General features: G+C 36.5%; 64 protein-coding genes (1 of these 64 running past the window's edge). 19 read left to right on the top strand and 45 right to left on the bottom strand.

The annotated features are described in order from the left end of the window. From A9G34_RS06255 to A9G34_RS06240, 4 genes are all read left to right on the top strand, one after another. Nucleotides 1-150 carry the end of a DUF6708 domain-containing protein gene (locus tag A9G34_RS06255; protein ID WP_065569215.1) on the top strand. It extends 948 nt beyond the left edge of the window, so only the last 150 of its 1,098 coding nucleotides appear in the window; its start codon lies off the left edge, out of view; the stop codon is at nt 148-150. A 68-nt stretch (nt 151-218) separates the two neighbouring features. Then, complete coding sequence (locus A9G34_RS06250; protein WP_065569214.1) at nt 219-1,316, top strand: DUF6708 domain-containing protein; 1,098 nt, start codon at nt 219-221, stop codon at nt 1,314-1,316. Nucleotides 1,317-1,360: 44 nt separating this feature from the next. After that, nucleotides 1,361-2,458, top strand: coding sequence for a DUF6708 domain-containing protein (locus A9G34_RS06245; protein ID WP_065569213.1), 1,098 nt, complete (start codon nt 1,361-1,363; stop codon nt 2,456-2,458). A 44-nt stretch (nt 2,459-2,502) separates the two neighbouring features. Further along, nucleotides 2,503-3,600 (top strand): DUF6708 domain-containing protein, encoded by a 1,098-nt coding sequence (locus A9G34_RS06240; protein ID WP_065569212.1) that lies wholly within the window; start codon nt 2,503-2,505, stop codon nt 3,598-3,600. A 466-nt stretch (nt 3,601-4,066) separates the two neighbouring features. Here A9G34_RS06240 and A9G34_RS06235 read toward each other — a convergent pair whose 3' ends face one another. Further along, the gene (locus tag A9G34_RS06235; protein ID WP_034948057.1) at nt 4,067-5,788 is read right to left on the bottom strand and encodes a thiamine pyrophosphate-dependent enzyme; all 1,722 of its coding nucleotides are present in this window, start codon (nt 5,786-5,788) and stop codon (nt 4,067-4,069) included. Nucleotides 5,789-6,046: 258 nt separating this feature from the next. Here A9G34_RS06235 and A9G34_RS06230 point away from each other — a divergent pair, with 258 nt between their 5' ends. Next, nucleotides 6,047-7,915, top strand: coding sequence for an SLC13 family permease (locus tag A9G34_RS06230; RefSeq protein WP_051825440.1), 1,869 nt, complete (start codon nt 6,047-6,049; stop codon nt 7,913-7,915). Between the two features lie 570 nt (nt 7,916-8,485). Beyond that, complete coding sequence (gene fmt / locus A9G34_RS06225) at nt 8,486-9,430, top strand: methionyl-tRNA formyltransferase (RefSeq protein WP_034948136.1); 945 nt, start codon at nt 8,486-8,488, stop codon at nt 9,428-9,430. A gap of 52 nt (nt 9,431-9,482) precedes the next feature. On the opposite strand, the gene tehB is transcribed toward fmt, so the two are convergent. Next, nucleotides 9,483-10,343 (bottom strand): SAM-dependent methyltransferase TehB, encoded by an 861-nt coding sequence (tehB, locus tag A9G34_RS06220; protein WP_034948054.1) that lies wholly within the window; start codon nt 10,341-10,343, stop codon nt 9,483-9,485. Nucleotides 10,344-10,531: 188 nt separating this feature from the next. On the opposite strand from tehB, the gene fabI reads away from it, so the two are divergent. The 4 genes from fabI to A9G34_RS06200 all read left to right on the top strand — a co-directional run bounded on the left by fabI (nt 10,532) and on the right by A9G34_RS06200 (nt 13,195). Continuing rightward, entirely contained in the window at nt 10,532-11,320 is a 789-nt protein-coding gene (gene fabI, locus A9G34_RS06215; RefSeq protein ID WP_034948051.1) for an enoyl-ACP reductase FabI, read from the top strand. A gap of 201 nt (nt 11,321-11,521) precedes the next feature. Continuing rightward, the gene (slyD, locus tag A9G34_RS06210) at nt 11,522-12,088 is read left to right on the top strand and encodes a peptidylprolyl isomerase (protein ID WP_034948048.1); all 567 of its coding nucleotides are present in this window, start codon (nt 11,522-11,524) and stop codon (nt 12,086-12,088) included. A 170-nt stretch (nt 12,089-12,258) separates the two neighbouring features. Continuing rightward, nucleotides 12,259-12,927, top strand: coding sequence for a RadC family protein (radC, locus tag A9G34_RS06205; protein ID WP_034948045.1), 669 nt, complete (start codon nt 12,259-12,261; stop codon nt 12,925-12,927). A 64-nt stretch (nt 12,928-12,991) separates the two neighbouring features. Further along, nucleotides 12,992-13,195, top strand: a complete 204-nt coding sequence (locus A9G34_RS06200) for a SlyX family protein (protein WP_034948042.1) — start codon at nt 12,992-12,994, stop codon at nt 13,193-13,195. A gap of 388 nt (nt 13,196-13,583) precedes the next feature. Here the strand turns inward: A9G34_RS06200 and rplQ are convergent, their stop codons facing one another. From rplQ to iscR, 35 genes are all read right to left on the bottom strand, one after another. Further along, nucleotides 13,584-13,970 (bottom strand): 50S ribosomal protein L17, encoded by a 387-nt coding sequence (rplQ, locus tag A9G34_RS06195; RefSeq protein WP_034948039.1) that lies wholly within the window; start codon nt 13,968-13,970, stop codon nt 13,584-13,586. Nucleotides 13,971-13,999: 29 nt separating this feature from the next. After that, nucleotides 14,000-14,989, bottom strand: a complete 990-nt coding sequence (locus tag A9G34_RS06190; RefSeq protein WP_034948034.1) for a DNA-directed RNA polymerase subunit alpha — start codon at nt 14,987-14,989, stop codon at nt 14,000-14,002. Between the two features lie 25 nt (nt 14,990-15,014). After that, nucleotides 15,015-15,635 carry a 30S ribosomal protein S4 gene (gene rpsD / locus A9G34_RS06185; protein ID WP_034948031.1) on the bottom strand — a complete coding sequence of 207 codons (621 nt, stop codon included), beginning with the start codon at nt 15,633-15,635 and terminating at the stop codon, nt 15,015-15,017. A gap of 43 nt (nt 15,636-15,678) precedes the next feature. Then, nucleotides 15,679-16,068, bottom strand: coding sequence for a 30S ribosomal protein S11 (gene rpsK, locus A9G34_RS06180; protein WP_034948028.1), 390 nt, complete (start codon nt 16,066-16,068; stop codon nt 15,679-15,681). Nucleotides 16,069-16,084: 16 nt separating this feature from the next. Beyond that, nucleotides 16,085-16,441: a 30S ribosomal protein S13 gene (gene rpsM / locus A9G34_RS06175; protein ID WP_034948025.1), complete on the bottom strand. Its 357-nt coding sequence runs from the start codon at nt 16,439-16,441 to the stop codon at nt 16,085-16,087. Between the two features lie 167 nt (nt 16,442-16,608). Continuing rightward, entirely contained in the window at nt 16,609-16,722 is a 114-nt protein-coding gene (gene rpmJ, locus A9G34_RS06170; protein ID WP_025314403.1) for a 50S ribosomal protein L36, read from the bottom strand. A 26-nt stretch (nt 16,723-16,748) separates the two neighbouring features. Continuing rightward, nucleotides 16,749-18,089 carry a preprotein translocase subunit SecY gene (secY, locus tag A9G34_RS06165; RefSeq protein WP_034948022.1) on the bottom strand — a complete coding sequence of 447 codons (1,341 nt, stop codon included), beginning with the start codon at nt 18,087-18,089 and terminating at the stop codon, nt 16,749-16,751. 8 nt (nt 18,090-18,097) lie between these two features. After that, nucleotides 18,098-18,532, bottom strand: coding sequence for a 50S ribosomal protein L15 (rplO, locus tag A9G34_RS06160; protein WP_034948019.1), 435 nt, complete (start codon nt 18,530-18,532; stop codon nt 18,098-18,100). 5 nt (nt 18,533-18,537) lie between these two features. Next, complete coding sequence (gene rpmD, locus A9G34_RS06155; RefSeq protein ID WP_025314400.1) at nt 18,538-18,717, bottom strand: 50S ribosomal protein L30; 180 nt, start codon at nt 18,715-18,717, stop codon at nt 18,538-18,540. A 6-nt stretch (nt 18,718-18,723) separates the two neighbouring features. Then, the gene (gene rpsE / locus A9G34_RS06150; protein ID WP_065569211.1) at nt 18,724-19,224 is read right to left on the bottom strand and encodes a 30S ribosomal protein S5; all 501 of its coding nucleotides are present in this window, start codon (nt 19,222-19,224) and stop codon (nt 18,724-18,726) included. Nucleotides 19,225-19,238: 14 nt separating this feature from the next. Continuing rightward, on the bottom strand, nt 19,239-19,592 hold the full coding sequence (gene rplR / locus A9G34_RS06145; protein WP_034948016.1) for a 50S ribosomal protein L18: 354 nt from the start codon (nt 19,590-19,592) through the stop codon (nt 19,239-19,241). A gap of 9 nt (nt 19,593-19,601) precedes the next feature. Beyond that, nucleotides 19,602-20,135, bottom strand: a complete 534-nt coding sequence (gene rplF, locus A9G34_RS06140; RefSeq protein WP_034948013.1) for a 50S ribosomal protein L6 — start codon at nt 20,133-20,135, stop codon at nt 19,602-19,604. 11 nt (nt 20,136-20,146) lie between these two features. Further along, the gene (gene rpsH, locus A9G34_RS06135) at nt 20,147-20,539 is read right to left on the bottom strand and encodes a 30S ribosomal protein S8 (RefSeq protein ID WP_034948010.1); all 393 of its coding nucleotides are present in this window, start codon (nt 20,537-20,539) and stop codon (nt 20,147-20,149) included. A 17-nt stretch (nt 20,540-20,556) separates the two neighbouring features. Next, the gene (gene rpsN, locus A9G34_RS06130; RefSeq protein WP_025314395.1) at nt 20,557-20,862 is read right to left on the bottom strand and encodes a 30S ribosomal protein S14; all 306 of its coding nucleotides are present in this window, start codon (nt 20,860-20,862) and stop codon (nt 20,557-20,559) included. 11 nt (nt 20,863-20,873) lie between these two features. Next, nucleotides 20,874-21,413: a 50S ribosomal protein L5 gene (gene rplE, locus A9G34_RS06125; RefSeq protein WP_034948006.1), complete on the bottom strand. Its 540-nt coding sequence runs from the start codon at nt 21,411-21,413 to the stop codon at nt 20,874-20,876. Between the two features lie 17 nt (nt 21,414-21,430). After that, nucleotides 21,431-21,745: a 50S ribosomal protein L24 gene (gene rplX / locus A9G34_RS06120; protein ID WP_034948003.1), complete on the bottom strand. Its 315-nt coding sequence runs from the start codon at nt 21,743-21,745 to the stop codon at nt 21,431-21,433. 10 nt (nt 21,746-21,755) lie between these two features. Beyond that, complete coding sequence (gene rplN / locus A9G34_RS06115) at nt 21,756-22,127, bottom strand: 50S ribosomal protein L14 (protein ID WP_025314392.1); 372 nt, start codon at nt 22,125-22,127, stop codon at nt 21,756-21,758. 198 nt (nt 22,128-22,325) lie between these two features. Beyond that, nucleotides 22,326-22,586 carry a 30S ribosomal protein S17 gene (gene rpsQ, locus A9G34_RS06110; RefSeq protein WP_034911151.1) on the bottom strand — a complete coding sequence of 87 codons (261 nt, stop codon included), beginning with the start codon at nt 22,584-22,586 and terminating at the stop codon, nt 22,326-22,328. A gap of 1 nt (nt 22,587) precedes the next feature. Next, complete coding sequence (gene rpmC, locus A9G34_RS06105) at nt 22,588-22,779, bottom strand: 50S ribosomal protein L29 (RefSeq protein WP_034948000.1); 192 nt, start codon at nt 22,777-22,779, stop codon at nt 22,588-22,590. Beyond that, nucleotides 22,780-23,190 (bottom strand): 50S ribosomal protein L16, encoded by a 411-nt coding sequence (rplP, locus tag A9G34_RS06100; RefSeq protein ID WP_025314389.1) that lies wholly within the window; start codon nt 23,188-23,190, stop codon nt 22,780-22,782. 12 nt (nt 23,191-23,202) lie between these two features. Next, nucleotides 23,203-23,940 (bottom strand): 30S ribosomal protein S3, encoded by a 738-nt coding sequence (gene rpsC, locus A9G34_RS06095; RefSeq protein ID WP_025314388.1) that lies wholly within the window; start codon nt 23,938-23,940, stop codon nt 23,203-23,205. Between the two features lie 14 nt (nt 23,941-23,954). Then, complete coding sequence (rplV, locus tag A9G34_RS06090) at nt 23,955-24,287, bottom strand: 50S ribosomal protein L22 (RefSeq protein ID WP_034947997.1); 333 nt, start codon at nt 24,285-24,287, stop codon at nt 23,955-23,957. Nucleotides 24,288-24,300: 13 nt separating this feature from the next. After that, nucleotides 24,301-24,579: a 30S ribosomal protein S19 gene (gene rpsS / locus A9G34_RS06085; RefSeq protein WP_024496505.1), complete on the bottom strand. Its 279-nt coding sequence runs from the start codon at nt 24,577-24,579 to the stop codon at nt 24,301-24,303. A 19-nt stretch (nt 24,580-24,598) separates the two neighbouring features. Beyond that, entirely contained in the window at nt 24,599-25,423 is an 825-nt protein-coding gene (gene rplB, locus A9G34_RS06080; RefSeq protein ID WP_034947994.1) for a 50S ribosomal protein L2, read from the bottom strand. 18 nt (nt 25,424-25,441) lie between these two features. Next, the gene (gene rplW / locus A9G34_RS06075) at nt 25,442-25,744 is read right to left on the bottom strand and encodes a 50S ribosomal protein L23 (RefSeq protein WP_034947991.1); all 303 of its coding nucleotides are present in this window, start codon (nt 25,742-25,744) and stop codon (nt 25,442-25,444) included. Beyond that, nucleotides 25,741-26,343: a 50S ribosomal protein L4 gene (rplD, locus tag A9G34_RS06070; RefSeq protein WP_034947988.1), complete on the bottom strand. Its 603-nt coding sequence runs from the start codon at nt 26,341-26,343 to the stop codon at nt 25,741-25,743. The genes rplW and rplD overlap by 4 nt, the downstream gene beginning before the upstream one ends. Nucleotides 26,344-26,359: 16 nt before the next feature. Beyond that, complete coding sequence (gene rplC / locus A9G34_RS06065; protein WP_034947986.1) at nt 26,360-26,986, bottom strand: 50S ribosomal protein L3; 627 nt, start codon at nt 26,984-26,986, stop codon at nt 26,360-26,362. A gap of 31 nt (nt 26,987-27,017) precedes the next feature. After that, complete coding sequence (gene rpsJ, locus A9G34_RS06060) at nt 27,018-27,329, bottom strand: 30S ribosomal protein S10 (protein WP_006120582.1); 312 nt, start codon at nt 27,327-27,329, stop codon at nt 27,018-27,020. A gap of 369 nt (nt 27,330-27,698) precedes the next feature. Next, the gene (gene fdx / locus A9G34_RS06055; protein ID WP_034947983.1) at nt 27,699-28,037 is read right to left on the bottom strand and encodes an ISC system 2Fe-2S type ferredoxin; all 339 of its coding nucleotides are present in this window, start codon (nt 28,035-28,037) and stop codon (nt 27,699-27,701) included. Between the two features lie 14 nt (nt 28,038-28,051). Further along, nucleotides 28,052-29,911 (bottom strand): Fe-S protein assembly chaperone HscA, encoded by a 1,860-nt coding sequence (gene hscA, locus A9G34_RS06050; protein WP_065569210.1) that lies wholly within the window; start codon nt 29,909-29,911, stop codon nt 28,052-28,054. Nucleotides 29,912-29,947: 36 nt separating this feature from the next. Continuing rightward, nucleotides 29,948-30,466 carry a Fe-S protein assembly co-chaperone HscB gene (gene hscB / locus A9G34_RS06045; RefSeq protein ID WP_065569209.1) on the bottom strand — a complete coding sequence of 173 codons (519 nt, stop codon included), beginning with the start codon at nt 30,464-30,466 and terminating at the stop codon, nt 29,948-29,950. Nucleotides 30,467-30,481: 15 nt separating this feature from the next. Then, nucleotides 30,482-30,805 (bottom strand): iron-sulfur cluster assembly protein IscA, encoded by a 324-nt coding sequence (gene iscA, locus A9G34_RS06040; protein ID WP_034947975.1) that lies wholly within the window; start codon nt 30,803-30,805, stop codon nt 30,482-30,484. Further along, entirely contained in the window at nt 30,805-31,191 is a 387-nt protein-coding gene (gene iscU / locus A9G34_RS06035; RefSeq protein WP_034947973.1) for a Fe-S cluster assembly scaffold IscU, read from the bottom strand. Before iscU ends, iscA begins: the two co-directional genes overlap by 1 nt. A gap of 15 nt (nt 31,192-31,206) precedes the next feature. Then, nucleotides 31,207-32,421 (bottom strand): IscS subfamily cysteine desulfurase, encoded by a 1,215-nt coding sequence (locus A9G34_RS06030; protein ID WP_065569208.1) that lies wholly within the window; start codon nt 32,419-32,421, stop codon nt 31,207-31,209. A gap of 37 nt (nt 32,422-32,458) precedes the next feature. Next, complete coding sequence (iscR, locus tag A9G34_RS06025) at nt 32,459-32,914, bottom strand: Fe-S cluster assembly transcriptional regulator IscR (protein WP_034947969.1); 456 nt, start codon at nt 32,912-32,914, stop codon at nt 32,459-32,461. 169 nt (nt 32,915-33,083) lie between these two features. Between iscR and sltY the strand changes: the two genes are divergently transcribed. Beyond that, nucleotides 33,084-35,027, top strand: a complete 1,944-nt coding sequence (gene sltY / locus A9G34_RS06020) for a murein transglycosylase (protein WP_034947967.1) — start codon at nt 33,084-33,086, stop codon at nt 35,025-35,027. Nucleotides 35,028-35,038: 11 nt separating this feature from the next. Beyond that, nucleotides 35,039-35,320 carry a trp operon repressor gene (gene trpR, locus A9G34_RS06015; protein ID WP_218055685.1) on the top strand — a complete coding sequence of 94 codons (282 nt, stop codon included), beginning with the start codon at nt 35,039-35,041 and terminating at the stop codon, nt 35,318-35,320. 74 nt (nt 35,321-35,394) lie between these two features. On the opposite strand, the gene robA is transcribed toward trpR, so the two are convergent. From robA to A9G34_RS06000, 3 genes are all read right to left on the bottom strand, one after another. Next, nucleotides 35,395-36,300 (bottom strand): MDR efflux pump AcrAB transcriptional activator RobA, encoded by a 906-nt coding sequence (robA, locus tag A9G34_RS06010; protein WP_034947961.1) that lies wholly within the window; start codon nt 36,298-36,300, stop codon nt 35,395-35,397. A gap of 94 nt (nt 36,301-36,394) precedes the next feature. After that, nucleotides 36,395-36,976 carry a Fe-S biogenesis protein NfuA gene (gene nfuA, locus A9G34_RS06005; protein ID WP_141670361.1) on the bottom strand — a complete coding sequence of 194 codons (582 nt, stop codon included), beginning with the start codon at nt 36,974-36,976 and terminating at the stop codon, nt 36,395-36,397. Between the two features lie 98 nt (nt 36,977-37,074). After that, nucleotides 37,075-37,746, bottom strand: coding sequence for a phosphoribosyltransferase family protein (locus A9G34_RS06000; RefSeq protein ID WP_034947958.1), 672 nt, complete (start codon nt 37,744-37,746; stop codon nt 37,075-37,077). Nucleotides 37,747-37,991: 245 nt separating this feature from the next. On the opposite strand from A9G34_RS06000, the gene A9G34_RS05995 reads away from it, so the two are divergent. After that, nucleotides 37,992-38,555, top strand: a complete 564-nt coding sequence (locus A9G34_RS05995) for a peptidylprolyl isomerase (protein ID WP_034947955.1) — start codon at nt 37,992-37,994, stop codon at nt 38,553-38,555. An 82-nt stretch (nt 38,556-38,637) separates the two neighbouring features. Here A9G34_RS05995 and A9G34_RS05990 read toward each other — a convergent pair whose 3' ends face one another. Then, entirely contained in the window at nt 38,638-39,348 is a 711-nt protein-coding gene (locus A9G34_RS05990; RefSeq protein ID WP_065569207.1) for a tetratricopeptide repeat protein, read from the bottom strand. 261 nt (nt 39,349-39,609) lie between these two features. Next, nucleotides 39,610-40,896, bottom strand: a complete 1,287-nt coding sequence (pepB, locus tag A9G34_RS05985) for an aminopeptidase PepB (protein ID WP_065569206.1) — start codon at nt 40,894-40,896, stop codon at nt 39,610-39,612. A 95-nt stretch (nt 40,897-40,991) separates the two neighbouring features. Between pepB and A9G34_RS05980 the strand changes: the two genes are divergently transcribed. Together A9G34_RS05980 and ftnA are read left to right on the top strand one after the other, a co-directional pair. Beyond that, nucleotides 40,992-41,765, top strand: coding sequence for a tyrosine-protein phosphatase (locus tag A9G34_RS05980; protein WP_065569205.1), 774 nt, complete (start codon nt 40,992-40,994; stop codon nt 41,763-41,765). A 97-nt stretch (nt 41,766-41,862) separates the two neighbouring features. Then, nucleotides 41,863-42,381, top strand: coding sequence for a non-heme ferritin (ftnA, locus tag A9G34_RS05975; RefSeq protein WP_034947947.1), 519 nt, complete (start codon nt 41,863-41,865; stop codon nt 42,379-42,381). Between the two features lie 52 nt (nt 42,382-42,433). On the opposite strand, the gene A9G34_RS05970 is transcribed toward ftnA, so the two are convergent. Next, on the bottom strand, nt 42,434-43,051 hold the full coding sequence (locus A9G34_RS05970) for a 4'-phosphopantetheinyl transferase family protein (RefSeq protein WP_034947922.1): 618 nt from the start codon (nt 43,049-43,051) through the stop codon (nt 42,434-42,436). 99 nt (nt 43,052-43,150) lie between these two features. On the opposite strand from A9G34_RS05970, the gene metC reads away from it, so the two are divergent. Continuing rightward, nucleotides 43,151-44,368, top strand: coding sequence for a cystathionine beta-lyase (gene metC, locus A9G34_RS05965; protein ID WP_051825432.1), 1,218 nt, complete (start codon nt 43,151-43,153; stop codon nt 44,366-44,368). Between the two features lie 10 nt (nt 44,369-44,378). Then, nucleotides 44,379-45,689, top strand: a complete 1,311-nt coding sequence (gene tilS, locus A9G34_RS05960) for a tRNA lysidine(34) synthetase TilS (RefSeq protein WP_065569204.1) — start codon at nt 44,379-44,381, stop codon at nt 45,687-45,689. 66 nt (nt 45,690-45,755) lie between these two features. Here the strand turns inward: tilS and A9G34_RS05955 are convergent, their stop codons facing one another. Next, nucleotides 45,756-47,936 carry a heavy metal translocating P-type ATPase gene (locus tag A9G34_RS05955; protein ID WP_065569203.1) on the bottom strand — a complete coding sequence of 727 codons (2,181 nt, stop codon included), beginning with the start codon at nt 47,934-47,936 and terminating at the stop codon, nt 45,756-45,758. A 132-nt stretch (nt 47,937-48,068) separates the two neighbouring features. After that, on the bottom strand, nt 48,069-48,872 hold the full coding sequence (gene suhB / locus A9G34_RS05950) for an inositol-1-monophosphatase (RefSeq protein WP_034947916.1): 804 nt from the start codon (nt 48,870-48,872) through the stop codon (nt 48,069-48,071). Between the two features lie 380 nt (nt 48,873-49,252). Here suhB and A9G34_RS05945 point away from each other — a divergent pair, with 380 nt between their 5' ends. Continuing rightward, a complete protein-coding gene (locus A9G34_RS05945) occupies nt 49,253-50,956 on the top strand; it encodes a ShlB/FhaC/HecB family hemolysin secretion/activation protein (RefSeq protein ID WP_065569202.1) in 1,704 nt (567 codons plus the stop codon). An 81-nt stretch (nt 50,957-51,037) separates the two neighbouring features. Further along, nucleotides 51,038-57,671, top strand: a 6,634-nt coding sequence (locus A9G34_RS05940) for a two-partner secretion domain-containing protein (RefSeq protein ID WP_141670359.1), incomplete at its 3' end; no start/stop codon positions are given.

Here is a 57,671-nt window from a genome sequence, read left to right as displayed (position 1 = left end):
CAAGCAGGTCAAATGGGCAAACCGATCCCGAAAGAAACCACTTTAGCGGACTACCCCCCTAAAGTACAACAAGCCCTATTAGATAGCCGTTTGCAATGGTGTGTGCGTGACGAAAAAACAGGAAAGTTAGTTGATTATGGAAATTCATAATATAAAAACACGTTTTAAAACAATATTTAAAATAATATTTAAAACAATAACAACAGGATATAAAATCGATGTACGTTGGTGAATTTTTATTGTGGTTTGGTAGTGCTATAAAAGCCGAAACCCGCAAAAAATTAAAAATGGGCTATACCAGTGGCGATATGACGCTAAAAGAAGTCCAAAAAAACTACACTCAAGAATCCGTCAGTAATAACCCCAGACCAATAGGACCTTACTACGCCTATAACGATCGCTATTTAGAGATCCGTGGCGGCATGTTTGAAAATTTTCGGGGGATTCTCTCTTGGATATCATTACTTATTTTTTTGATTCCTTGTTTTAGTGGATACTTGGGATTAAACACTCTACTGAAATTATATAATCACGAACGTGATAATATAATTTCAGGTATATTTTCAATTACATTTCACTCAATTATAGTTATTTTATTAACCTATTTATGTATCCGCTATTTCCGCTATATTTACCGATTTGAACTATTTACCATCCGCCATATTCGAGTACGGTTTAATCGAGTCACAAGGCAAGTGTATATTCAACGCCCTAAATATTGTGGTGGCACGGTGGTATTTAAGTGGGAACATATTATGCCCGCCAACTTTGGCGAGACTGGCTCGGATATGGGGGGGACTAATGTCGTTAACTTGTTTACTTTTCACCCTTATAAAACTGGCTTTCCGGTTGCTCAATCGGTCGGCATTGGCAAAAACACCTATAACCCTCAAGACTATAAAGACGAATGGGAATTTATTCGCCGGTATATGGAGCACGGACCCGAAAACTTGCCAAAACCACGCCTAAGCACCCATTTACCCATGCCCTTTCATGGCTTTGAAGGGCATATCAAACCCATGATTCATGCCTTAAAAAATGCCCCAACCGCATGGGTATATTTACTGCTTGTTCCTGTATTTTTAATTTTATTACCGTTTTACACGGTGGGGTACTTTATTTCGGAATGCCTATGCTGGCAACCTCGATGGTCGAAAATAATACGCCAAGCAGGTCAAATGGGCAAACCGATCCCGAAAGAAACCACCTTAGCTGACTATCCCCCAAACATACAGCAAGCTCTATTAGATAGCCGTTTGCAATGGTGTGTGCGTGACGAAAAAACAGGAAAGTTCGTTGATTATGGAAATTCATAACATAAAAACACTTTTTAAAATAATAACAACAGGATTTAAAATCAATGTACGTTGGTGAATTTTTATTATGGTTTGGTAGTGCTATAAAAGCCGAAACTCGCAAAAAATTAAAAATGGGCTATACCAGTGGCGATATGACGCTAAAAGAAGTCCAAAAAAACTACACTCAAGAATCCGTCAGTAATAACCCCAGACCAATAGGACCTTACTACGCCTATAACGATCGCTATTTAGAGATCCGTGGCGGCATGTTTGAAAATTTTCGGGGGATTTTGACTTGGATTAGTTTACTTATTTTTTGGGTTATTTATTCTAGTTGGGATTTAGGATTTGGAATAGCTTTAGACTTATATAATCATAAAAGTGATAATATTGGTTCAGGAATATTCGCAATAATCTTTTTTTCAACTATCTTTTTAATACTTACCTATTTATGTATCCGTTATTTCCGCTATATTTACCGGTTTGAACTTTTCACTGTTCGTCATATTCGGGTACGATTTAATCGAGTCACAAGGCAAGTATATATTCAGCGCCCTAAATATTGCGGTGGCACGGTGGTATTTAAATGGGAACATATTATGCCGTCCAACTTTGGCGAAACCGGCTCAGACATGGGGGGGACTAATGTCGTTAACTTGTTTACTTTTCACCCTTATAAAACTGGCTTTCCGGTTGCTCAATCGGTCGGCATTGGCAAAAACACCTATAACCCTCAAGACTATAAAGACGAATGGGAATTTATTCGCCGGTATATGGAGCACGGCCCCGAAAACTTGCCAAAACCACGCCTAAGCACCCATTTACCCATGCCTTTTCATGGCTTTGAGGGGCATATAAAGCCCATGATTCATGCAGCTAAAAATGCACCAACCGCATGGGTGTATTTACTGCTTATTCCTGTATTTTTAATTTTATTACCGTTTTACACGGTGGGGTACTTTATTTCGGAATGCCTATGCTGGCAACCTCGATGGTCGAAAGTAATACGCCAAGCAGGTCAAATGGGCAAACCCACCCCAAAAGAAACCACTTTAGCGGACTACCCCCCTAAAGTACAACAAGCCCTATTAGATAGCCGTTTGGAATGGTGTGTGCGTGACGAAAAAACAGGAAAGTTAGTTGATTATGGAAATTCATAATATAAAAACACGTTTTAAAACAATAACAACAGGATATAAAATCGATGTACGTTGGTGAATTTTTATTGTGGTTTGGTAGCGCCATAAAAGCCGAAACCCGCAAAAAATTAAAAATGGGCTATACCAGTGGCGATATGACGCTAAAAGAAGTCCAAAAAAACTACACTCAAGAATCCGTCAGTAATAACCCCAGACCAATAGGACCTTACTACGCCTATAACGATCGCTATTTAGAGATCCGTGGCGGCATGTTTGAAAATTTTCGGGGGATTTTGACTTGGATTAGTTTGCTTATATTTTTGATTCCTTTGAGTTCAAGTTATAATTCTATTTACAGCTTTATAGTGTTATATAATAATGAAACCGACAAAGTGACAGGATATGTCATAGCTATTATATTTTTTTCAATTATTTTTTTAATTTCAACTTATTTATGTATCCGCTATTTCCGTTATATTTACCGATTTGAACTATTTACCATCCGTCATATTCGGGTACGGTTTAATCGAATTACAAAGCAAGTATATATTCAACGCCCTAAATATTGCGGTGGCACGGTGGTATTTAAATGGGAACATATTATGCCCGCTAACTTTGGCGAAACCGGGTCAGACATGGGGGGCACTAATATGGTCAATCTAATAACCTTTCATCCTTATAAAACCGGCTTTCCGGTTGCTCAATCCGTCGGCATTGGCAAAAATACTTATAATGCCCAAGATTATAAAGACGAATGGGAATTTATCCGCCGGTATATGGAGCACGGACCCGAAAACTTGCCAAAACCACGCCTAAGCACCCATTTACCCATGCCCTTTCATGGCTTTGAAGGGCATATCAAACCCATGATTCATGCCTTAAAAAATGCCCCAACGGCATGGGTGTATTTACTGCTTATTCCTGTATTTTTAGTTTTATTACCGTTTTACACGGTGGGGTACTTTATTTCGGAATGCCTATGCTGGCAACCTCGATGGTCGAAAGTTATACGCCAAGCAGGTAAAGTGGGCAAACCGATCCCGAAAGAAACCACTTTAGCGGACTACCCCCCTAAAGTACAACAAGCCCTATTAGATAGCCGTTTGGAATGGAGCGTGCGTGACGAAAAAACAGGAAAGTTCGTTGATTATGGAAATTCATAAAAATTAAATGTGGTTTTAACATTCGGTATTTTAATAGTATGTTTTATTCTGGCACAGTTATGGGCGGTATCTTAATTAAGTGCCATACAAAGCGCTGACAACGAAAGAAGCTAGCCTTTCAAACACGAACAATGCCTAAAAACAGAACAAAAGCGGAAGAGTCTGTCACCACTCCGCCACTTTGTTTCTGGCACCTGCGTAGGGATTGTAAAAAGGGGTCATCAATACCCTTTGCTCAAACGTTACCACAAAATTAATTGTATTTCGCAAAAGATAAAAATATCCCAAATCCTAACTGCACTGAAAAATTTAAAGCTTGCTGCATCAAATCGTTGCTATTTTAAAATGACTCTAACTAATGCTGTTTAGAGTTTATCTGTATATATACAATACGCTTAATTATTAAAGTGACGATTAATTCAAAATCCAATATTCTGCCGTTTACTACAGCAGAATATATGTAGGGTTATTTTTTAACAAAATTATCAATTAATAAATTAACAACGTCCCCCATTTTGCCTGTTAATGAAGCTTTAACACTATAAAGTGCCATGCCCATAACTTGTGATCTTTGAATTTCAGGTGGCATAACAAGTTCATTAGCACTGGTTTTTACATCCAATAATGCAGGACCAGGGTGAGCTAGAAATGATTGCATAGCAGCTTCAAGCAAGTCTGAATCATCAACACTAATTGCAAATAAGCCCATCGATTCTGCTACTTTAGCAAAGTTAGGATTTTGTAAATGAGTATAATGATCTACAATCCCTTCGACTTTTTGTTCTAATTCAACAAAATTAAGTGAACCATTATTTAGCACAATGATTTTTATTGGTAATTTTTCTTGAATTGTGGTTAATAAATCCCCTAACAACATGCTAATACCACCATCACCTGATAAAGTAATCACTTGTCGTTCAGGAAAAGCCTTTTGTACGCCTAAGGCCTGTGGCATCGCATTTGCCATGGTTCCGTGTTTTAAACTAATGACTGTTCGCCTTTTTCCGTTGGTTTTGAAATGGCGACAAGCCCAAACCATAGCAGATCCGACATCGGCACAAAGGACTGCATCATTCGTTGCGTATTTATCTACAAGTTCAGTTAAATATTGGGGATGAATAGTAGACTTTGAAGGCATCGCTTTTCTATTCAATTTATTCATGGCATTGTCATATAATGACAGGCATGTTTCTAAAAATTTTGTATCATTTTTTTCCTTAATTAATGGAAATAATGCAGCTAAAGTCGACTTGCTACTACCGACAACACCAATATTAACTGGATGGCGTCGTCCAAGGTGCGTTGCGTCAATATCAATTTGGATAATTGTAGCGTTATTGGGATAAAATTGTGACCATGCAAAATCGACACCTAACATTAAAAGTACATCACACTTTTTTATCGCCATATTGCCAGATTCTACGCCAAATATCCCTGTCATACCGACATTATAAGGGTTGTCATATTCCACAAAATCTTTCCCACGAGAGGTATGCACAATAGGCGATTTTAATTTTTCGGCAAGCGCTATAAGTTCATTATGGGCATCATGCACGCCTTGTCCGGCAAAAATAGCTATTTTTGTGTTTTTATTTAAGATATCGGCAATTTCCATTAACTCTTGATCTGATGGACGTATAATTGGTTTAGGATGATAAATTCTATAACCGCTGTTATCCTCAACCTTTTCTAAACTAATATTATAAGGAATCACTAACACCGCTACACCACGTTGATTAATCGCTGCTTGAATTGCGGCAGTGGTAATTTGCCTTGCCTGAGTTGGGTCATTAATTTGGCGGCAAAATACCGAACAATTTTTATAGATCGATTCAAAATCCACTTCTTGTGGAAAATCTGTCCCTTGTTGCGAGGTCACAAGTTGGCTTGCTAACAAAATAACCGGAGATTTATTACGCTGTGCTTCATAGATACCATTAATAAAATGTAAACTACCTGGTCCGCAAGAACCAGCACATGCCGTTATTTGATTAGTCAAATACGCCTCTGCTCCTGCTGCAAAAGCCCCGACTTCTTCATGACGAACATGAATCCATTGAATATCACTTTTTTTAATTGCTGAAGTAATATGATTTAATGTATCGCCGACTATACCATAACAATGTTTAACACCTGCTTCAGTCAAAACATCAACTATAATTTGTGCAACAGATTTTTTTGATAACATATTGCCTCCTGACTATAATTAATTTATCGAATATTTATATTGGTTAAATTACACTTAACTTTTAATAAAGCGAATAGATTATAAAAAAACAGCAGGAAATGTTAAAAATATAAGTATAGTAAGGGTTTTCCCAAAATAAACTTTTATGAAGACTATTCCCTATTCTAATAAACCAAGCTATTATGAACAAAATCCAAACAATCTCATAGAGCTGCTTTTGTGAAAAATTTGTCATATTGGCATGATTTATTGATATCAATGACTGCACTTTTACCCAATTATTTTATTGAATATTATCGCTTAATTACTGTTTGCTTATTGTTATTAATAGCCATTTTTATGTTTTCATTCAGTAAATTAAGAATGGATATTATTTCATTACTTACAATTACTGTTATCATCATAACTGGCGTGTTAACACCTGCCGAAGCATTATCAGGATTTAGCGATCCTAATATCATTTTAATTGCTTTGTTATTTGTTATTGGTGAAAGCCTAGTTAGAACGGGTGTTTCATATAAAATGAGTGAATATATATTAAAAGTAGCCGGCAAAAATGATATTCGAATTGTTATTTGTATTATGTTAGGCGTTGCTTTGCTTGGATCAATAATGAGTTCGACTGGCGTTGTTGCAATTTTTATTCCTGTCGCTATTAGTATTTCTAATCATACCGGTATTCATGTAAAAAAATTAATGATGCCACTTTGTATCGCTGCATTAATCAGCGGTATGATGACTTTAGTTGCCACTGCACCAAATCTAGTTGTTAATAGTGAACTTAGTCGTGCGAATTTAACAGAATTTGGTTTTTTCTCTATTACACCAATTGGCTTAGGTGTTTTAGTTGTAGGCGTTTTTTATTGTATATTTACACGTAATTGGCTGCTTACTGCAGATCAAGTTATGCCAACAAATACCCAACCACAAAGACGAAAAATCACCGATTTAATTCGAGATTATAAATTAATTGGTCGTGCACATCGAGCACAAATATTAGCTGGTTCACCTTTTGTAGGACGTACAATCGATAGTTTGCATTTACGCAGTGAACATGGTGTAAATGTAATAGGTATTGAACGTTGGCGTAAATTCCATAAGGTTTTGATACCAGTTAATGGTTCAACTGAATTTCGTGAGAATGATATTTTATTATTAGATATGTCACATTCGGAAGCTGATTACCGTACTTTTTTAACCATCAATAACCTAGAGCCCAAAATACTGCGTGGTGAGTATTTTTCAGAACAAGTAAAACAAGTCGGCATGGCCGAAGTCGCCCTACTACCCGAATCAACACTCTGCGGCAAAACACTCAACGAAATTGATTTTAGAGGAAAGTATTTCTTAACTGTCATTGGAATATGGCGTAATCATGCGCCTGTTGAGACAAGTAACTTATTCCAAGAGCGTTTAGAAATGAGCGATACTTTATTAGTGTGTGGTGATTGGGGATCAATTCAAAAATTACAAACTCGTACCAGTGATTTTGTGGTATTGGACTATCCTTCGGATATCGACGATGTTGCACCCGCAAGTGCACAAGCGCCTGCAGCGTTAATTAATCTGGCTATTATGATTATTTTAATGGTAACAGGTATTGTACCGAATGTGGTTGCAGCACTAATCGCCTGTTTATTAATGGGGGCAACGCGCTGTATTGATATGACTAATGCTTATAAGTCAATACATTGGCCTACTTTAATTTTAATTATTGGTATGATGCCATTTGCGGTGGCATTAAATAAAACAGGGGGAATCTCATTAATATCTGCTTGGTTAGAGATCCATTTACATTCCTTTGGACCTTATATGGTGCTGACATTTATTTTTTTATTATGTTCAACTGTTGGGTTATTTATTTCAAATACAGCAACCGCAATTTTAATTGCTCCAATCGCTATTGATTTAGCTGTAAAATTTGGCTATTCACCGTATCCTTTTGCCATGACAGTAGCTATTGCTACGTCCGCCTCATTTATTACACCTGTATCATCACCAATAAAAACCATGGTGGTTGCACCTGGTGGTTATAGTTTTAGTGACTTTGTAAAAGTTGGTGTGCCATTAACATTTTTAGTAATGGCTGTAGACATTGCTTTAGTACCAATATTTTTTCCATTTTAAGGTGTATTAAGGCAAAGGTTTATTTTATTGTTAATAATAAAACGTGTTAATAAGATAATTACATTTATAAAATCAGTCTATTAATCAATAATAATAGATAGCAAAATTTATACTTGCTAAAAATTGAAAAGATTAATTATCAGTGAATTTATACAAACAATTACGGCACTTATTGTTACTAAGCCGTGTTAATCAGCTTAGTAACATTTGTGAGTTTAATAGCTTAAATTTTGTGCCGAAGAGTAATTCGACAAATCGAATCTGGTAAGATCAGCGATAATACATTCATCAGCAATGATAGTATGATAATACAAAGATAACCTATTTTGAGCAGTAATTAATTTTGCATCCATTACCAATACGGTATGAAATTGCAGCAACAAATCCCCTAAGTCTGCAAAGAATGTATGATTAAAGGTAATTTGCGTTTTTAATTTCTCTATTTTCAGTTCAATATTTTATAGAGGCACTGATAACAAACTATAATGCTTACGATTTAAAGATTCCTAATAGAATTTTAGTTATAATAACCATGATTCTTTTGATTATGGATAAAATTTTATGCCACATCTGACTAAACCATTAAAGGTTATCTTTGCAGGAACACCTGATTTTGCAGCTACCCATTTAAAAGCATTGATAAATTCACACCACAATGTAATTGCTGTTTTTACTCAGCCCGATCGCCCTGCAGGTCGCGGTAATAAATTAACCGCAAGTCCCGTTAAGCAATTAGCTATTGAAAATAATCTGCCGATTTATCAACCGACAACACTTAGATCCGAAGAAATTCAAAGAACCATCGATAAACTTAATGCTGATATTATGATTGTTGTTGCTTATGGGCTTATTTTGCCTCAAGCTCTGCTTGATATGCCAAAACTAGGGTGTTTAAATGTGCATGGTTCATTACTACCTCGTTGGCGTGGTGCAGCACCAATTCAACGTGCTTGCTGGGCTGGGGATCAAGAAACAGGAATTACTATTATGCAAATGGATGCAGGGCTTGATACAGGCGATATGCTATATAAACTTGCTTGCCCAATTGAACCAAATGATACAAGCGCTTCATTGTATGACAAATTAGCAAAATTAGGATCACAAGGCTTACTCAATACATTAACGTTAATCAGTGAAGGAAAAATTCAACCAGAAAAGCAAGATGAAGCAAAAGCCACCTATGCTCAAAAGCTCTCTAAGCAAGAAGCCAAACTTGATTGGAATTTACCTGCCGAGCAACTTGAACGTTGTGTTCGTGCTTTTAATCCATGGCCAGTAAGTTATTTTGAAGTTAATAACGAATCAATAAAAGTATGGCAAGCCGAAGTGGTAAAAATATCACACAATAAACCAGCTGGTACTATTTTACAAGCCGATAAAAATGGGATTTGCATAGCAACAAGTAAAGATGCATTAAATATGACAAAACTCCAACCTGCAGGCAAAAAACCAATGTTACCCCAAGATTTATTAAACTCTCGCCAATCTTGGTTTAATATTGGCGAAAAACTTTAGCGCATATTAGACAATAAAGCCTAAATATTACAGGATATTTATTCTTGTAATACTATGGCTTTTTTGCCAATAACGTGGCAAATCTTAATTTAATTCGATTACCATTTATATCTGTTTTATGTAATTCACCGATATCTTCATTGTATTTTATGATTTCCCAATCTTGATAGTAGCTATGGAGTTCATTTTCTTTAAATGTAAATGGAAATCCAACAGAACATGGGTAGTCTTTCGTAGACATGGCACTTACAATCAGATTATAACCACCCGATTTTGTGATTGTCTGCATATTATTAAGCACAGCAGGAACTTTTTCAGGCTGTAAGAACATCATCACTACCGTTGAAATAATAAGGTCATATGAACCTTGCCAATTAGCTTGGTTGATGTCGTAAACTGTAGCTTTAATATGTTCTAGCTTTTCTTCATTAATCACTTGTTGTAAGTTTTTAATGCTCGGTTCAGATTTATCTACTGCATCCACATCAAATCCTAATAGCTGCAAATAAAGTGAATTACGCCCTGAACCACAGCCGAAATCTAAAACCTTACCAGCAGGAATTATTCTGGCTGTAGCTAGTACATCAGAATGAGTTTTAGTCATTTGGTATTTTTTATGGGTATAGTCTTCTGCCAAACAATAAAATGACAGTTGGCATTGTAAATCATCCGATACTTTATCAATAAAATGCCATTGCTGAGGTGGAATAAATGGTGGCTGGTGGACAACATCATAATGATGTTGAGACTTTAATTCTCCTTGATTTGTTAGTATTTTAAAATCCATACTCCCTTTTATGATCTGAAGCTTTGCCCATGTACCAGCTTGAGTATTATGTTTTTCGCGAAACGATTGAGGTAATGATTTGGTATCCCAAATAGGTAATGTTTTATAACAAATTAAGTTTTTCAATTTATTATCACTATTTTAGTAAACTAATAGTTGACTATTATAGTCAATTATTGATGATGTAAACAATATATTATTGATAAGACTAATACAAAACCAAGAAAAATAAATTTATAGTGGCGAAGTTGACCTTATCAACATATAATCATCGTCATCCTAAACTATATAGTAAAATAATAGAGGAAAAATTTATGGGATTTTTAACAGGTAAACGCATACTCGTTACCGGTGTTGCAAGTAACCGTTCTATTGCTTACGGTATTGCACAAGCAATGCATCGTGAAGGTGCTGAATTAGCCTTCACTTACCAAAATGATAAATTAAAAGCACGCGTTGAAGAATTTGCTGCTGATTTTGGTTCTAAAATCATTCTACCTTGTGATGTCGCACATGATGAAAGCATAACTAACTTATTTACTGAGCTAGCAAATACATGGGATAAATTCGATGGCTTTGTCCACGCTATTGCCTTTGCCCCTGGTGATCAATTAGATGGCGATTATGTTAATGCTGTTACACGTGAAGGGTTCGCTATTGCTCATGATATCAGCTCTTATAGTTTTGTTGCTATGGCTAAAGCTTGTCGTTCAATGTTAAATCCGAATTCAGCATTAGTTACCCTATCTTACCTTGGTGCTGAACGTGCAATTCCTAATTATAATGTTATGGGGCTTGCTAAAGCATCTTTAGAAGCTAATGTTCGCTATATGGCAAATGCAATGGGACCAGAAGGTATTCGTGTTAATGCGATTTCTGCAGGTCCAATTCGTACACTTGCAGCATCTGGTATTAAAGATTTTAAAAAGATGCTATCTCACTGTGAATCAGTAACCCCAATCCGTCGTACGGTAACAATAGAAGATGTGGGGAATTCAGCAGCATTCTTATGTTCAAACCTTTCGTCTGGTATTACTGGAGAAGTGATTCATGTCGATGGTGGATTTAGCATTGCTGCAATGAATGAGTTAGAACTTAAATAAGATTGATTTTTAACACTAAAAAAGGGCATCAACGATTATCTTGATGCCTTTTTTAATGGTAGTTAATAACAAATTATTATTTTATTGCGTTATGTTATTCTTTTATTAGTTTTGAACAAAATAGAAAATTTAGAATACATAACTTCTTTTTTCCGCTAAAATCTAAAGTAATTTGCTCAATACAAGTCTGTTGGAGAAAAAATGAAAATAGCAAAAAATAAAGTAGTCAGTTTGGCATACCAAGTGCGCACTAAAGATGGTGTGTTAGTTGATGAAGCTACAGCTACTGCACCACTTGAGTATTTGCAAGGTGCGGGTAACTTATTACAAGATCTAGAAAATGCTTTGGAAGGGCATCAAGTTGGTGATAAATTTGACGTTGAACTAATTAATGCTTACGGAGATTTTAATGATGCTCTTGTACAAAATGTTCCTCGTGATGTGTTTGTAGGCGTTGATCAACTCGAAGTGGGAATGCGTTTTTTTGCCGATACCGATCAGGGCTCTTTACCAGTTGAGATCACGGCTATTGATGGCGATACTATCACCATTGATGGTAATCATATGCTAGCAGGGCAAGATCTAAAATTTAATATTGAAGTATTAGCGATTCGTGAAGCAACAGAAGAAGAAATCGCACACGGTCATATTCATGGTGCTCATGGACACGATCATGGTGGTTGCGGTTGTGGTGGTCATGATCATGAACAAGATGATGAAAATCATGGTTGTTGTGGCGGTGGTCATGGCGGATGTGGCTGTCACTAGTTTTATCGCAAATTGATATTTTAAAGCGCTTTATAGCGCTTTTTCTTTTTTTGCAAAATTGTGAAAAAAGGTTTATTTTTTTGTGAAATTGCTCGGAATATTTCCTTTTTTGGGGTTATTGAATCAATCATTCAGTCATAATTTACTTTTAATCACTAAATAAAAGTACAATGTCCTTAGAATATCCTCAATTAATGCCTCGTGAAAAACTATTAAAATTTGGTGTTGAAGCATTAAGTGATGCTGAACTATTGGCGCTATTTTTACGAACAGGTACCCGTAATTTGCCTGTTTTAGCGTTGTCACAAAGTTTATTAAATGATTTTGGTTCCTTGTATAATTTAATTAATGCAAGTCACCAAGATTTTTGCCAAAAAAATGGCTTAGGTACCGCTAAGTATACGCAATTAAAAGCAGTTGTTGAACTTTCATCGCGTTATTTAAAGGTGAAAATGGCGCACGAAAATTTACTTTCTTCACCATCAGTAACTCATCACTATTTAGCTAGCCGTTTAGCCAATAAAGATCGTGAAATTTTTATGGTGATTTTTTTAGATAATCAACATCATGTTATTTCATCTGAAGAGATGTTTGTTGGTACCTATAATTGTGTAGAAGTCCACCCTCGTGAAATTGTCAGACGAGCACTACAACATAATGCAGCTGCATTAATCTTAGCGCATAATCACCCTTCAGGCATGGCAGAACCGAGTCAAGCAGATCGTCATCTTACTCAAAAAATAGAAGAGGTTTGCAGATTAGTTGATATTCGAGTTATAGACCATATTGTTATCGGCAAAGGCGAATATGTCTCTTTTGCTGAGCGCAGATGGATTTAATCGCTATTTTTACTTACAATAGAGAACATTGCTAATCAATACAATATCTAAACGTGAATATCTTATGAAAAAACAAATTGAACTATTAGAAACTAAAATCGCTTTCCAGGAAATTACCATTGATGAGCTTAATCAAATGGTTACAAACTTACAAGCCGATATAAGCAAATTAAAAGAGCAGTTAATATTATTATCACAAAAACTTCAAGCTTCTCAATCTACTAATATTGCTAACTTATCAGAAGAAACTCCTCCACCTCACTATTGATCACTCTTTTTAGATAAATAATTTGTAATATGCGATATAAGCTTATATAGCCATAACTAAATATTGCAATTAAAAAAGAGCGTTAAATTTTTATATTTAAACTTTGTTGTTATTAATGTTTATACAAAACAAGAAAAACATCGATATTAAGCTCATATAAAAAATTATATGTGAAATTATAGATAAACTCATTACTATTTACAGCTACAGCATTATTAAAGGTGTAGCCATAAATAGTCGAGCTATTTTATAAAATTAGTTAATATATAAAAAATATAGAAAATAAAGATATGATAAATCTTAGAGTAATTAAAAACTAAATAACAGAATATTATTTCAATAAAAAACCGGCATATAGCCGGGTTTTTTATACAATGATTTAATTATCTTATTCAGCTGCTGCTTCTGCTTCTGCTGCAGGGCGATCAACTAATTCAATATAAGCCATTGGAGCATTATCTCCATTACGGAATCCACATTTTAAGATACGTACATATCCACCTGGGCGGGTAGCAAAACGTGGACCTAATTCTGAAAATAATTTTTTCACTGTATCTTTATCACGGATACGAGCAAAAGCCAAACGGCGATTAGCTACGCTATCGCTTTTGGCTAGCGTAATTAACGGTTCAACAACACGACGCAACTCTTTTGCTTTTGGCAATGTAGTTTTGATGATTTCATGTTCAACAAGTGAACTAGTCATGTTACGAAACATTGCTTGACGATGGCTGCTATTTCGGTTCAGTTGACGACCACTTTTACGATGGCGCATAACTTTATCCTTCTTATATAAATTTTATTTTAGTCTTCAACAATACTTGCTGGTGGCCAATTCTCAAGACGCATGCCTAAGGATAAACCACGAGATGCGAGTACATCCTTAATTTCAGTAAGTGATTTCTTACCAAGATTAGGGGTTTTAAGTAGCTCAACTTCAGTACGTTGTACTAAATCACCAATATAATGAACTGCTTCTGCTTTTAAGCAATTAGCAGACCGAACAGTTAATTCTAAATCATCCACTGGACGTAGAAGAATAGGATCAAATTCCGGTTTATCTTCTTTCACTTCTGGTTGACGTACATCGCGTAAATCAACGAAAGCTTCAAGTTGTTCAGCCAAAATAGTTGATGCACGACGGATAGATTCTTCAGGATCGATAGTACCATTTGTTTCCATATCGATGACGAGTTTATCTAAATCAGTTCGTTGTTCCACACGAGCAGCATCAACAGAATAAGCGATACGCTCTATAGGGCTATAACAAGCATCAACCAATAAACGACCGATTGGTCGCTCTTCATCTTCTGACTTAACGCGAGCAGAAGCAGGGACATAACCACGTCCTCGTTGTACACGAATACGCATACTAATTGAAGCATTGGCATCGGTAAGATGACAAATCACTAAATCAGGGTTGGCAATTTCAACATCGCCATCATGAGTGATATCAGATGCAGTAACAGCACCAATACCTGATTTATTTAAAGTCAGCATAACATCATCTTTAGTATGCACACGCACTGCTAACTTTTTCAAATTAAGCAGAATATCAAGTACATCTTCTTGGACGCCTTCTTTAGTACTATACTCATGCAGAACACCGTCAATTTCAACTTCGGTTACTGCATATCCCGGCATAGATGATAATAAAATGCGGCGTAGTGCATTACCTAAAGTATGACCAAAACCTCGCTCAAGTGGCTCTAAAGTCACTTTAGCATGAGTCCGGCTGTATTGAACAACATCAACTAGGTGAGGTTTTAAAAACTCTGTTACAGAACCCTGCATTATGTCCTCTCTTAAGTGCTAAACTTTACTTAGAGTAAAGTTCGACGATCAAATGTTCGTTGATGTCAGCAGATAAATCTGAGCGTTCTGGTAGACGTTTAAATACGCCTTCCATTTTGCCAGCATCAACTTCTAACCAAGTTGGTTTTTCACGTTGTTCAGCTAGCTCTAAAGCAGCTTTAATACGTGCTTGTTTTTTTGATTTTTCGCGAACACTAATCACATCTTCTGGTGAAACCTGATAAGATGCAATATTTACAACGCGACCATTAACAAGAACAGCTTTATGACTAACTAATTGACGAGCTTCAGCACGAGTTGCACCGAATCCCATACGATAAACAACGTTATCTAAGCGGCGTTCTAAAAGACCAAGTAGGTTTTCACCTGTATTGCCTTTAATACGCGCAGCATTTTTATAGTAATTACGGAATTGACGTTCTAAAATTCCATAAATACGTCTAACTTTCTGTTTCTCACGTAACTGAACACCATAATCTGATAAACGCGGTTTACGCGCACCATGTTGCCCAGGAGCTTGTTCTAACTTACATTTACTGTCAATCGCTCGAACGCCAGATTTAAGAAACAAATCTGTACCTTCACGACGACTTAATTTGAGCTTTGGTCCCAAATATCTTGCCATTTTATTTCTCCAATAATCCTAAACATTCAGCGTTTAATAAAAATTAAACACGACGTTTTTTTGGTGGACGACAACCGTTATGAGGAATCGGAGTAACATCAGTAATGTTAGTGATGCGATAACCCGCAGCATTTAATGCACGAATTGTTGACTCACGACCAGGACCAGGTCCTTTTACCATAACTTCCAGATTCTTAATTCCGTAATCTTTTACAGCTTCAGCACAACGTTCTGCTGCAACCTGAGCAGCAAAAGGAGTCGACTTACGAGAGCCACGGAAACCAGAACCACCAGCGGTTGCCCAACCCAACGCATTACCTTGTCGATCGGTAATAGTTACGATTGTATTGTTAAATGATGCATGAATATGAGCTACACCATCAGAAACTTGCTTTTTTACACGTTTACGTGTACGAACAGGTGTCTTTGCCATTTATTTATCACCTCAATTATTTCTTGATTGGCTTACGCGGTCCCTTACGGGTACGAGCGTTAGTCTTAGTGCGTTGACCACGGACAGGAAGTCCACGACGATGACGCATGCCACGATAACAACCAAGGTCTAATAAACGCTTGATACTCATAGTTACTTCACGACGTAAATCACCTTCAACAGTAAATTTAGCGACTTGTTCGCGTAACTTTTCAATCTGATCTTCAGATAGTTCTCTGATCTTAACATTCTCAGGAATACCAGCTTCAGCGCAAATTGTCTTAGCACGGGTATTTCCGATACCATAAATTGCTTGTAAAGCAATTACAGCATGTTGCTGATCAGGAATGTTAATGCCTGCTATACGGGCCACTATGCACTCCTTTTTTTGTTAATGTTAGCAAACTCACCATACTGAAAAGCCCGTTTTCAGGATACTCAAATAGTGAGTTTACAAATAAATTAGGCTGGCTATTCTAGCCAGCTTTACTATACTTTGGCAAGTAAAATATACAAAATTTCAACTTTACAGTTAAATAATTAACCTTGACGTTGTTTGTGTTTACCTTCAACGCAAATAACTCGAACAATACCATTGCGTTTAATGATTTTACAATTTCTGCATAATTTCTTGACTGAAGCACGAACTTTCATTTTTTTCTCCGTAACTTCGGGCTAACTTATCGGCCATAGCCTTTAAGATTCGCTTTCTTTAACACTGACTCATAACGATTTGGCATCATTAAAGTCTGTACTTGTGCCATAAAATCCATGATTACAACAACAACAATTAATAAAGAAGTTCCACCGAATTGAACAGGAACTTTCATTGCACTTGTCATAAACATTGGGACCAAACATACAAAAGTAATGTAAATAGCGCCAATTAGCGTTAAACGTGTCATTACTTTGTCAATATACTTAGATGTTTGTTCACCTGGGCGGATACCTGGAATAAATGCACCAGATTTTTTTAATTGTTCAGCGGTTTCTCTTGGGTTGAAAACCAACGCTGTATAAAAGAAACAAAAAAAGATAATCGCTGCCGCAAAAAAGATTATATATAACGGTTGTTCATGTGAGAAATATTGTCCAATAAGCACAATAATATATCTCCATCCTTCCCCATCTCCTTGAAACCAAGAAGCCATCATAGATGGTAACATAACAATTGTTGAGGCAAATATTGCAGGAATAACCCCTGCCATATTAATCTTTAATGGTAAGTGTGACGATTGTGCCGCATAGATACGACGGCCTTGTTGGCGTTGTGCGTAGTTAACAACTATTCGTCGCTGACCGCGTTCAACAAATACAACAAAATAAGTCACACCAATCACTAATGCTGCAACAACTAACAATAAAATCGGATGTAAATTTCCAGAACGAGCTTGTTCAATTGTTTCATATATTGCATGAGGAAGACCAGCCACAATACCAGCAAAGATAATGATTGAAATTCCATTACCTACGCCTCGCTCTGTAATCTGCTCGCCGAGCCACATAAGAAACATAGTGCCAGTAATTAAACTAACCGATGCAATAAAATAGAAAGAAAATCCAGGATTAATCACCACATGACCATAGCCAGGAATGTTTGGTAAACCAGTTGCAATACCAATCGACTGCACAATCGCTAAAGCTAATGTACCATAGCGTGTATATTGACTAATTTTCTTACGCCCTGATTCACCTTCTTTCTTCAATTCTGCTAACTTAGGACTAATTGCCGTTAATAACTGTACAATAATTGATGCAGAAATATAAGGCATTATACCTAATGCAAAAATTGAAGCACGGCTTAAAGCACCACCAGAGAACATATTGAACATACCCACAATACCATTTGATGATGCTTGTGTTAGTAAATCCGATAACGCTTTAGTATCAATACCAGGAACAGGGATGTAAGAACCTAAACGAAAAACAATTAGCGCCAATAGCACAAACATTAATCGTTTTTGCAACTCCCCACTACCACCACGTGTACTTTGAAAATCTAATCCTGGTTGCTTTGCCATTTTTCTACTTATTCCTCAATTTTTCCGCCAGCAGCTTCAATTGCAGCTTTTGCACCTTTAGTTACTCGAATACCACGAACTGTTACTGGTTTTGTTACTTCGCCAGATAACATAATCTTCGCATATTCAATTTGTGAATTAATCACATTAGCAACTTTCAAGCTATTCAGATCAACAATTTCACCTTCGACTTTCATTAAATCAGAAAGACGAACTTGTGCCGTAACTTGTGCCTTACGTGAGGTAAAACCAAATTTAGGTAAACGACGATATAAAGGCATTTGACCACCTTCAAAGCCGCGACGCACGCCACCACCTGAACGAGATTTTTGACCTTTAATACCACGAGTACCAGTTTTACCTAAACCAGAACCGATTCCTCGACCTAAACGTTTAGATGCATGCTTTGAACCTTCAGCAGGAGATAAAGTATTTAAACGCATTACTATTACTCCTCCACTTTAACCATGTAATAAACTTGGTTCACCATACCTCGAATTGCAGGAGTATCCTCACGTTCAACAGTATGACCAATACGGCGCAATCCTAAACCAACTAACGTTGCTTTATGCTTCGGTAGACGACCAATAGAACTACGCGTTTGTGTAATTTTAATTGTTTTTGCCATGGCTAATTACCCCAAAATTTCTTCGACGGTTTTACCACGCTTAGCAGCAACCATTTCTGGTGATTTCATATTTTCTAAGCCATCAATCGTTGCACGAACCACATTAATTGGGTTAGTAGAACCATATGCTTTAGCTAGAACGTTACGAACTCCAGCAACTTCTAAAACGGCACGCATTGCACCACCGGCAATAATACCAGTACCTTCTGATGCTGGTTGCATATAAACACGAGAACCTGTATGAGCACCTTTAACTGGATGCTGTAAAGTATCATTGTTTAAAGCAATATTAATCATATTACGACGTGCTTTTTCCATTGCTTTTTGGATTGCTGCTGGCACTTCACGTGCCTTACCATATCCAAAACCTACGCGGCCATTACCGTCACCAACAACTGTTAGTGCAGAAAAACTAAAAATACGACCACCTTTTACGGTTTTAGAAACTCGGTTAACTGCGATTAGTTTTTCCTGCAGTTCACCAGCTTGTTTTTCGATGTTTGACATCTTTAACTCCTACCTTAGAACTGTAGGCCAGCTTCGCGAGCAGCATCTGCTAGCGCCTGAACTCGACCATGATATTGGAAACCTGAACGATCAAAAGAAACTTCTTTTATATCCTTCGCTAATGCACGCTCTGCAATTACTTTACCAACTGCTGCTGCTGCATCTTTGTTTCCGGTGTATTTTAAACTTTCTCTGATAGCTTTTTCTAAAGTAGAAGCAGCTGCCAGTACTTCTGATCCGTTTGGTGCGATAATCTGCGCATAAATATGACGCGGAGTGCGATGAACCACCAAGCGAGTTGCAAGTAGTTCATGCATCTTGCGACGCGCTTTAGTTGCACGACGGATACGAGCTGATTTCTTATCCATAGTGTTACCTTACTTTTTCTTAGCTTCTTTAGTACGCACAACTTCATCTGCGTAACGAACACCTTTACCTTTATAAGGCTCAGGACGACGATAAGCACGGATATCTGCTGCAACTTGTCCAATTAACTGTTTATCAGCACTTTTCAGAACTATCTCAGTTTGAGAAGGACATTCAGCGGTTACACCTGCAGGTAGCTGATGCTCAATTGGATGAGAATATCCAAGAGATAAACCAATTTCACTACCTTTAACTTGTGCACGATAACCGACACCAACTAGCTGAAGTTTTTTAGTAAAACCTTCAGTAACACCAATAACCATTGCATTAATTAACGCCCGAGCGGTACCTGCTTGAGCCCAAGCATTAGCAAAACCATCTCGAGGGGCAAATTTAATTTGTCCTTCTTCTTGATTAATAACAACAGCATTATTTATTGTACGAGTTAACTCGCCATTTTTACCTTTAATCGTAATTACCTGACCATTGAGTTTTACCTCTACGCCAGCAGGAATAACGACAGGTGCTTTTGCAACACGAGACATTTTTTTCTCCCTTACGCTACGTAGCAGATAATTTCACCACCAAGACCTGCTTGGCGTGCTGCTCGATCAGTCATAACACCTTTAGAAGTAGAAACAACTGCGATACCTAGTCCAGCCATAACTTTTGGCAATTCATCTTTACGCTTATAAATACGTAAACCTGGACGACTAACACGTTTAATGCTCTCTACAACAGCTTTACCTTGGAAATACTTAAGTGTAATTTCCAGTTCCGGCTTAGTGTCACCAACAATTTTATAGTCCCCGATGTAACCTTCTTCTTTTAGCACATTGGCAATTGCCACTTTTAGCTTAGAGGAAGGCATGGTGACTGCAACTTTATTCGCAGCTTGACCGTTACGAATACGGGTCAACATATCTGCTATAGGATCTTGCATGCTCATCTATAACACTCCCCTGATTACCAACTTGCCTTTTTAAGACCAGGAATCTCACCACGCATGGCTGACTCACGAACCTTAATACGGCTTAAACCAAACTTACGAAGGACGCCATGAGGACGACCTGTTTGACGACAACGACGACGTTGACGTGATGGACTAGAATCACGAGGAAGCGTTTGCAATTTAAGCACTGCATTCCAACGATCTTCATCTGATGCATTAAGATCAGAGATAATCGCTTTTAATTCTTGACGCTTTGCAAAATATTTTTCTGCTAGCTTAACGCGTTTCTTATCGCGTTCAATCATTGATTGTTTAGCCATTATACCCTACCTTACTTACGAAATGGGAAGTTAAAGGCAGATAATAAAGCTCGGCCTTCTTCATTTGATTGTGCACTTGTTGTGATAGTAATATCTAAACCACGAACACGATCAACTTTATCATAATCGATTTCAGGGAAAACGATTTGCTCACGAACACCCATGCTATAATTACCACGACCATCAAAAGATTTTGCGCTTAGACCACGAAAATCTCGGGTGCGAGGAAGGGCAATATAAACTAGACGTTCAAAAAATTCCCACATACGTTCGCCACGTAAAGTGACTTTACAACCAATAGGATACCCTTGACGGATTTTAAAACCAGCAACTGATTTGCGTGCTTTAGTGACTAGTGGTTTTTGACCACTGATTGCAGCTAAATCTGCAACAGCATTATCTAATAATTTCTTATCAGTAATTGCTTCACCCACACCCATATTCAAGGTGATCTTTTCGATCCGAGGGACTTGCATGACAGATTTGTAGCCAAACTGTTCTTGCAGCTTATTTACTACCTGTGTTTTGTAGTAATCATGCAGTTTCGCCATCGTACACTCCAAATTACTTAATTGATTAACTTATTAGTAGACTTATAAAAACGGACTTTTTTACCGTCTTCAAAACGAAAGCCTACACGATCTGCTTTGTCTGTTTCAGGATTATAAATTGCCACATTAGAAACATTAATTGCTGCCTCTTTCTCAACAATTCCACCTTCTTGATTCAGTGCCGGTACAGGTTTTTGGTGTTTTTTCACCAAGTTAATACCCTCAACAATCACTTTACCAGTAGACAAAACGCTTTTCACTTTACCGCGCTTACCTTTATCTTTACCAGTTAACACGATAACTTCATCATCTCGACGGATTTTCGCTGCCATTTCCCGCTCCTTAAAGTACTTCTGGTGCTAATGAAATGATCTTCATAAACTTCTCTGAACGAAGTTCACGAGTGACCGGTCCAAAAATACGCGTACCAATCGGTTGCTCACTGTTATTATTTAAAATAACACAAGCATTACGATCGAAACGAATGACAGAACCATCAGGGCGACGAACACCTTTTCTAGTTCGCACGACAACAGCTTTAAGAACATCACCTTTTTTAACTTTACCACGTGGAATTGCTTCTTTAATGGTAACTTTGATGATATCACCTACCGCTGCATAACGACGGTGCGATCCACCGAGAACCTTGATACACATTACGCTACGTGCGCCAGAATTATCAGCAACATCGAGCCTAGTCTGTTCTTGGATCATTTTAATGCTCCGTTTAAATAAATTATTGTCTAATCTACCTTCATCCACCTCAACAACCATGGATAAGAATAGACAACCAAAAAACCACATATATGTGAGGGCACATAGTATAACACCACTCAAATAAAATGGATAGCATAAAATAAACGGCTACGATTAGCCGCTTATTATATTATGTTCGGTTTTTAATCAAATAGATTAAATCACCGCTTTTTCTACGATTCGAACAAGAGTCCAAGATTTCGTTTTTGATAACGGACGACACTCTTTAATTTCTACAGTATCCCCAATACCACACTCGTTGTTTTCATCATGTACATGCAATTTAGTCGTACGTTTTATGAACTTACCATATAACGGATGCTTCACTTTACGTTCAATAGCCACAGTAATGGATTTATCCATTTTGTCGCTAATAACACGACCTTGCTGAGTACGAATTTTTACTTCAGTAGTCATATTACGCACCCGCCTTCTCAGTTATTAATGTCTTAACACGTGCAACATTACGACGCACTTGCTTTAACATATGAGTCTGTGTCAACTGACCTCCAGCTAATTGCATACGTAAGTTAAATTGCTCACGTAATAAATTAAGAAGTTCAGTATTTAACTCTTCAACGCTTTTTTCGCGTAGCTCTTTTGCTTTCATTTACATCACCGTCTTAATTACAAAGGTGGTTTTAATTGGCAGTTTTGCAGCTGCCAACGCAAATGCTTCACGAGCAACTTCTTCCGGTACTCCGTCCATCTCATAAAGGACTTTACCCGGTTGAATCTGAGCAACCCAGTATTCAACGTTACCCTTACCTTTACCCATACGCACTTCAAGTGGCTTTTCAGTAATTGGCTTATCAGGGAAAACTCGAATCCAGATTTTACCTTGACGCTTAACTGCACGAGTCATTGCACGACGTGCTGCTTCGATCTGGCGCGCAGTCAAACGACCACGACCCACAGCCTTAAGACCGAATGTACCGAAACTAACGTCAGTACTCACAGCAAGACCACGATTGCGGCCCTTGTGCACTTTACGGAATTTTGTACGCTTTGGTTGTAACATCAGCGACGCTCCTTATTGTTTTCGGCCTTTGCGCTGCTTTTTCGGTTGAGCAGCAGGTTGTTTTTCTGCTTGTTCAACGGCAGCCATACCACCAAGGATCTCACCTTTGAAGATCCACACTTTAACACCAATAATACCATAGGTAGTTAATGCTTCAGATAAACCATAGTCAATATCAGCTCGTAATGTATGTAAAGGTACTCGACCTTCACGATACCATTCGCTACGAGCAATTTCAGCGCCGCCTAAACGACCACTTACTTCAACTTTGATACCTTTAGCACCTGCTTTCATTGCATTTTGAACCGCTCGTTTCATAGCACGACGGAACATAACACGGCGTTCAAGCTGAGAAGTGATGCTATCCGCAACTAATTTAGCATCTAGTTCAGGTTTACGAACTTCAGCAATATTAATTTGCACTGCAACATCACGTTTTTCTCTTTTGTCTTTGTATTTATTGACAATAGAAGCTACGGCATTACGTAATTTTTCAACGTCCTCACCTTTTTTACCAATCACAATACCCGGACGAGCAGTATGAATAGTAATGCGAACGTTAGTTTCTGCTGAACGATCGATCACAATTTTAGAAATTGATGCTTGAGCTAATTCTTTATTCAAGAACTCACGCACCCTAAAATCACTTTCTAAATTATCAGCGAATGTCTTTGTACCCGAATACCATGTAGATGTCCAAGGCTTAACAATGCCTAGTCGGATACCATTTGGATTTACTTTTTGACCCATTGCTATTCTCCAGCCTAGCGATCTGAGACGATCACGGTAATGTGACTCGTACGCTTCAAAATGCGATCTGCACGACCTTTCGCACGAGGCATAATGCGCTTCATGGTTGGGCCTTCGTCTACGAAAATTTTCGCAACTTTTAGATCATCAATATCAGCACCATCGTTATGCTCTGCATTAGCAATAGCAGACTCTAATACTTTTTTAACAAGTACAGCCGCTTTTTTATTGGTGTATGTTAAAATATCAAGTGCCTGAGACACATTTTTACCGCGAACTAGATCTGCAACTAAGCGAACTTTTTGTGCAGAAGAACGAGCGTGGCGGTACTTTGCAATTGTTTCCATCTCTTTCTCCTACTTATTTCTTCTTAGCTTTCTTATCCGCCGCGTGGCCGCGATAAGTACGAGTCGGCGCGAATTCACCCAATTTATGCCCAACCATTTCATCGGAAACATAAACTGGAACGTGCTGACGACCATTATGGACAGCGATGGTCAAGCCGATCATATTAGGAAAGATCGTTGAACGACGGGACCAAGTACGAATTGGTTTCTTGTCCCCGCTTTCCACCGCTTTCTCTACCTTCTTCAGCAAGTGTAGGTCAATAAAAGGACCCTTCTTGAGAGAACGTGGCATAGCTAATCCTCTATATTAATTATTTCTTATTGCGACGGCGAACAATATACTTATCAGTACGTTTGTTGCTACGCGTTTTCAATCCTTTGGCTTTTTGACCCCATGGAGACACAGGATGTTTACCAAAGTTACGACCTTCACCACCACCATGTGGATGGTCTACCGGGTTCATTGCTGTTCCACGAACAGTAGGACGAACACCACGCCAACGCGTCGCACCCGCTTTACCTAATACGCGAAGCATATGCTCTGAATTACCTACTTCACCGATAGTAGCACGGCAATCAGATAATACTTTACGCATTTCACCTGAACGCAAACGTAATGTTACATAAGCACCATCACGTGCAACGATTTGAACATAACTACCAGCAGAGCGAGCAAGTTGTCCGCCTTTACCTGGTTTCATTTCAATATTATGTACGGTAGAACCGACTGGAATATTGCGCATTGGTAAACAGTTACCTGTTTTAATTGATGCATCAACACCAGATTGGATCTGATCACCTGCTTTTAAGCCTTTAGGCGCTAAAATATAACGACGCTCACCGTCTTTATATAAAATTAATGCAATATTTGCACTACGGTTTGGATCATATTCCAAACGCTCAACAACCGCTGGAATACCATCTTTATTTCGCTTAAAGTCAACAATACGGTAATGCTGTTTATGACCACCGCCGATATGACGAGTAGTGATTCGACCATTATTATTGCGACCACCAGTTTTGCTTTTTGAATCAAGCAATGGTGCATAAGGTTTACCTTTATGCAACTCTGGGTTAACCACCTTAACAACGTGGCGACGACCCGGAGATGTAGGTTTACATTTAACAACTGCCATTGTTCTTACTCCTCCGAATTACTCAGCGACGCCAGTAAGGTCTAAATTTTGACCTTCTGCTAAAGTTACGTAAGCTTTTTTCCAGTCGCTACGGCGACCGATTTGTTGACCACGACGCTTAACTTTGCCTTTAACAACAAGTGTATTAACGTCATCTACTTTAACTTCAAATAGTTGTTCAACTGCGGCTTTAATCTCTCTCTTAGTAGCATCTTTAGCAACTTTTAATACTAATGTATTTGTTTTTTCCATTGAAATGGATGCTTTTTCAGAAACATGTGGTGCTCGCAGGACTTTAAGCAGACGCTCTTCACGAATCATGCTAACATCTCCTCTACTTGTTTAACGGCATCAACAGTGATAACTACTTTGTCAAATGCAATCAAACTAACTGGATCAATACCTGCCACATCACGCACATCAACTTTATATAAGTTACGTGCTGCTAAGAAAAGATTTTCATCAACTTCAGATGTGATGATAAGAACATCATTAAGATTCATATCATTTAATTTCTGAATTAATAATTTAGTCTTAGGTGCTTCAACAGTAAATGTTTCAACTACAATTAAACGTTCTTGACGCACTAATTCAGAGAAAATACTCTTTAATGCACCACGATACATTTTACGGTTAACTTTTTGGCTATGATCTTGTGGTTTTGCTGCAAATGTTACACCACCACTACGCCAGATTGGGCTCTTAATAGAACCTGAACGAGCACGACCGGTACCTTTTTGACGCCATGGTTTTTTACCTGAACCAGCGATTTCTGCACGAGTTTTTTGTGCGCGAGAACCCTGACGAGCAGCAGATGCATAAGCAACAACTACTTGATGAACTAACGCTTCATTAAACTCACGTCCGAAGGTAGTTTCGGAAACAGAAAGCGCTTTCGCGTCTTTTACTACTAATTCCATCTCTATCTCCTCGACGTTAAGCCTTGATTGCCGGTTTAACAATTACGTCACTATTGATTGCACCTGGTACTGCACCTTTAATTAATAAAAGGTTACGTTCTGCATCAACACGTACAATATCTAAGTTTTGAACAGTTACACGTTCATTACCTAGGTGACCTGCCATTTTACGACCTTTGAACACTTTACCTGGGGTTTGGTTTTGACCGATAGAACCATGACCACGATGTGCCAAAGAGTTACCATGTGTTGCATCTTGAGTGCGGAAATTCCAGCGCTTAGTAACGCCAGCAAAACCTTTACCTTTAGATGTCCCAGTAACATCAACTTTTTTAACGTCAGTGAAAATATCAACGTTAATACTTTGACCTACATTAAATTCGCCTTGTTCAAAACGAAATTCCCATAGACCACGACCAGCTTCAACGCCAGCCTTAGCGAAATGACCTGCTTCAGGTTTATTTACTCGACTTGCTTTTTTGCTACCAGTGGTAACCTGAATAGCTTGATAACCATCATTTTCAAGTGTTTTAACTTGAGTAACGCGGTTACTTTGAACTTCAACTACGGTGACAGGAATAGAAACACCTTCTTCAGTGAAGATTCGTGTCATTCCTACTTTACGACCGATTAAACCAATCATTGTTTCGACCTCTCAATCATACAGCCTAGGATTAACCTAAACTGATCTGCACATCAACACCGGCAGCAAGATCTAGGCGCATTAAAGCATCAACTGTTTTTTCAGTTGGCTCAACAATATCAACTAGACGTTTATGAGTGCGAATTTCATATTGATCGCGCGCATCTTTATTCACGTGCGGAGAAATCAATACAGTAAAACGCTCTTTGCGTGTCGGTAATGGAATAGGACCACGAACCTGCGCACCTGTGCGCTTCGCAGTTTCTACAATTTCAGCAGTTGATTGATCAATCAAACGATGATCAAACGCTTTTAACCGGATACGGATTCTTTGGTTCGACATGAGACCAGAGCTCCACTATTTAAAAGTTATAACAAAAGACTACTCCTCTTACCCTGTTTCGATTGACAGGAGAGTGTAATCCGTTCTTTTCGTAACTCCCATATCGGAAGTATTGTTGATATAATTCAATAATTTTACATATTAATTATACCGTTGTATGCATTTACCACTGATAAGTCAGTAAGTAAAGTGCTAATAATTATACGTAAATAAACAACTAATGCAAGGAATAATTATTAATAAATGACTTGTTTAATAAATAATAAAATTTTTATCGCACACTTTTTTGATTAGATTTGACGCTATTAAATAGCGTCTTATTTGTTAATAAAATAATAATGAGGTAGTAAGTCACTACAAAGTGACTTACTAATGATCTTCTTTGGCATGGTTAAGAGTATATCTTGGAATCTCAACCTCTAAATCTTCGTTTGTAACACGCGCTTGGCAGCTTAGGCGGCTATGAGGTTCAACACCCCAAGCTTTATCTAGCATGTCATCTTCTTGCTCATCACTTTCGCCTAGAGAATCAAATCCTTTGCGAACAATACAGTGGCATGTAGAACAAGCACATGACATTTCGCAAGCATGCTCAATTTCAATATCATTGCGCAATGCTACTTCTAAAATAGATTCACCTTCTTCGGCTTCAACAGTTTTGCCTTCAGGACAAAGATCAGCATTAGGTAAAAATGTAATTTTTGGCATAATAATCTCGTTAGTTAAATATCATCGACGCTATGACCAGTTAAAGCATGACGAATTGACCTATCCATTCGCTTAGCTGCAAAATTTTGTGTTACTTTATCAACAATTTTAATTTGTTTCTCAATTGCATAACTGTCATTTGACTCACTTACAGCTTGTAATTGATGCTTAGCAACTAAAATATGGTTTAATTCACTTTCATTTAATAAGTTAGCATCTTTATCTAAGGCACTTTGTAAGCTTTCAAGCACTCTAGCAGCCTCAACTTTTTGTTCGGCAAGCATTCGAATCTGTTTATCTTGCTCTGCGTAACTGATTGAATCTTGAATCATATTGGCAATTTCATTATCAGTTAGTCCATATGAAGGTTTTACTTCAATAGCAGCTTCAATACCCGTTGATTTTTCCATTGCTGTTACGCTTAATAAACCATCAGCATCAACTTGGAAAGTCACCTTAATGTGTGCGCCACCAGCTGGCATCGGTGGAATACCTTGCAGAGTAAAACGAGCCAAAGATCGACAATCAGCAACACTTTCACGTTCTCCTTGTAAAACATGAACCATCATCGCAGTTTGGCCATCTTTAAAAGTGGTAAACTCTTGAGCTCTTGCACACGGAATTGTACTATTACGTGGAATAATTTTTTCGACCAATTCACCCATGATCTCAATGCCTAACGACAATGGGATAACATCAAGCAATAACATATCAGAATCGGGTTTATTGCCAACCAAAATATCGGCCTGAATAGCTGCACCGATAGCAACTACTTTATCAGGATCGATAGATATTAAGGGATTAGTTTTAAAATAATGCCCTACTAATTCTCGCACTAATGGCACACGAGTAGATCCACCAACCATAACAATTTCAACTACTTCATCCACATTAACTTCGGCATCTTTTAACGCACGACGACAAACAGCCAAAGTACGTTTAACCAATGGATCAATTAATTGTTGAAATTGCTGGCGAGTAATAGTCAAGGATTGATTATGAAGAGAAAATACAGCCGAGTCTTGTTCACTTAGTAAAATCTTTATTTTAGTAGCTTGGTTGCTGATTTTTTGATTAATATAAGGGTCTATATTATTAGTTAATCCTAATTTCTCTTTTATATAGTCAGCAAGTAACCGATCAAAATCATCACCGCCAAGAGCTGAATCACCACTTGTTGCTAGAACTTCAAAAACACCTTTATTTAATCGTAAAATAGAAATATCAAAAGTACCACCACCTAAATCATAAACAGCAATTATACCTTCCTTTCCTGAATCTAAGCCGTACGCAATTGCAGCTGCTGTAGGTTCATTAAGTAGGCGCAATACATGCAAACCGGCTAATTTTGCCGCATCTTTTGTTGCTTGCCGTTGTGCCTCATCAAAATAAGCCGGCACAGTAATAACCGTGCCATCAATTTCACCTTGCAAGCTCTCTTTTGCTCGCTCAGTTAACGCTATCAAAATTTCTGATGAAACTTGTATTGGATTTACTTGCTCATTAGGCAAATTTAATAAAGGAACCCCATTTTCAGTTTGTGAAAAAGTATATGGAAATTGTGATGAATCTATATCAGATAAACTTCGCCCCATTAATCGCTTAATAGAGCTAACTGTATTTTGCGGATCATTCACAGCATTTTCTTTGGCATTTGTCCCAATCGTGATAACAGAGTTATCATCATGATCGACGCCATAATGCACAACGGATGGCAATAGCGGATTACCTTCTAGATCAGGCAATACCTCTGCTTGTCCGCTTCGTACTGTTGCTACTAATGAGTTAGTTGTACCAAGATCAATTCCCACAGCAAGGCGGCGCTGATGTGGTAGTGGAGTTTGTCCTGGTTCGCTGATCTGTAATAATACCATTTAATCTATCTCTATCGATACGTTACTTATCTTAAATTATAAATCAAATTGCTTTTCTTGTAACTTTTCGATTTGTTCAATCAATCTGGCAAAATAGCGAATTTTATAGATCTGATTAAGTGCTTTTGACCAATCTTGATTAGCAATAAATTGTAATAATTCGTTATAGACTATCTTTTGACGAGCAACAATTTCCGCATAAAAATCATCTAATAATTCAAAATTATCTTTACTTTCGATATCATCAAGTCTTTCACGTAAAACAAATTGCTCCATTAAAAAATCAGTATCATGAATAATACTTTGTTCAGTTGCTACATCAAAACCTTGTAGAGATAAAAAATACTCAGCGGCTTTAATAGGATTTTTTAACGTATGATAACCATCATTAATGATTGCTGACTTTTGAACAATTGCCACTTTATCAATATCATTTACAACAGCAAAGTTATCTGGGTGATATTGCTTTTGCAATTGCTGATAATGAGTTGTTAGTTGAGCGACATCAACCGGCAATTGAACTGGCAAACTAAATAGCTCGAAGTAATTAACCATAATTATTGTGTCCAATTACACATTAAAGCTTTCGCCACAACCACATTCGTTCTTCGTATTAGGATTATTAAACTTGAAACCTTCATTTAATCCTTCTTTAACAAAATCAAGTTCAGTACCATCAATATAAACTAAACTTTTTTTATCCACGATAACTTTGACATGTTTATCTTCAAAAACACTATCATCATCATTAATCACATCGGCAAACTCTAAAACGTAAGCCATACCAGAGCAACCCGATGTTTTAACACCTAATCGTAACCCAATGCCCTTTCCACGATTAGCCAAAAAAGCTTGAACACGATCAGCTGCGCTATTAGTCAATGTGATTGCCATTAACGTTGTCCTTTTTTGGTTTTATAATCATCAATAGCAGCTTTAATTGCATCTTCCGCTAGAATTGAGCAGTGAATTTTAACCGGAGGTAAAGCAAGTTCTTTAGCAATATCCGTATTTTTAATAGCTTTTGCTTCGTCTAATGATTTACCTTTTATCCATTCTGTAACCAAAGAACTCGATGCAATCGCACTACCACAACCATAAGTTTTAAACTTAGCATCTTCAATAATACCGTTATCATTCACTTTGATTTGTAGACGCATCACATCACCACACGCTGGTGCACCAACCATACCACTACCAACATTAGGATCATTTTGATCAAACGAACCAACATTACGTGGGTTTTCATAATGATCAACGACTTTTTCACTATATGCCATAATTTACTCCCAATTTTAATGTGCTGACCATTTAATCTTTGTTAAATCAACGCCATCTTTAAACATTTCCCAAAGCGGCGATAAATCTCTTAATTTTCCGATAGATTGTTTAATTAATTTAATAACATAATCAATCTCTTCTTCCGTTGTGAAACGACCAAGAGAAAAACGAATTGAACTATGAGCAAGTTCATCATTAAGCCCTAATGCTCGTAATACATAAGACGGCTCTAAGCTAGCAGATGTGCATGCAGAACCAGATGAAACAGCTAAATCTTTTAAAGCCATCATCAACGATTCACCTTCAATGTAAGCAAAACTCACATTCAGGATATTTGGCACACTGTGCTCCAAAGAACCATTTAAATAAACCTCTTCAATGTCTTTTAAGCCATTCCATAAACGATTCTTTAAGGCTAATAAACGAGGCATTTCAGTTGCCATCTCTTGTTTAGCTATATGATATGCTTCCCCCATACCCACAATTTGATGCACAGGTAAAGTACCAGAGCGCATACCTCGTTCATGACCACCACCATGCATTTGCGCTTCAATACGTACACGTGGTTTACGTCTTACATAAAGTCCGCCAATACCTTTTGGCCCATAAATCTTATGGCCTGAAAATGACATTAAATCAACTTGTAAATTAGCTACATCAATTGGTAATTTACCAACAGACTGAGTTGCATCAACATGAAAAACAATGCCTCTTTCACGGCACATCTCACCAATTTTTTCGATGTCTTGTATTACACCCGTTTCATTATTGACATGCATAATTGATACAACTGTTGTATCACTACGTATAGCTGCAGCAAGTTTATCAAGATCAAGAATCCCATCGGATTCTGGCGTTAAATAAGTCACTTCATAACCTTCTCGCTCAAGTTGGCGACAAGTATCAAGCACGGCCTTGTGCTCCGTTTTACAAGTAATAATGTGCTTACCTTTGGCTTGATTAAAATGAGCAGCACCTTTGATTGCTAAATTATCTGCTTCAGTTGCCCCTGAAGTAAAAACAATTTCGCGTGAATCAGCACCAATAAGATCGGCAATTTGATTACGGGCAATATCAACAGCTTCTTCAGCTTGCCAGCCAAATTTATGGGAACGAGATGCTGGATTACCGAATATACCGTCTGGCGTTAAATACTGCATCATTTTTTCAGCAACTCTAGGATCTACAGGCGTTGTTGCTGCATAATCCATATAAATAGGTAGTTTCATTAATTACTCCCAATGAAAAATTCTGTATTCTATTTTATTAATTAATTTGAACGTGTTGTATATTACTTTGTCGGTTAGCTACTTCTTTCACTTCTTCATTATTGACTAACTCGCTTAACGTAATACTTGTTAAAAAATCTTCAATTCGTTCACTTAAATCATTCCAAAGTGTGTGTGTTAGGCATCTAACACCACCTTGACATCCGTCTTTGCCATGGCATTTTGTCGCATGCACTGTTTCATCAACAGCTTTAACAATTGCACTAATTGCAATTTGATCCATACTACGACTAAGTATATAACCACCACCTGGACCTCTAACACTCTGCACCAAACCATTTTTACGTAAACGAGCGAACAGTTGTTCAAGGTAAGAAAGCGATATTTCTTGACGTTCTGAAATATCAGCAAGTGATACAGGACCTGAATCAGAATGCAACGCAACATCCAGCATTGCAGTTACCGCATATCGCCCTTTTGATGTCAACTTCATTAATTATTCCCCTCAACATGATAAAGTACATTTTATATAACCTTTTAATTTAGTCAAGTATTTAGTTGAGTATTTTAGTAGGAATTAAATAACCAGTTTTTCATCAATATCGACGGATTATACAATAATATGCTAATCTATAAGCCATTTTGACGTGGGAGTTAAAAGAATGAAAATGGTATTACGTTATTTTTTTATAGTGGGACTAATTCTTTCTAAGAATGCTATTGCAAGCAATTCTCAACAAGATTTAAGAGCAAACTATCAAAAATGGCTTAATTCTTATCAATCATTAAGCCTCGGTGAACAAAAAACATTACTTAATTCGTTAAAGGATTACCCACTTTATCCCTATGCAGCTACTCAGTTTTATAAAAAAAATATCACAACTGTCTCGACGGATATGGTAAATGACTTTGTCAATCAATACAATGATTTTCCTTTAACTGCTGTATTAATTCAGTCTTACTTAGCAGAATTAACTAATCGTCAAGATTGGAATGCAATTGTTTCTTTTACCAAAGATACTTCAATTGCATCCAATTGCCGCTATCAATATGCTTTATTACAACAAGGAAATAATAATGAATCTGTGTTAAATACTATTGAATCAATATGGTTAACAGGAAGAGAGCTCCCTGCAACATGTGATCCTTTACTTGATGCATGGGCAAAAGCAGGAAAACGAACAGCTAACTCTATACTTTTACGTATTGAATTAGCTATTGAATCTAATAACCTTAAACTAGCACGTTATCTAACAAATTTACTGGATGAAGATTATAAAACTATAAAAAGCAATTTACTTGGCTTATTTGATAATCCTCGAAAATTACAAGATTTCGCTAAAAACATTAAAGCAAGTACTTTTACTAAAAAAGTAGTATTAGCTTTTTTTCCTCGTTTAGTAAGAATCGATACGAATTTTGCTGAAAAATTATTACCTCAATTAGTGAAACAACAAAAATTAAATAAAGCTGAACACATTCAATTACAAAAAAGTTTAGCTAACAGTTACTTTAATGATTCGGCAACAGATAAACAAATAAAATGGCGTGATAATTATATTGCTAAATATCATGACACAGCATTAGTTGAAAAACGCATTCGCCTTGCTATTGATGCCAATGACTATACTGGCATTGCCTATTGGTTAACACAATTAAAACCCGAAGATCAATTAAAAGAAGATTGGCAATATTGGCAAGCTAGAGTTTTGTTAAAGAATAATAAGAAAAATGAAGCAAACGCAGTTCTAAAAAAATTATCAGCCAATCGTGGGTTTTATGGCATGGTCAGTGCTCAAATGCTTAATCAACCTTATATTCTTAATAATGAATCAAAAACGCTTACACAATCAGAAATTTCAACATTAAAAAATAAGTATGATAATCAAACAATTATAAAAAGAATCAGTGAGTTACGCTACTGGAAAATGTTATCTGAATCAAGTCGTGAATGGCAATACTTCTTGAACAACAAAGTAAATAATGATGAATATCTTCCTTTAGCTCAATATGCCTATATAAGAGGTTGGGGAGATCTCAGCATTCAGGCAACCATATTAGGTAAGCTTTGGAATAACTGGTCAGAGCGTTTACCACTTATGTATAAAGATATATATAATGAAGCATTAAAAAATAAAAGCATTACGCTTTCTTATGCTTTAGCAATATCTCGCCAAGAAAGCGCTCTTGATACGACTATCCAATCTTCTGCTGGGGCAAGTGGTTTAATGCAATTAATGCCTGCTACAGCAAAAGAAACTGCCAAAAAAGTTAGTACTATCGCTTATTACTCATCCAATCAATTATTTGAACCGGCTACAAACATTCAATTAGGAACATATTATCTCAATAATGTTTATGAACAAAATGATAATAATCGTATATTAGCATCAGCTGCTTATAATGCTGGACCAAGTCGAGTCAAACGTTGGCTCAAAAATAGTAATGGAAAACTTGATGCTGTTGCCTTTATAGACAGTATTCCATTTACTGAAACAAGGAACTATGTCAAAAATGTATTAGTTTACGATTATATTTATAAAATCATTTTAGACCAACCAAAAAGCAATATTCTTACAATAAACGAAATTAACAGACAATATTAATGGTGATCATAATGAAAACTAATGAATGGGAACAAACAGTTAAAATATTACACCAAGCGTTTAACGATGGGTATTCTCTTGATATATTGAAATTATTAATGACAGCCGATGAACGCGATGCATTATTTACGCGAGTTAAAATTATCCATTTATTACTGGATGGTTCTATCAATCAAAGACAACTAAAAGATGAATTAGGAATCGGTATTGCTACTGTCACACGCGGCTCAAATAGTTTAAAAGAAGTAACACCTGAATTTAAAGCATGGTTAGAAAAAACATTATTAAATTAGCTATCAGCTTATTAAACAATATTTATCCACGACATTATTTATAAATAAAAAAGATTAGGTTTTACTACGGATGATTACCTTAGAATAACTTCATTTTCTGTTGCAATAGGCACACAATAATCACATTCAATACATTGGATATCTTTTGCAGATTCAACCGTATTTCTATCACGATTATGATGAATTTCGATTAAACAACCAGAACGTAAATATACTTTTAAAGCTGGCATAGCAGCTAAATGAACTTGTGAAACAAAGTCTTCAAAATTATCCGGTGTACCAATATATTTAAAACAAAGATACAAACCACCTTCGCTAACAACTTGTTCAATATATTCTAGGTGATTATTTTGTTCTAACGCAATGGTATAAAGCTGTTCTTGTTCATTAGCATTATCTTTACTTTTTAAAATTCGATTAAAAGCATAAATTTTATCAGGTAACAGCTCATTTTTATGAGTATAACGAGAAAAATAGTTTTGAAAGAATTGAACCCTTAATTTATGTTTTTCATCTAATAATTTACTTAAATTACAGTTATTTTTATAGGAAATACCCCAAAAGGTTTGTTTTGGCATATTAACGAATGTAGGTTCTGGTAATGTAAGCTTATTTTTATTTAATTCAATTGCGGGAGTTAAACCTGTAGGATCCCAAAATTCAGCGCGTCTGTAACTAGCAGGCGTTTGATTAAACTGTTTTTTAAAAGATCGCGTAAACGTCTGCTGTGAATCAAAACGATATTGCATAGCAATATCTAGAATCGGTTTGCTTGTCATTCTTAAAGAGAGCGCAGCATAAGTTAGGCGTCGATGACGAATATAAGTACCAAGCACTTGACCAGTTACCTGCTTAAACATGCGCTGCAAATGCCATTTTGAATAACCTGACTTTTGTGCAACATGATCAATAGATAATGGTTGCTCCAGATTTTTTTCAATCCAAACGATAAGATCTGAAATGATGCTAACTTGATTCATAAAACCCCATCATAAAATGAACTGGCGAATGTCATGCGATTATGACTTAATCCTAGCAATAAGCAAGGCTTAAATAAAATTTATTTAATCATTCTTAACAAAAAGAATGCGTTCCAGCTTGGTGTTCTGTAATATCTTTTACCCCTGCAAGTTCAGGAAATGCGGCTAATAGCTGTTTTTCAATTCCTTCTTTCAAGGTGTAATCAACCATTGAACAACCATTACACCCACCACCAAATTGTAAAACAACATAATTATCCTCGGTTAATTCAATCAAACTAACATATCCACCATGACTAGCTAACTGAGGGTTAACTTGAGCTTGAATAGCATAGTTAACTCGTTCAATTAACGGCGCATCATCAGCTACCTTTTTCATTTTAGAATTGGGGGCTTTTAATGTTAGTTGAGAACCTAATTCATCCATCACATAATCAATCACTGTTTCTTCTAAAAATGGTGCACTAATTTCATCAATATATACTGAAAAACCTTCAAATTTTTCTTCTATGTCATTATCCTCTATAGTATCAATTGGACAATAAGAAACGCCACACTCAGCACTTGGCGTGCCGGGGTTAATAACAAACACACGAATTTGTGTTCCATCTGATTGATTAACAAGTAACTTTCTAAAATGCTGTTGAGCTGACTCAGAAATAGTAATAATAGACATAATCCCTCACTTTAAGACAATTAAATATTTGAAAATCCAAATTGATCTAATAAATAGTTGACTAACTCTCTTGGTTATTATAGGGCTTGTTTGATATTTTACAATAGCGTACGGCATAAGCACATCACTTGAATATTAGATGCACCACAAATTTTTAATTGCTGGCAAATTGCATTAATCGTATTACCTGTTGTAACAATATCATCAATTAACATGACTGATTTATGTGCAATGTTTTGTCGACAGGTAAAAAGTGTTTCGACATTCTGCATTCGTTCTTTAAGAGATAAATTCTTTTGATCGGGCGTATATTGTTTACGATGTAATAAATAAGGGTAAAAATCCCGATTTAACCATTTAGCAATTGGCTTTGCTAATAATTCAGCCTGGTTATAACCTCGAGACCAATAGCGAATATGATGTAAAGGAACACAAGTTATCAAGTCAGGCTTTTCAAGCCCCATCATTTGTCGTTTTTGATACCATGCTAAAATCATCAATCTGGCTAACGCCAAGGTTAATTCAATTTTATTATAAAACTTTACATGATGTATTAACTTTTTCAATGGATTAACGTATTCAGTGACAGCAATAAGCTCATCCCAATAAGGTTTTCGATCTCGACACCGATAACAAATTTTTGTGGTTAATGAATGAGGCAAACCACATTGATAGCAAACCCGATTAAATTTAGGTAAGTTTTTAACACATTGACTACAGATGCCATGATGAGACAAAAACAAAGGCATATTACACAAAATACAACGCATACAATTCACAACCAATAAATACAATAAGATATTTCAGAATCGAAACAAACTAATTTTTCTATCTGTTTATAAATTTTCTAATAAGCAGGCTTGTTTAAAATATATTTATTAACCTATTGATTACAAAAAAATAAATAACATCTCGATCCATCACACAAAATTCGCGCTTATTTTGCATAAATGTTATTTAAAATAATCAAATATCCGGTATAATCAGCCAACCAATTGGATAAAGGATTTAATATATGGAAAAAATCAAAACATTATTTATTGCTCTGTGTTTTTCTCTACTCTCTTCACTCGCTTTAGCCGACACCAAAGTGCTACTACAAACTAGCATGGGAGATATCGAAATTGAGCTAGATAGTAAACATGCTCCTATTAGCACACAAAACTTCCTTAATTATGTTAATAGCGGGTTCTATGAAAATTTAACTTTTCACCGTGTGATTCCTGGCTTTATGATTCAAGGTGGAGGTGCTGACGATCATCTAAAATTCAAAAATAATAATGCACCAATTAAAAATGAAGCAGATAATGGCTTAAAAAATGTTCGTGGTACAATTGCAATGGCTAGAACCAATGTTATTGATAGTGCAACTAGCCAATTTTACATTAACGTCGTTGATAATAATTTTCTTAACCATAATCCTCCAAAAGACTATGGCTATGCAGTATTTGGTAAAGTTATAAAAGGAATGGATGTTGTTGATAAGATCGTAAATGTCCCAACAAAACGCATTGGACCACATCAAAATGTACCTATTGAGCCAATTTATATCAAAAAAGCACTTGTGATGACAGAATAAGTCACCATTTTTTAATTCATATTTTTATTTATTAAAAGAACTGTCTTAATAAAGAAAGACAGTTCAACTTGAATCTATTTATTTATCTAAGTTTATAATTATCACAGGCGTCTTCTAAACCGAGTGTACAAGCTTGTTTAAAATACTTTCTGGCCAACACTTTATTTTTTTCTACGCCTTGGGCATTATAATATATTGCGCCTAAATTATTTAATGCTTGTGCATTATTTTGAGCAGCAGCTTTCTTATACCAAGATATAGCCATTTCTTTATTTTTCTCGACACCATCACCTTCATCATACATAAGCGCTAAATTATATTGTGCTTCCGATAACCCTTGTTCTGCAGCTTTAGTATACCAATATACGGCTTTCTCATTATCTTCATCAATGCCTTCACCTTCATCATACATAAGCGCTAAATTATATTGTGCTCCTGCTAACCCTTGTTCTGCAGCTTTAGTGTACCAATATACGGCTTTCTCATTATCTTCATCAATGCCTTCACCTTCATCATACATAAGCGCTAAATTATATTGTGCCTCATCTAATCCTTGCTCTGCTGATTTAGTGTACCAATATAGAGCTTGCCCAAGATCTTTTTTGGTACCTCTAGCTTCATCATAAGCAACCGCCAAATTAAATTGAGCTTTCATATCACCTTGTTCAGCTTCCACTTTACAGGCAGAAAAAGCTTTCTCATAATTTTCTTGCTTCCAAAAGGTTTCACACTCACTGGCATAAGCCACAGTTGAAAACAATGCAGTTAACAAAATAAATAATATTTTTTCCATAACTTCCCTTATATTTCTAAATTAATAGGTGGTAAATAATAAACAATAACACTTTAAGCATACAAAAAATTTAAAAATTATTCAAAAAAATTATTAAAATGACTTTTATTAATTAATTTATTTATTTAATTAATATTTCAACTTTTCGGTTTAGCTGGATATGGAAAAAATACAACTCCCAAAATAAGTTGATAGTTTATAAATTTCATCTTATAAAATAACCTAAAATTGGGATTAATAATACTCGTTAAAATAATGCATTTATTTTAATATATTTAATAAATTTGCAATTGTCCTCACCCCAATGCCTGTTGCCCCTGTTGCCCACAAGGCAGTCGCACTTTTACGGAATGTTGCTGAACAATCAATATGTAGCCAATTTTGTTGATAATTTTTAATAAAATATGATAAGAAAGCTGCAGCGGTACTTGCCCCTGCGGTATTAGGTAATCCTGAATTTGCCATATCAGCAAATGAAGATGGGAATTGCGAACGATGAAACTCAGCTAAAGGCAAGCGCCAAAATGCTTCATGTTCAATATTGCTACTAGCTAACAATTGGTTAGCAAAGTTATCATCAAACGAAAGCAATGACTGATAATCATTCCCTACTGCAATTTTAGCGGCTCCAGTCAGTGTTGCGCAATCAATAATATAATGAGGCTTGTCATTATCGGCACAAATTAAACCATCAGCTAAGACTAGGCGACCTTCTGCATCCGTGTTATCAACCTCAACCGTTTTGCCATTACGATAACGAATAATATCGCCTAATTTGAACGCATTGCCACTGACTAAATTATCCGCACAACATAAATAAAGTTTGATACGTTGATTTAAACCACGAGCAATGGCTAATGCTAATGCACTAGTTGCTAGCGCAGCGCCTCCCATATCTGAGCGCATTGATTCCATAAAGTTACTTGGTTTTAAGCTATATCCTCCTGAATCAAAGGTAATACCTTTACCAACTAGGCAGGCTATAATCGGCGATTCAGGATTTTGGGTTGGATTATAATCAAGTTCAAGTAAAGCCGCTGGTCTATCTGACCCTTTACCAACCGTATAAATCCCCATATAGCCATGTTCTTTTAACGCTTCACCCGAAGTGATTTTATAAGTCACATCAGCAGAAAATGAGCCAATTAACTTAGCACTTTGAGTAGCCAATTCAACTGGACTTAATGTTTCGGCTTGTTGATTGACAATATCACGACACCAATCGATAATTGCCAAACGGTGTTTCAATTCTTGTTTATCTTTGTTATTGAGTTTTGCCCACATAACTTTGTTACTGTTTTTGGCATTACGGTAACCTAGCCAAAAATGCCAACATTCTTCTAAACTCCAACCTTCGCCTTTTAATTTAACAGATTTAATGCCTAAGTTATCTAACTTACGCCCTGCTTGTTGAATTGCACTTAAACGGTTTTTTGATTTATAGTGAACCGTTATAGTATCATCCGAAAAGCTCAGTAGCGCATCTAACCCCCAGTATTTTGGAGCAGGATTATCAGAAAGTAAAATAGATAACGTTGACATAGTAATAACCTTAATTATTGATAAAACAAAAACAATGAATTAATTCTAATCAGAAACATGTTAATATAGCAAGCAAAGTTAATAATAAATAAGGGTAAATAATGGCATCGATTGTACCAATAAAAAATGGTGTTAATTTTCGTGACTTGGGTGGAATAAAAACAATGGATGGACGCCAAATACGATCGGGTTTATTGTACCGCTCAGGTGAATTTTCGCGCATTACAGCAAGCGAACAAGTATTTTTATCTAATGAACTAAAAATACACTATATTTTAGATTACCGAGATCAAGATGAAATAGCCCGTTTTCCCGATAATTTATGGCACAATGCCAACTATATTAATGTTCCTGCCAATCCATTAAATGATAAAGTAACCGCCAGTTTAACCACAGAATTAGAAATGCATCCTTTTGTACTTAAGGAACAGTCGCCATATGATTTCATGATTAAACTTTATCAATTATTACCTTTTAATAATGCAGCTTACCAACACTTGGTTTCAATACTATTAAACTCAAAAGGACAACCACTAGTGCAACATTGTGCAGTTGGTAAGGATAGAACAGGTATTGGTGTGGCACTTGTGTTATTTGCCTTAGGTGTTAGTGAAGAAAAGGTTATGCAAGATTATTTACTCACTGAACAGGTATTACACAACTTTCGTGAAAAAATACTAAATCAGTATAAAAGCAAGTTAACACCTGAAGGCTTTGAAAAGCAAAAAATAATTTTTGCAGCTAAAAAAGAATATTTAACCGCTGCCATTACCGCAATCAAACAACGTTATAACACCATAGATAATTGGCTAGCAAAAGAGTATCAATTAGATAATAACAATAGAAAAACCCTACAAGATATTTATTTAATTTAAATCAAGAAGGTAAATAACTTAGGTTTATTTTAAGATGGTTTTTCAAAAAAATGAATGAAAAGTGAAATAATAAAAGTAGCAATGTGAGGTAAGTTAGATGTTAACAAAAGAAATGGTCAAAAAGCTCAATGACCAATTAAATTTAGAATTCTATTCTTCAAATCTTTATCTACAAATGAGCGCATGGTGCGATGATCAAAATTTTCCCTCTTTTGGTAAATTTCTAAGAGATCACGCTGGCGAAGAACGTCAACATATGGAACGACTATTTAATTATGTTTTAGATTGTGGAGCATTAGCGCTGATCGGCAAAATTGATGCACCAGAATCAAAATTTAAATCATTATTAGAAGTTTTCCAAGTTGCTTATAAGCATGAGCTAAAAATTACTAAAGAAATTAATGGGTTGGTTGATTATGCTTTAACACAAAAAGATTTTTCGACGTTTAACTTTTTGCAATGGTATGTATCAGAACAACATGAAGAAGAAAAACTCTTCAAAAGTATTGTCGATAAACTAGAATTAGTTGGCGAAAATAAACGCGATCTATTCTTTATGGACAAAGACTTCAATAAAACGTTAAGCGAGTCAGGCTTACTTAGTACAAGCAAATAATCAACAAATTGTATCTATGTGCCACATTAATGGTGTGGCAATGCTCTATTCTTTAATATTGCAACCTCAATTGTGTAACCGGCACATTACAATTAACCGCAAGGTGGATATCATCAATTTGTTGATATTGAAAATAAAAATGGTTAGCAAAAGGCGCACTGATCATACCGTTATCTAAATCGACATTAACCGACTTAATTTGCCAAACACCTTTAGCATATAGCTTTAATGCAGATTCCTTCAATGTCCAAAGCTGCCAAAAAGCCTTTAGAGAATCACCTTGTTTAATCATCCATTGATACTCAGAATCCGCAAAAAAGTGTTTAGCAACATTTAGATAATTTCTACGTGGACGAGCCACTTCGATATCTACCCCCACCTTGCCTGCTAACGAGATCGCCACAGCTACATGATCTTGGCTATGACTGATATTAAAATCGGGCAAAGAATATTCGAAAAAACAGGGGCGACTATTATCGCCAATTATTATTTTAGGTAATATTTCAATATTACAATACTGTTTTAACAAACTAGCAAGAATTGAACGGCAAACTAAAAATTGTTTACGACGTGACTCATTTAATTGTTTGGCATCCTCAAGAAGTTGTTTTGGCAGCAGTGAATAATTCACTGTTGCAGTATTTAAATTGGCTATTTGCACTATCAGCATTATGGGTTAATCATTATGAATAAAAATTATTTTTTACTATTTTAACAGCATGCTATGCTAACTGTTATTAAAATTTATAAAGTCGCAAAAGGAATCATCATGTCATTATTAACAAAGTTGGTTAATGCAGGGCGTAAAAAGCGTTATACACAAGGCGCCGTCAATTCAGTGATTCAACGAGCCTCATCGCTAGTTTTTGATCATGTTGCGGCAAAAAAAGAAGCCACTGAAAACCGAACTAATGGTTCGCTCTTTTATGGGCGGCGTGGTACGCTAACTCACTTTGCGTTACAAGATGCTATGATCGAAATTGAAGGTGGTGCTGGTTGCTATCTTTACCCTTGTGGTGCAGCAGCCATAGCTAACGCTATTTTAGCATTTGTTAAAGCAGGCGATCATATTTTAGTGTCTGAAGCAGCATACGAACCAACCCAAGAATTTTGTCGGCATATTTTAAACGATTTGGGGATCAAAACTAACTACTTTTCACCATTAATTGGTCAATATATTACTAAGCAGATTAAACCCAACACCAAAGTTGTTTTTTTAGAATCACCAAGCTCAATTACTATGGAAGTGCATGATGTCCCTTCTATTGTTAAAGCCATTCGCAGTGTCAACCCTGAAATTATTATTATGATGGATAATACCTGGAGCGCTGGTGTGTTATTTAAAGCTTTAGATCATGGTATTGATATTTCAATCCAATCTGGCACAAAATATTTAGTAGGGCATTCCGATGCGATGTTAGGTACTGCTGTTGCCAATGAACGTTGTTGGGACACCCTGCGTGAGCGTTCTTATTTAATGGGACAAATGTGTGACGCAGATACTGCCTATATGGCTGCTCGTGGTTTACGTACATTAGCAGTAAGGCTAAAACAACACCACAAAAGTGGCATAAAAATTGCTAAATGGTTAGCTAATCATCCTAAAGTTGCTACTGTTAATCATCCTGCATTAACAAGTTGTAAGGGTCATGAATTTTTTCAACGCGACTTTACCGGTGCTAGTGGTCTATTTTCGTTTGTACTGAAAGATCGCCTAACTGATGTCCAATTATCAGATCTGCTGGATAATTTGACTCACTTTTCAATGGCTTATTCATGGGGAGGATTTGAGTCACTAATTTTGGCAAATCAGCCTGAAGAATTAATCAAAATTAGACCCATATCAGGAGTAAATTTTCAAGGAACATTAATTCGATTACATATTGGACTTGAAGATCCTAATGATTTAATTGCAGATTTATCTGCTGGATTAGATCGTATTAATTTACATAAAAATAAAACTAACGCCCTGCAATCATTAGTATAGGCAGATAGAAATGAATAATTATCACCAATTAGCAATTGATAAAACGATCAAAAAGGCAATTTTACACAGTGTAAAAAGCCGCCGTATTTTACTGGTTGCTTATAGTGGCGGTGTAGATTCATCGGTATTATTACATGCACTAGTCAAAATCAAACAACAGCAATTACCTGATTTACAACTTCGCGCTATTTATATTCATCACGGCTTAAGCAAAAATGCGGATTATTGGGGCACTCATTGCCAACAACAATGTCAAACATGGCAAGTACCATTAATAATTGAAAAGGTAAAGATCAATCGCCAAGCGGGCAATATTGAAGAGCAAGCTAGAAACGCTCGTTATCATGCTATTTATTGTCACTTAAAAGAGAATGAATTCTTATGTACAGCACAACATTTAAATGATCAGTGTGAAACATTTTTTTTAGCTCTAAAACGTGGCAGTGGTCCAACAGGATTAGCTGCCATGCCCCAAGAAAACGGACAACATCTTCGCCCATTATTAACTATTTCACGTACACAAATTGAAAAATATGCCCAATATCATCAGCTAACTTGGATAGAAGATGAAAGTAACCAAGATGATTACTATGACCGTAATTTTTTACGCTTAAATATATTACCTACACTAAATACACGTTGGCCACACTTTTCGCAAATGGTGGCACGTAGTGCTGAATTATGCCAGCAACAAGAAGCACTACTTAACGAACTGCTTTTAGCTGATTTTAAACAAATCACTACAGAGCAAGGGCTGCTATGTCTAACACCATTATTTGACTATTCAGAATATAAACGTAACGCCATTTTACGCATGTGGTTTCGCTCTCAACAAATCAGCATGCCAAGCCAACAGCAACTAGCTTTAATTTGGCAAACTGTTGCTTTAGCTAAAGAAGATGCTAACCCCCAATTTATATTACATAACCAACAAATTCGTCGTTATCAAAATCAGCTTTATCTATTACCACTATATCAAAATATTGAACAGCAAGTTCTAAATTGGGACTTGACCTTACCATTAGACCTACCTGATAAAGTCGGACAATTACAGGTGAATAATCAAACGAATTTATCCTGCCGCTCACCACAAGCAGACGAAAAAGTCACCGTACGATTCCATGCTCAAGGGAAATTGCAAATTGTGAATAGACAAGGCTCAAGAGCAATAAAAAAACTCTGGCAAGAATATAATATTCCACCTTGGATGCGAACACGTATTCCTTTGATTTATTATAATGAACAACTTATCTGTGCTGTAGGCATTTTTGTTACTAAACAAGGGCTAGGTTCACAAATCGGTTTTAAACTAACCACCTAACGTTAAACCAAAATAAATAAGGAGGCAAATTCGCCTCCTTAATTAAAATTTTTCAATTATTATAATTTATGATCTAACCTTCCAACGTTTAAGTAAAAGTGCATTGGTTACAACGCTAACACTACTTAACGCCATAGCGGCACCAGCTATCATTGGATTTAAAAATCCCAATGCTGCTAGCGGAATACCGATTAAATTATAGAAAAATGCCCAAAATAGATTTTGTTTAATTTTATTATAGGTTCGGCGCGAAATATCAATCGCATCAGCAATCAAAAACAGATTACCACGCATTAGAGTAATACTTGCTGCATGCATAGCCACATCAGTACCTGTGCCCATAGCAATACCAATATCGGCAGCCGCCAAGGCTGGAGCATCATTAATACCATCTCCTACCATTGCGACTGTCTTATTGCCAGTTATATCTTCACTTTGTTGTAGCTGATAAATATAGTTTGCTTTATCTTGTGGTAATACTTCAGCAATAACCTTATCTAAGCTTAACTGCTGACCAACATAATTAGCTGCTTTCTGATTATCCCCAGTTAACATAACGGTTTTTACATTTAACTGATGCAATGCTTGAATAGCTTTTTTGGCTTCCTCTTTTATTACATCGGCAAAACCTAAGAGTGCTAATATCACTACATTACCTTCTGATTGCTGTTTCGCTAAAAATGAAATGGTATAACCTTTACTCGATAACTGATTAATTTTATCGTCCATGCCAACAAAATAAGCATTTAGTGATTTCATCCAACGCAAACTACCTAAATAATATTCGGTATTATCAACGGTTGCCATCACTCCTGAACCAGCTACCGAAGTAATATTTTGAGCATAACGATACTCTTTAGCTTTATTTAAAACAGCTTTAGCAAGTGGATGCTCACTACCTGATTGTAATGATGCAGCGAGCGATAAAATTTGATCGGGCGTCTCGCTACCCATAACATCCATTTCCACTAATTCAGGTTTACCAATGGTTAATGTGCCTGTTTTATCAAATGCAACCATATTAATATTATGCAGTGTTTCTAATGCCTCGGCGTCTTTAATTAAAATGCCATGACGAGCAGCCACTCCTGTACCAACCATAATTGCTGTTGGTGTTGCCAAGCCTAATGCACAAGGGCAAGCAATCACTAACACAGCCACCGCATGAAGTAATGCTTGTTGCCAATCATGCGATATCACACCCCAAGCCAATAACGTAACAAATGCAATCAATAAAATCACTGGCACAAAAATAGCGCTGATGCGATCAACAACTCGTTGGATTGGTGCTTTCTTAGCCTGAGCAGATTCAACCATTTCAATAATTTTGGATAAAGTAGAATCCGCTTGAATCGCTGTGGTTTTAACGATAAGTACCCCTTCGCCATTAATCGTACCGCCAGTAACAACATCATTAACGGTTTTACTTACCGGAAAACTCTCACCTGTCAGCATTGATTCATCACTACTAGATTCACCTTCAATCACAACGCCATCAACGGGAATGCGCTCTCCAGGCTTAATAATAACAATATCATCCACTTTAACTTGGTTAATAGGTAAACTTACTTCTTGATTATCACGCCTTACTAAAGCAACATCAGGACGTAGCGCAGACAGAGATTCAATGGCTTGTTTGGTTTGATGTTTAGCTCTTGATTCTAACCACTTACCAAGCAAAATTAAGGTAATAATAATAACTGATGATTCAAAATAAAGATGCTCATCATTGCCCATTATAAATTGATAAACCGATAACCCATATGCCGCACTAGTACCAATGACCACTAATAAATCCATATTACCCGACAACGCTTTAGCCGCATTAAAACCGCTTCGATAAAATTTAGCACCAAGTCCAAATTGCACAATAGATGCAATAACCAGTTGTAACCAAGCTGGCATCATCAAATGAAACCCAAAAGGTTGTAATAACATAGGTAACACAAAAGGAATGGCTAAAATAACAGAAATCACAATCGGCCAAATAGGTGCTTGTTTTTTAACTTTCTTTGTACCTGATTGTTGATCTGAAATTTTAATAGCACGATAGCCTGCTTTATCAACCGCAGACATCAATGCTTCAAGTTTAACATGGGGATCTGCATTAATAGTTGCTTTCTCAGTTGCCAGATTAACACTGACATCAATCACACCATCAACTTTTTTAATTGCTTTTTCTACACGACTAACACAAGAGGCACAACTCATTCCTTCAATATTAAGATCATATTGTATTGTCTTCATAAAATGCAGCCTTAATTTTTATACCATTATTGATTAGTATATACTCAAAATTAATAACAATGCAGAAAAATACTAGACAGATCGCAAGAGTTTAACTTGCGATCAAAATAAAAGGAAATAAAAAAGATAGAGTTAGTTACGCAATTTTTCGGGCCACACATTTTGTGTAGAAACTAATAAATCCTTAACAATTCTAGGATTACCCGCAACAATATTACCCGAAACCATATAATTATTGCCACCTGCAAAATCGGTAATAACGCCACCTGCCTCACGCAAAATCAACTCACCGCCAGCAATATCCCATGGTTTTAAGCCAATTTCAAAAAAGCCATCTAAACGACCTGCAGCAACATAGGCAAGATCTAAAGCGGCAGAACCAGTACGACGAAAATCGCCACATCTAACAAATAATTTTTGTAATACGCCAAAATAACTATCGCTATATTGTTTAGCTTTAAACGGAAAAGCCATTGCCAGCACGCTACCGTCTAAATCTTTCGCATTACTCACTCGAATACGATAACCATTAAGTTGAGCGCCTTTACCACGAGCAGCCGTAAACAGCTCATTACTCATTGGATTATAAACAACAGCAATTTCGGTCTTACCTTTAACACGAGCTGCGATAGACACTGCAAAATGAGGGATATTTTTAATAAAATTGGTCGTACCATCAATTGGGTCAATTATCCACTGAGTATCGGCATCATTACCTTTAGCTAAGCCGCTTTCTTCGGCAATGATAGTATGGTCAGGATAAGCTTTTTTAATTGTTTCAATAATCAAAGCTTCAGCCGCACGATCGGTATTAGTGGCAAAATCATTAGCGCCTTTGGTTTCGATTTCGATTGAACTAGGGTTTTCATAAGCCTTGATGGCTACATTACCTGCTTTACGAGCAGCACGAATAGCAATATTAAGCATCGGATGCATAATTTTCTTCCAATTGATGATGTTAAAGAACGAAGTAGGCTAGTATGGCACTTGTCATACTAAAAGACGTTACTAGTATAAAACTTTTGTCTTATCTTTACTAGCTTATGTTGGCATTGATAGGTAAAAAACATAACGTTTAAAGATTTGTATTATTTTATTGAAAAGATAAAAATTAGAACAACCAAAATAACTAGCTTAATTTTTTCTATTGCTCATTATTTTTATATAGAAAAACATAGAGGTACATCACCTAAATCACAAAGTGTAAATTGCAACCTTGTTTTGTTTATTTTTTATAAAATAAATGTAGACAATCGCTCCAGTTATACATTAATATAGTAATCGTAAATTTTATGTAAGCGTTATTATAATTTGTTATGAAGCTGTTATCGAAGATTAAATTACAACTATCTATACTTCTAATTTTGTCCCCTACGTTTTTGTTTGCTGCATTACCACCAACACCACAAACTCTAAATGACCAGCAACTTATTCGCCAGCAAGAACGAGAAAAAGCCTTGCAAGAAACATTAACGCCAGAATCGCCTAATATCCGCTTATTATCCCCAACAACTAGTGTAAATGAGCTTAACTTTCCGACTGAAGATTTATGCTTCAATATTAACCATGTTGAATTAATTGATCGCGATAAATTACCTTGGTACATTCCTTTAAATAAATTAGCCCAACAAGCCGAACAACACTGTCTAGGTGCACAAGGGATTAACCTCTTAATGAGTGCCATACAAGATCGATTAATTAGTTATGGCTATATTACCACTCGATTAGTGGTACCCGAACAAGATATAACAAGTGGTAATCTAAAACTTTTACTCGTCGAAGGTAAGATTAGACATATTTATTATGATAATAAGAGCGATAAATACGCCCAACTATTTACCGCTATTCCTGCTCACGAAGGTCATACTCTAAATTTACGCGATATAGAACAAGGGCTTGAAAATTTACAGCGCTTACCTACTGTTAATGCTCAAATGCAACTTATTCCCGGCGATAGACCTGGTGAAAGCGATATTGTGATAAATCGTGAACAATCAAAAATGTGGCGATTAGGACTATCGCTTGATGATTCAGGCACCAAAACGACAGGAAGAGATCAAGGTGGAGTCACCTTATATTTAGATAATTTACTTTCGTTAAGTGATTCTTTTTATTTATCAGGTGGTCACGATTTAAATGGCAAATCAAAGTATGGTTCACGCAACTATTTAATATCCTATTCAATACCTTTTGGTTATTGGCTATTAAATACTTCAATATCCGGCAACAAATATCATCAAAATGTCGCAGGACAAGAAGTCGATTACAAATACAGCGGTCGAAGCCGAAACGTAAACATACAGTTAAGTCGAGTTATTCACCGTAACGAATCACAAAAAACAACCTTAAGTTATGGTATTACACTGCGACAATCACATAACTATATTGATGACACTGAAATTGAAATTCAACGCCGAAAAACCACCTATTGGCATATAGGTCTACAACATCGACACTATATTGACGATATTACATTAGATGCAGGTTTCACCTTCCAAAAAGGGGTGCGTTGGTTCAATGCAGAAAAAGCTCCAGAGGAATATGATACTGAAGATTACGCTACAGCCCTAGCTGAGATACTGCAATTTAACTTTTCATCCAACATTCCTTTTAGACTGGCGGAACAACAGTTTTATTACCGTTTGGATTATCAAGGACAGTACACACGAAAAGGGCATCTAACCTCGCCGGATCAGTTTTCTATTGGTGGGCGTTGGAGCGTGCGTGGCTTTGACGGAGAATTAACTTTAAAAGCAGACCGAGGTTGGTATGTTCGTAATGAACTTAGCTGGCTGGCTCCTTATAACCATGAAGTCTATTTAGGCATTGACACAGGTGGCGTTTCAGGAAAAGCTAGTGAATACTTACTTGGTCGGCATCTAACCGGTAGCGTAATAGGTCTACGTGGTAGTAATTATGGTATGTACTACGATCTATTTGCAGGCACTCCAATTCGAAAACCCAAAGGGTTTAAAACTAATCCATTAGCATTAGGCTTTTCACTAAACTGGAATTTTTAATCCTTCCTTTTCACAACATTTATTTAAATAAATATTCAGGTAGTAAAGAAAAGAAAGCCGTTAAATAAGGAATATATAACTATGAACAAAAACTTATATCGTGTTATTTTTAATAAGAAACGTGGCATGCAAATGGTGGTTGCTGACATTGCAAAAACACCAACCGGCAATGAAAAAACGACATCGACCGGTCAACATCCACATCAAACAGTTTTTGCTCAGCTAAAACCTATTGCCTTTTTAATGTCTATCTCATTAAGCTTTGTCAGCATTAGCTTGCCGGCTTATGGCAGCTATATTATTGCCGATCCACAAGCAAATAAAAAGCAACAAGCACAAGTTACCGCAACGGCTAATGGTGTAACCCAAATCAATATACAAACGCCAAATAGCAAGGGAATATCACATAATAAATACATCCAATTTGATGTTTCACAGCGTGGCGTAATCTTAAATAACAGCAGAAAAATCAATCAAACACAGCTAGCCGGATACGTGCAAGGTAACGAATTTTTAAAAACCTCTGGGCCTGCTAGAATCATTTTAAATGAAGTTAACTCACGCAACCCAAGTCAATTAAATGGCGTGATTGAAGTTGCGGGACAAAAGGCACAAGTGGTGATAGCTAATCCTTCTGGCATCACCTGTAATGGCTGTGGTTTTATCAATGCTAGTCGCAGTACGCTAACGACAGGAAAACCGATAATTGAAAATAATGATTTAACGGGGTATCAAGTAGAGCAAGGCCATATTGCAGTAACAGGAAAAGGGCTAGACAGTTCAAGACAAAGTTATACGGATTTAATAGCTCATTCGGTATCAATAAACTCAGCAGTATGGGCAAATGATTTAAATGTGATAGCAGGACGAAACAAAGTAAGCCTTGACACACAAACGGTAACTGCATTGGCGGAAAATGGTAACGCAAAACCCGAAGTAGCCTTGGATGTTTCGGCGCTTGGTGGTATGTATGCAGGTAAAATCCGGCTGGTTGGGACAGAAAAAGGAGTTGGGGTGCATAATGCTGGGGCGCTAAGGGCAAGCATAGGCAACCTTATTATCAGTGCTGATGGCAAAATCAAAAATACAGGGGCATTACAAGCTAAAGGTGATATCAACTTAAGTAGCCAACACACCATCAGTAACAACAAGCACATTTACAGCCAACAAAATATTCAATTAAACGCCCAAAAATCGATTACTAATGAGGGCTCATTAATTGCTCAAAATAATGTCGAGCTTAAGGCCTCAACAATAAATAGCAATAAAAACAGTACGGTTGCTGCGGGCGTTGACGAACAAGGACTGTTAACTAAACAAGGTAATATTGCCGCCACGGCCAAGAATATTTTATTAACAGGCAAAAATTTAGCAGGTCAACATATTATCGTAAATGCGCAACAAAATGTTGACCTTGCAAGCAGCCAAAATAGTGCTAAATCTATGACGGTGACAGCTGAAAATATCAACCTCAATGCAGCCAAAATTAATAGCAAAGAAAGTATCAATTTAAATGCTAATAATCTGATTGATAGTCATTATTTACAAGCTAAAACCAATGCAACATACTCTGCTAAGGCAAACATAATAGATAACCACCAAGCGATTATACTGGCTGATGAAAATATCGTATTTAACGCTAATAAAATAAATAACGCACAAACAAAACTTAATGCAGGCAATGCAATTAATTTTAATGCTAATCAATTAATCGACAACAATAATGCCATCTTACTAGCCAAAGGGACCATTAATCTTCAGGGGGCAGATATAAAGAATAATGAATCATCACTAATAAGTAATGATCATTTGCAAATAAAGGCCAATACATTAGAAAACAGAAAATCAACCCTGCAATCAAAAAAATATTTAACTATTGATAGTCATCTTTTTGATAATCAACAAGCTGAGTTATTAACAGAAGATACGTTGACCATCCACGCTAATCAAATGAATAACCAAAAAGCGGCGTTAAGCGCAAAAGGTGATATTAATATTAACAGTGAGCTAGTTGATAATCATTCGTCGACATTTCTTTCTGAAAAAACAATTAATATCAAAGTTAAAAAACTCCTTAACCAATATGCAAAATTTACCGCACTGCATAATATCGCTATTAATGGGCAACAGGTTAATAACCAATCTGCAGAATTAAAGTCTAATGGGTATTTGTTAATTAATTCAGCCGAACAAAACAATCAATCCGCACAATTATTAACTAATTCTGGCTTAACACTGCAAGGTAAAAATATAAATAATAATAATGCCGAGCTCAGCGCTAGCGATCGCATAGCGATAACAGCTGAGCAACTATGGGTTAATGAGGGCGTATTAGTTAGCAATAATGATATCCATATTACAAGTTCGCATATTGATGCGCAAAAATCAAAAATTAAAGCAAAAGGGAATATAAAACTTAACGCATCAGATTATATTGATGCCACGAATGGCTTAATGGTGAGTGAAAAACAGTCAACCATTGAAGCAAACACAGTTAAATTAAATGAAGCAACATTAAGTGCCAAAGATGACATCGCCGTTACAGCAACTTCACAATTAGAGAATAACAACGCAAAATGGATTAGTGAAGGCAATATTAGTGCTAATGCACAAACGATTAATAATCAAAATTCATCAATATCCAGTTACAAAAATATTTATTTTAAAGCGCCTCATTTAAATAACCATAGCAGCAAATTGCTCAGTTACGGAACTATTGAATTAGCGTCAAACAAGGTCAATAACCAAAACACCCAAATCAATGCACAAGCAGACATTCATATTCAGGCTGACGATATTGATAACCAAAATGCACAAATCATTAGCCAGCGTTTGATAAATATTGAAGGTAAAAACATTGATAACCGTCATTTAGCCATACAATCGGGTAAGGCGCTATCTATAATAGCGACCAATAAATTGGACAATGCGGATGCAACTCTCATTTCCGGTGATAAACTGAAGCTTGAGTCACAGTTAGTTAATAATCAACGTTCGAAAATCAAGTCTGGTCATGACCTGACTATGCAAGGTAAAACCATTGATAACCAACATAGCACCATAATTGCGACAGGCGATGTTGCATTTAATGCGGATGAGCAATTAGATAATCAAAACGCTGATATTCGAACGCAAAATAAAATCACTATGGCTGCCAAGCAAATTAATAATCAAAATAACTTATTGGTAGCAGGTAACGAAGTCACCCTTAATGCTGATGAACTTAATAGCCAGTCATCCAAATTAAAAGCTGAGGATAATATTCGCATAAAAGCCAAAAAGCTTAATAGCGCATCGGTCAAATGGGTTAGTCAAAATGCCATTATTATTGATAGTGATGACATTGATAATCATTCATCTGTATTCAAAGCCGATAATGGTATTACCGTCAAAGCCGATAATTTAAATAATAATGAAGCAACCTTGATATCGGGCGGTCAATTATCACTAACAACTAAAAAATTAGCCAACCAATCTGCTTATTTTAATGCAGAAAAAGGCATTGATATTCAAAGTACTGTATTTGATAATCAATCAGCGACATTAATTACTAATGATTCGATACGCATTGAAGCCAATAAAACGAACAATCAAAATAGCACATTATCCGCTAAGCAAAATATCACTGCCAATAGCGATGAAATAAATAATCAAAACGCTTTATGGCTAGCTGATAAACACATTACGATCCACGCCAATAACCTTGATAACAACAATACCGCCTTACAAGCCAAACAAGGCATACAAATGGATATTAAGGTTAATTTAGCCAACCAACATGCAACGATTATCTCAGGGCAAGATGGTCTCATCATTCATGCCGATTCTTTAAATAATGAAGACGCCGAACTAAGCAGTAAGGGCTTATTGGCAATCACAGCCAATGATGTGAATAATCACCAAGCACAATTGGTCGCAGAAAGCGACCTAACAATCCAAGCAAATCATATCAATAATCAGTCTGCTGATATTCAAGCTAAAGGTAATGTTACCTTAGATGGGCAAATCATTGATAACCGACAAGCCAAATTATTAAGCACAGGCGATATTCGATTACATGCAAAAAATCATTTAACCAATAATCATGCCAAGCTCATAGCGATGCAACAAATTCAATTGCAGTCCAATGGCGCTATTGATAATCAACACTCAACAACAACGGCCAATAATGGCATTTTAATTGAAGCCGATTCGATTAATAATAGCCAGTCCAAACTTGAAACAGCAAATTTATTAAAGATTATTGCAAACACCATTACTAATCAGAAAGCTAAATTTAATGCAGGAAAAATTGAGCTAAAAACACAATCACTTGAAAACCAACAAGCCGATATCATTGCCAAAACGTTATTGCAGATTCAAGCCGATAAAATAGCCAACAGTCAAGCCCGTTTACTAGCCAATGATATTGCCATTAACGCCAACCAACTTAGTGGCGATGGAGAACTGCTTGCTGAAAACAATATTGAGCTTAATTTAACGCATGGGTTTGATAACAAAAACAGCTTGCTAGCCAATAAAGATATTTTCATCAACGCAAGTCACATTACCAATGACGGCAAAATCTCATCAGGTCAAGCCATTACCCTTAAGAGTGATAAAATTAAAAACACAGAAAAGGGCATTATCGAATCCGAAGAAATCAACACCAATAGTCGTTTATTGGAAAATAAAGGGATTATTGATGGCGGTGAGGTCAATTTGAACGCTTGGCAGCGTTTTGACAATCTAAATGGTGCCCGTTTATACGGGGATTGGATTTCTATCAAAGCTTATGAAGTGAACAACTTTACCCCTTCGTTAAAAAGCCCCATTGCACCAACCATTGCGGCAAGAGAAGGACTTTTATTAAATGTCAACACGTTAAATAATACCAACCACGCCTTGATACTCAGCTTAGGGGATATGTACATTGAGGGCCAAACATTAAACAACCACTCAGCACGGATTGAAGCGGCTGACGATATGGTCTTAAAAGTTAACCGCATTAACAACATTAATGACCATATTGAAACCGAAGAGGTCTTAGTCGGTAGTCAACATATTGTTGAATATTCCCCACTCGGTGATGCAAGGCGATATAAACCCGATGAAGTCAGCATTCGTACTAGCCCTAAAAAACGGCACAACTACCCTGTTTTGCATTCAAATAATGGTGCTTTTGATTCCACTCATAAGTATTACGAATATGATTACACAAGAAATATTTATGAAACTAAAATCAAAAGTACCGCGCCTGCAGAAATCATCTCTGGTAAAGATTTACGTATACAATCTGACCATTTAGAGAATGATAATAGCAAAATTGTTGCCGGTAATGCCCTAGACATTATGACCGGCACACTCAATAATCACTCATTAAAAGGTCAGCGCACCGTTTCCGATACTGGTAATGCAATTTATCATTACCGAAAAAAAGAGACAAAAAAAGGGAAAGCCGTATATAAAAAAAGAGCAAAATGGAGCGACTATAAAAACCAATTCATCACCACTATCGATCTTGAGCATGCCAAAATAGAGTCCCATACCAATGTAGATAAAACGCAAGTTAATTTACAGCAGCGAACAGAGGAAAAAGTTAACGTAGGTCACATTGTTAATCCGATTGTTACCGAGGTTAAAACAGAAAAACACCTCGACAATTCACTTGAAGATATCATCAACGATGGTAAAGAAAAAGGCAATATCAATATTTCAACCGAACACCCATTGGATGATTTGCCAATCACAAACCCTATCATTCAATCCGATAACGTTGAAAAACCAAACACATCAATTATTGACACCAATCAAAAAGTGACCAGCAAAGATAGTCAGCATTATGCTGATTCAATCACCTTTGTTGAGCCTAATTTGACCTTACCCAAAAATAGCTTATCAATCATTAACAAAGATCCACAAAGTCATTATTTAGTCGAGACCGACAGCCGTTTTACCAATCGCAGAAAATGGTTAAGTTCTGATTACATGCTCAACCGCTTGCGGGTTGATCCAAATAACATCCAAAAACGGTTAGGTGATGGTTATTATGAGCAACAGCTTATCCGAGAGCAAATAACTGCCTTAACGGGTCATCGTTATATTGGCGATTACACCAGTGACTTGGAGCAATATAAAGCACTGATGAATGCAGGAGTCGAATTTGCTAAGCAGTACGGATTATCGATAGGTACCTCGCTATCTGCGGAACAAATGAAAGCCTTAACCAGTGATATTGTTTGGCTGGAAAGTAAAACGGTCATGGTTGATGGACAACCGGTATCGGTATTGGTGCCACAAGTTTACCTTGTTAACCGCCCGCAATTAACAACGGACGGGGCATTATTATCGGGTAAAAGTGTCACAGTAATAGCAAAAGATGACATTGAATCCTCGGGGGCGATATTAGGTAAAAAACGGGTAGCGCTATTAGGGGATAATGTCAATAACCAAGGTCTGATTGATGCGGGCGCCATCATTATTCAAGCGAAAGATAGCATCAACAGCAGCGGCAGATTAAATGCGGATAAATTGGCATATTTACAAGCCAATAACGACATCAACTTAAATAGCACCACCTCAACCACCGAAACGCATTACGGTGCGAGCAAAAGTAAAAACACCGTGATTGACCAAATTTCAAGTATCAACGTCAATGATGGTGATATTTCCTTAAAAGCAGGACATGACATCAACTTAGGCGCGGCCTTATTGGTCAATGGCGGTGAAGACGGCG

The sequence above is a fragment of the Gilliamella sp. Choc4-2 genome (assembly GCF_001690355.1).
GTDB classification, from domain to species: Bacteria; Pseudomonadota; Gammaproteobacteria; order Enterobacterales; family Orbaceae; genus Gilliamella; species Gilliamella apicola_A.
The sequence above is the reverse complement of the archived record's forward strand: the minus strand, read 5'-3'. Positions and strand labels throughout refer to the sequence as shown.

What these genes read in the sequence shown, in the direction of transcription:
- A9G34_RS06250 (WP_065569214.1), top strand. Translation starts at nt 219, where the DNA reads ATGTACGTTGGTGAATTTTTATTGTGGTTTGGTAGTGCTATAAAAGCC.
- A9G34_RS06245 (WP_065569213.1), top strand. Translation starts at nt 1,361, where the DNA reads ATGTACGTTGGTGAATTTTTATTATGGTTTGGTAGTGCTATAAAAGCC.
- A9G34_RS06240 (WP_065569212.1), top strand. Translation starts at nt 2,503, where the DNA reads ATGTACGTTGGTGAATTTTTATTGTGGTTTGGTAGCGCCATAAAAGCC.
- A9G34_RS06235 (WP_034948057.1), bottom strand. Translation starts at nt 5,788, where the DNA reads ATGTTATCAAAAAAATCTGTTGCACAAATTATAGTTGATGTTTTGACT.
- A9G34_RS06230 (WP_051825440.1), top strand. Translation starts at nt 6,047, where the DNA reads ATGACTGCACTTTTACCCAATTATTTTATTGAATATTATCGCTTAATT.
- fabI (WP_034948051.1), top strand. Translation starts at nt 10,532, where the DNA reads ATGGGATTTTTAACAGGTAAACGCATACTCGTTACCGGTGTTGCAAGT.
- slyD (WP_034948048.1), top strand. Translation starts at nt 11,522, where the DNA reads ATGAAAATAGCAAAAAATAAAGTAGTCAGTTTGGCATACCAAGTGCGC.
- radC (WP_034948045.1), top strand. Translation starts at nt 12,259, where the DNA reads ATGTCCTTAGAATATCCTCAATTAATGCCTCGTGAAAAACTATTAAAA.
- A9G34_RS06200 (WP_034948042.1), top strand. Translation starts at nt 12,992, where the DNA reads ATGAAAAAACAAATTGAACTATTAGAAACTAAAATCGCTTTCCAGGAA.
- rplQ (WP_034948039.1), bottom strand. Translation starts at nt 13,970, where the DNA reads ATGCGCCATCGTAAAAGTGGTCGTCAACTGAACCGAAATAGCAGCCAT.
- A9G34_RS06190 (WP_034948034.1), bottom strand. Translation starts at nt 14,989, where the DNA reads ATGCAGGGTTCTGTAACAGAGTTTTTAAAACCTCACCTAGTTGATGTT.
- rpsD (WP_034948031.1), bottom strand. Translation starts at nt 15,635, where the DNA reads ATGGCAAGATATTTGGGACCAAAGCTCAAATTAAGTCGTCGTGAAGGT.
- rpsK (WP_034948028.1), bottom strand. Translation starts at nt 16,068, where the DNA reads ATGGCAAAGACACCTGTTCGTACACGTAAACGTGTAAAAAAGCAAGTT.
- rpmJ (WP_025314403.1), bottom strand. Translation starts at nt 16,722, where the DNA reads ATGAAAGTTCGTGCTTCAGTCAAGAAATTATGCAGAAATTGTAAAATC.
- secY (WP_034948022.1), bottom strand. Translation starts at nt 18,089, where the DNA reads ATGGCAAAGCAACCAGGATTAGATTTTCAAAGTACACGTGGTGGTAGT.
- rplO (WP_034948019.1), bottom strand. Translation starts at nt 18,532, where the DNA reads ATGCGTTTAAATACTTTATCTCCTGCTGAAGGTTCAAAGCATGCATCT.
- rpmD (WP_025314400.1), bottom strand. Translation starts at nt 18,717, where the DNA reads ATGGCAAAAACAATTAAAATTACACAAACGCGTAGTTCTATTGGTCGT.
- rpsE (WP_065569211.1), bottom strand. Translation starts at nt 19,224, where the DNA reads ATGTCAAACATCGAAAAACAAGCTGGTGAACTGCAGGAAAAACTAATC.
- rplR (WP_034948016.1), bottom strand. Translation starts at nt 19,592, where the DNA reads ATGGATAAGAAATCAGCTCGTATCCGTCGTGCAACTAAAGCGCGTCGC.
- rplF (WP_034948013.1), bottom strand. Translation starts at nt 20,135, where the DNA reads ATGTCTCGTGTTGCAAAAGCACCTGTCGTTATTCCTGCTGGCGTAGAG.
- rpsH (WP_034948010.1), bottom strand. Translation starts at nt 20,539, where the DNA reads ATGAGCATGCAAGATCCTATAGCAGATATGTTGACCCGTATTCGTAAC.
- rpsN (WP_025314395.1), bottom strand. Translation starts at nt 20,862, where the DNA reads ATGGCTAAACAATCAATGATTGAACGCGATAAGAAACGCGTTAAGCTA.
- rplE (WP_034948006.1), bottom strand. Translation starts at nt 21,413, where the DNA reads ATGGCGAAACTGCATGATTACTACAAAACACAGGTAGTAAATAAGCTG.
- rplX (WP_034948003.1), bottom strand. Translation starts at nt 21,745, where the DNA reads ATGGCAGCGAAAATCCGTCGAGATGATGAAGTTATCGTGTTAACTGGT.
- rplN (WP_025314392.1), bottom strand. Translation starts at nt 22,127, where the DNA reads ATGATCCAAGAACAGACTAGGCTCGATGTTGCTGATAATTCTGGCGCA.
- rpsQ (WP_034911151.1), bottom strand. Translation starts at nt 22,586, where the DNA reads ATGACTACTGAAGTAAAAATTCGTACTCAGCAAGGTCGTGTTATTAGC.
- rpmC (WP_034948000.1), bottom strand. Translation starts at nt 22,779, where the DNA reads ATGAAAGCAAAAGAGCTACGCGAAAAAAGCGTTGAAGAGTTAAATACT.
- rplP (WP_025314389.1), bottom strand. Translation starts at nt 23,190, where the DNA reads ATGTTACAACCAAAGCGTACAAAATTCCGTAAAGTGCACAAGGGCCGC.
- rpsC (WP_025314388.1), bottom strand. Translation starts at nt 23,940, where the DNA reads ATGGGTCAAAAAGTAAATCCAAATGGTATCCGACTAGGCATTGTTAAG.
- rplV (WP_034947997.1), bottom strand. Translation starts at nt 24,287, where the DNA reads ATGGAAACAATTGCAAAGTACCGCCACGCTCGTTCTTCTGCACAAAAA.
- rpsS (WP_024496505.1), bottom strand. Translation starts at nt 24,579, where the DNA reads ATGCCACGTTCTCTCAAGAAGGGTCCTTTTATTGACCTACACTTGCTG.
- rplB (WP_034947994.1), bottom strand. Translation starts at nt 25,423, where the DNA reads ATGGCAGTTGTTAAATGTAAACCTACATCTCCGGGTCGTCGCCACGTT.
- rplW (WP_034947991.1), bottom strand. Translation starts at nt 25,744, where the DNA reads ATGATTCGTGAAGAGCGTCTGCTTAAAGTCCTGCGAGCACCACATGTT.
- rplD (WP_034947988.1), bottom strand. Translation starts at nt 26,343, where the DNA reads ATGGAATTAGTAGTAAAAGACGCGAAAGCGCTTTCTGTTTCCGAAACT.
- rplC (WP_034947986.1), bottom strand. Translation starts at nt 26,986, where the DNA reads ATGATTGGTTTAATCGGTCGTAAAGTAGGAATGACACGAATCTTCACT.
- rpsJ (WP_006120582.1), bottom strand. Translation starts at nt 27,329, where the DNA reads ATGTCGAACCAAAGAATCCGTATCCGGTTAAAAGCGTTTGATCATCGT.
- fdx (WP_034947983.1), bottom strand. Translation starts at nt 28,037, where the DNA reads ATGCCAAAAATTACATTTTTACCTAATGCTGATCTTTGTCCTGAAGGC.
- hscA (WP_065569210.1), bottom strand. Translation starts at nt 29,911, where the DNA reads ATGGTATTATTACAGATCAGCGAACCAGGACAAACTCCACTACCACAT.
- hscB (WP_065569209.1), bottom strand. Translation starts at nt 30,466, where the DNA reads ATGGTTAATTACTTCGAGCTATTTAGTTTGCCAGTTCAATTGCCGGTT.
- iscA (WP_034947975.1), bottom strand. Translation starts at nt 30,805, where the DNA reads ATGGCAATCACATTGACTAATAGCGCAGCTGATCGTGTTCAAGCTTTT.
- iscU (WP_034947973.1), bottom strand. Translation starts at nt 31,191, where the DNA reads ATGGCATATAGTGAAAAAGTCGTTGATCATTATGAAAACCCACGTAAT.
- A9G34_RS06030 (WP_065569208.1), bottom strand. Translation starts at nt 32,421, where the DNA reads ATGAAACTACCTATTTATATGGATTATGCAGCAACAACGCCTGTAGAT.
- iscR (WP_034947969.1), bottom strand. Translation starts at nt 32,914, where the DNA reads ATGAAGTTGACATCAAAAGGGCGATATGCGGTAACTGCAATGCTGGAT.
- sltY (WP_034947967.1), top strand. Translation starts at nt 33,084, where the DNA reads ATGAAAATGGTATTACGTTATTTTTTTATAGTGGGACTAATTCTTTCT.
- trpR (WP_218055685.1), top strand. Translation starts at nt 35,039, where the DNA reads ATGAAAACTAATGAATGGGAACAAACAGTTAAAATATTACACCAAGCG.
- robA (WP_034947961.1), bottom strand. Translation starts at nt 36,300, where the DNA reads ATGAATCAAGTTAGCATCATTTCAGATCTTATCGTTTGGATTGAAAAA.
- nfuA (WP_141670361.1), bottom strand. Translation starts at nt 36,976, where the DNA reads ATGTCTATTATTACTATTTCTGAGTCAGCTCAACAGCATTTTAGAAAG.
- A9G34_RS06000 (WP_034947958.1), bottom strand. Translation starts at nt 37,746, where the DNA reads ATGCGTTGTATTTTGTGTAATATGCCTTTGTTTTTGTCTCATCATGGC.
- A9G34_RS05995 (WP_034947955.1), top strand. Translation starts at nt 37,992, where the DNA reads ATGGAAAAAATCAAAACATTATTTATTGCTCTGTGTTTTTCTCTACTC.
- A9G34_RS05990 (WP_065569207.1), bottom strand. Translation starts at nt 39,348, where the DNA reads ATGGAAAAAATATTATTTATTTTGTTAACTGCATTGTTTTCAACTGTG.
- A9G34_RS05980 (WP_065569205.1), top strand. Translation starts at nt 40,992, where the DNA reads ATGGCATCGATTGTACCAATAAAAAATGGTGTTAATTTTCGTGACTTG.
- ftnA (WP_034947947.1), top strand. Translation starts at nt 41,863, where the DNA reads ATGTTAACAAAAGAAATGGTCAAAAAGCTCAATGACCAATTAAATTTA.
- A9G34_RS05970 (WP_034947922.1), bottom strand. Translation starts at nt 43,051, where the DNA reads ATGCTGATAGTGCAAATAGCCAATTTAAATACTGCAACAGTGAATTAT.
- metC (WP_051825432.1), top strand. Translation starts at nt 43,151, where the DNA reads ATGTCATTATTAACAAAGTTGGTTAATGCAGGGCGTAAAAAGCGTTAT.
- tilS (WP_065569204.1), top strand. Translation starts at nt 44,379, where the DNA reads ATGAATAATTATCACCAATTAGCAATTGATAAAACGATCAAAAAGGCA.
- A9G34_RS05955 (WP_065569203.1), bottom strand. Translation starts at nt 47,936, where the DNA reads ATGAAGACAATACAATATGATCTTAATATTGAAGGAATGAGTTGTGCC.
- suhB (WP_034947916.1), bottom strand. Translation starts at nt 48,872, where the DNA reads ATGCATCCGATGCTTAATATTGCTATTCGTGCTGCTCGTAAAGCAGGT.
- A9G34_RS05945 (WP_065569202.1), top strand. Translation starts at nt 49,253, where the DNA reads ATGAAGCTGTTATCGAAGATTAAATTACAACTATCTATACTTCTAATT.